56 protein-coding genes, 1 tRNA gene, 1 pseudogene and 1 riboswitch (2 of these 59 only partly in view) are annotated in these 56304 nt (G+C 65.1%); of the genes and pseudogenes, 33 read left to right on the top strand and 25 right to left on the bottom strand.

Going from position 1 to position 56304, the window contains the following annotated elements; genetic code table 11:
* A protein-coding gene (locus AAC640_RS07220; protein ID WP_340265441.1) for a recombinase family protein crosses the window boundary here: on the top strand, nucleotides 1–75 show its end. The gene continues 1509 nt to the left of window position 1, outside the view; only the last 75 of its 1584 coding nucleotides appear in the window; its start codon lies off the left edge, out of view; it ends in the stop codon at nucleotides 73–75.
* Nucleotides 76–108: 33 nt separating this feature from the next.
* On the opposite strand, the gene AAC640_RS07225 is transcribed toward AAC640_RS07220, so the two are convergent.
* Nucleotides 109–702, bottom strand: coding sequence for a hypothetical protein (locus AAC640_RS07225; protein ID WP_340265442.1), 594 nt, complete (start codon nucleotides 700–702; stop codon nucleotides 109–111).
* A 67-nt stretch (nucleotides 703–769) separates the two neighbouring features.
* Nucleotides 770–946: a hypothetical protein gene (locus tag AAC640_RS07230; RefSeq protein ID WP_340265443.1), complete on the bottom strand. Its 177-nt coding sequence runs from the start codon at nucleotides 944–946 to the stop codon at nucleotides 770–772.
* Nucleotides 947–1313: 367 nt separating this feature from the next.
* Between AAC640_RS07230 and AAC640_RS07235 the strand changes: the two are divergent.
* The 4 genes and pseudogenes from AAC640_RS07235 to AAC640_RS07250 form a co-directional block, all read left to right on the top strand.
* Nucleotides 1314–2069, top strand: a pseudogene (locus tag AAC640_RS07235) (glycosyltransferase family 2 protein); the annotation flags it as partial.
* Nucleotides 2070–2076: 7 nt separating this feature from the next.
* Nucleotides 2077–3204: a hypothetical protein gene (locus AAC640_RS07240; RefSeq protein ID WP_340265445.1), complete on the top strand. Its 1128-nt coding sequence runs from the start codon at nucleotides 2077–2079 to the stop codon at nucleotides 3202–3204.
* Nucleotides 3205–3263: 59 nt separating this feature from the next.
* Nucleotides 3264–4178, top strand: coding sequence for a sulfite exporter TauE/SafE family protein (locus AAC640_RS07245; protein ID WP_340265446.1), 915 nt, complete (start codon nucleotides 3264–3266; stop codon nucleotides 4176–4178).
* A complete protein-coding gene (locus AAC640_RS07250) occupies nucleotides 4175–4939 on the top strand; it encodes a TIGR02186 family protein (protein WP_340265447.1) in 765 nt (254 codons plus the stop codon). Before AAC640_RS07245 ends, AAC640_RS07250 begins: the two co-directional genes overlap by 4 nt.
* A gap of 56 nt (nucleotides 4940–4995) precedes the next feature.
* Here the strand turns inward: AAC640_RS07250 and AAC640_RS07255 are convergent, their stop codons facing one another.
* Nucleotides 4996–5427 carry a DUF488 domain-containing protein gene (locus tag AAC640_RS07255; RefSeq protein WP_340265448.1) on the bottom strand — a complete coding sequence of 144 codons (432 nt, stop codon included), beginning with the start codon at nucleotides 5425–5427 and terminating at the stop codon, nucleotides 4996–4998.
* 121 nt (nucleotides 5428–5548) lie between these two features.
* Here AAC640_RS07255 and AAC640_RS07260 point away from each other — a divergent pair, with 121 nt between their 5' ends.
* From AAC640_RS07260 to AAC640_RS07295, 8 genes are all read left to right on the top strand, one after another.
* On the top strand, nucleotides 5549–6544 hold the full coding sequence (locus tag AAC640_RS07260) for an aspartate carbamoyltransferase catalytic subunit (protein WP_340265449.1): 996 nt from the start codon (nucleotides 5549–5551) through the stop codon (nucleotides 6542–6544).
* Nucleotides 6541–7764: a dihydroorotase gene (locus AAC640_RS07265; RefSeq protein WP_340265450.1), complete on the top strand. Its 1224-nt coding sequence runs from the start codon at nucleotides 6541–6543 to the stop codon at nucleotides 7762–7764. The genes AAC640_RS07260 and AAC640_RS07265 overlap by 4 nt, the downstream gene beginning before the upstream one ends.
* Nucleotides 7765–7820: 56 nt before the next feature.
* Nucleotides 7821–7896: transfer RNA gene (locus tag AAC640_RS07270), tRNA-Trp, on the top strand.
* Between the two features lie 169 nt (nucleotides 7897–8065).
* Entirely contained in the window at nucleotides 8066–8272 is a 207-nt protein-coding gene (gene secE / locus AAC640_RS07275) for a preprotein translocase subunit SecE (RefSeq protein ID WP_340265451.1), read from the top strand.
* A gap of 30 nt (nucleotides 8273–8302) precedes the next feature.
* The gene (gene nusG, locus AAC640_RS07280; protein WP_340265452.1) at nucleotides 8303–8839 is read left to right on the top strand and encodes a transcription termination/antitermination protein NusG; all 537 of its coding nucleotides are present in this window, start codon (nucleotides 8303–8305) and stop codon (nucleotides 8837–8839) included.
* A gap of 201 nt (nucleotides 8840–9040) precedes the next feature.
* Nucleotides 9041–9472, top strand: a complete 432-nt coding sequence (gene rplK, locus AAC640_RS07285; RefSeq protein ID WP_340265453.1) for a 50S ribosomal protein L11 — start codon at nucleotides 9041–9043, stop codon at nucleotides 9470–9472.
* Between the two features lie 4 nt (nucleotides 9473–9476).
* Nucleotides 9477–10175 (top strand): 50S ribosomal protein L1, encoded by a 699-nt coding sequence (gene rplA / locus AAC640_RS07290; RefSeq protein WP_340265454.1) that lies wholly within the window; start codon nucleotides 9477–9479, stop codon nucleotides 10173–10175.
* A gap of 205 nt (nucleotides 10176–10380) precedes the next feature.
* Entirely contained in the window at nucleotides 10381–12132 is a 1752-nt protein-coding gene (locus AAC640_RS07295; protein ID WP_340265455.1) for a DEAD/DEAH box helicase, read from the top strand.
* A 31-nt stretch (nucleotides 12133–12163) separates the two neighbouring features.
* On the opposite strand, the gene ybaL is transcribed toward AAC640_RS07295, so the two are convergent.
* Together ybaL and AAC640_RS07305 are read right to left on the bottom strand one after the other, a co-directional pair.
* Complete coding sequence (gene ybaL, locus AAC640_RS07300) at nucleotides 12164–13792, bottom strand: YbaL family putative K(+) efflux transporter (RefSeq protein WP_340265456.1); 1629 nt, start codon at nucleotides 13790–13792, stop codon at nucleotides 12164–12166.
* Between the two features lie 185 nt (nucleotides 13793–13977).
* Complete coding sequence (locus AAC640_RS07305; protein ID WP_340265457.1) at nucleotides 13978–14454, bottom strand: hypothetical protein; 477 nt, start codon at nucleotides 14452–14454, stop codon at nucleotides 13978–13980.
* A 103-nt stretch (nucleotides 14455–14557) separates the two neighbouring features.
* Between AAC640_RS07305 and rplU the strand changes: the two genes are divergently transcribed.
* The 6 genes from rplU to AAC640_RS07335 all read left to right on the top strand — a co-directional run bounded on the left by rplU (nucleotide 14558) and on the right by AAC640_RS07335 (nucleotide 19412).
* Nucleotides 14558–14854 (top strand): 50S ribosomal protein L21, encoded by a 297-nt coding sequence (rplU, locus tag AAC640_RS07310; protein WP_340265563.1) that lies wholly within the window; start codon nucleotides 14558–14560, stop codon nucleotides 14852–14854.
* A 29-nt stretch (nucleotides 14855–14883) separates the two neighbouring features.
* Nucleotides 14884–15153 carry a 50S ribosomal protein L27 gene (rpmA, locus tag AAC640_RS07315; RefSeq protein ID WP_340265458.1) on the top strand — a complete coding sequence of 90 codons (270 nt, stop codon included), beginning with the start codon at nucleotides 14884–14886 and terminating at the stop codon, nucleotides 15151–15153.
* A 270-nt stretch (nucleotides 15154–15423) separates the two neighbouring features.
* Nucleotides 15424–15999 carry a GNAT family N-acetyltransferase gene (locus AAC640_RS07320; RefSeq protein WP_340265459.1) on the top strand — a complete coding sequence of 192 codons (576 nt, stop codon included), beginning with the start codon at nucleotides 15424–15426 and terminating at the stop codon, nucleotides 15997–15999.
* A 169-nt stretch (nucleotides 16000–16168) separates the two neighbouring features.
* Entirely contained in the window at nucleotides 16169–17263 is a 1095-nt protein-coding gene (gene obgE, locus AAC640_RS07325; protein ID WP_340265460.1) for a GTPase ObgE, read from the top strand.
* Nucleotides 17264–17360: 97 nt separating this feature from the next.
* Nucleotides 17361–18491, top strand: coding sequence for a glutamate 5-kinase (proB, locus tag AAC640_RS07330; protein ID WP_340265461.1), 1131 nt, complete (start codon nucleotides 17361–17363; stop codon nucleotides 18489–18491).
* Nucleotides 18492–18497: 6 nt separating this feature from the next.
* The gene (locus AAC640_RS07335) at nucleotides 18498–19412 is read left to right on the top strand and encodes an NAD-dependent epimerase/dehydratase family protein (RefSeq protein WP_340265462.1); all 915 of its coding nucleotides are present in this window, start codon (nucleotides 18498–18500) and stop codon (nucleotides 19410–19412) included.
* Between the two features lie 15 nt (nucleotides 19413–19427).
* Here the strand turns inward: AAC640_RS07335 and AAC640_RS07340 are convergent, their stop codons facing one another.
* Nucleotides 19428–19937, bottom strand: a complete 510-nt coding sequence (locus AAC640_RS07340) for a CvpA family protein (protein ID WP_340265463.1) — start codon at nucleotides 19935–19937, stop codon at nucleotides 19428–19430.
* 10 nt (nucleotides 19938–19947) lie between these two features.
* Entirely contained in the window at nucleotides 19948–21315 is a 1368-nt protein-coding gene (gene radA, locus AAC640_RS07345) for a DNA repair protein RadA (RefSeq protein WP_340265464.1), read from the bottom strand.
* A gap of 281 nt (nucleotides 21316–21596) precedes the next feature.
* Here radA and AAC640_RS07350 point away from each other — a divergent pair, with 281 nt between their 5' ends.
* From AAC640_RS07350 to AAC640_RS07380, 7 genes are all read left to right on the top strand, one after another.
* The gene (locus tag AAC640_RS07350) at nucleotides 21597–22295 is read left to right on the top strand and encodes an endonuclease/exonuclease/phosphatase family protein (protein WP_340265564.1); all 699 of its coding nucleotides are present in this window, start codon (nucleotides 21597–21599) and stop codon (nucleotides 22293–22295) included.
* A 101-nt stretch (nucleotides 22296–22396) separates the two neighbouring features.
* Nucleotides 22397–24727, top strand: a complete 2331-nt coding sequence (locus AAC640_RS07355; protein WP_340265465.1) for a patatin-like protein — start codon at nucleotides 22397–22399, stop codon at nucleotides 24725–24727.
* Entirely contained in the window at nucleotides 24724–25212 is a 489-nt protein-coding gene (locus tag AAC640_RS07360; RefSeq protein WP_340265466.1) for a hypothetical protein, read from the top strand. The genes AAC640_RS07355 and AAC640_RS07360 overlap by 4 nt, the downstream gene beginning before the upstream one ends.
* Nucleotides 25213–25299: 87 nt before the next feature.
* A complete protein-coding gene (locus AAC640_RS07365) occupies nucleotides 25300–25707 on the top strand; it encodes a metallopeptidase family protein (protein ID WP_340265467.1) in 408 nt (135 codons plus the stop codon).
* Complete coding sequence (ccmA, locus tag AAC640_RS07370; RefSeq protein WP_340265468.1) at nucleotides 25704–26306, top strand: heme ABC exporter ATP-binding protein CcmA; 603 nt, start codon at nucleotides 25704–25706, stop codon at nucleotides 26304–26306. Before AAC640_RS07365 ends, ccmA begins: the two co-directional genes overlap by 4 nt.
* Nucleotides 26303–26950 (top strand): heme exporter protein CcmB, encoded by a 648-nt coding sequence (locus AAC640_RS07375; protein WP_340265469.1) that lies wholly within the window; start codon nucleotides 26303–26305, stop codon nucleotides 26948–26950. The genes ccmA and AAC640_RS07375 overlap by 4 nt, the downstream gene beginning before the upstream one ends.
* Before the next feature lie 45 nt (nucleotides 26951–26995).
* The gene (locus AAC640_RS07380) at nucleotides 26996–27883 is read left to right on the top strand and encodes a DMT family transporter (RefSeq protein ID WP_340265470.1); all 888 of its coding nucleotides are present in this window, start codon (nucleotides 26996–26998) and stop codon (nucleotides 27881–27883) included.
* Nucleotides 27884–27900: 17 nt separating this feature from the next.
* On the opposite strand, the gene AAC640_RS07385 is transcribed toward AAC640_RS07380, so the two are convergent.
* Nucleotides 27901–28179, bottom strand: coding sequence for a chorismate mutase (locus tag AAC640_RS07385; protein ID WP_340265471.1), 279 nt, complete (start codon nucleotides 28177–28179; stop codon nucleotides 27901–27903).
* Between the two features lie 134 nt (nucleotides 28180–28313).
* On the opposite strand from AAC640_RS07385, the gene AAC640_RS07390 reads away from it, so the two are divergent.
* Together AAC640_RS07390 and AAC640_RS07395 are read left to right on the top strand one after the other, a co-directional pair.
* Nucleotides 28314–29342: a polyprenyl synthetase family protein gene (locus AAC640_RS07390; protein WP_340265472.1), complete on the top strand. Its 1029-nt coding sequence runs from the start codon at nucleotides 28314–28316 to the stop codon at nucleotides 29340–29342.
* A gap of 103 nt (nucleotides 29343–29445) precedes the next feature.
* A complete protein-coding gene (locus tag AAC640_RS07395) occupies nucleotides 29446–30225 on the top strand; it encodes a TSUP family transporter (RefSeq protein ID WP_340265565.1) in 780 nt (259 codons plus the stop codon).
* 22 nt (nucleotides 30226–30247) lie between these two features.
* Here the strand turns inward: AAC640_RS07395 and AAC640_RS07400 are convergent, their stop codons facing one another.
* Nucleotides 30248–31873 carry an ATP-binding protein gene (locus AAC640_RS07400; protein ID WP_340265473.1) on the bottom strand — a complete coding sequence of 542 codons (1626 nt, stop codon included), beginning with the start codon at nucleotides 31871–31873 and terminating at the stop codon, nucleotides 30248–30250.
* Nucleotides 31874–32027: 154 nt separating this feature from the next.
* Between AAC640_RS07400 and hrpB the strand changes: the two genes are divergently transcribed.
* The 5 genes from hrpB (at nucleotide 32028) to AAC640_RS07425 (ending at nucleotide 38657) form a co-directional block, all read left to right on the top strand.
* Nucleotides 32028–34475 carry an ATP-dependent helicase HrpB gene (hrpB, locus tag AAC640_RS07405; protein ID WP_340265474.1) on the top strand — a complete coding sequence of 816 codons (2448 nt, stop codon included), beginning with the start codon at nucleotides 32028–32030 and terminating at the stop codon, nucleotides 34473–34475.
* Between the two features lie 59 nt (nucleotides 34476–34534).
* Nucleotides 34535–34813 (top strand): ETC complex I subunit, encoded by a 279-nt coding sequence (locus tag AAC640_RS07410; protein WP_340265475.1) that lies wholly within the window; start codon nucleotides 34535–34537, stop codon nucleotides 34811–34813.
* Between the two features lie 118 nt (nucleotides 34814–34931).
* Nucleotides 34932–35174, top strand: coding sequence for an acyl carrier protein (locus AAC640_RS07415; RefSeq protein WP_340265476.1), 243 nt, complete (start codon nucleotides 34932–34934; stop codon nucleotides 35172–35174).
* A gap of 119 nt (nucleotides 35175–35293) precedes the next feature.
* Nucleotides 35294–36556, top strand: coding sequence for a serine palmitoyltransferase (gene spt, locus AAC640_RS07420; RefSeq protein ID WP_340265477.1), 1263 nt, complete (start codon nucleotides 35294–35296; stop codon nucleotides 36554–36556).
* 127 nt (nucleotides 36557–36683) lie between these two features.
* Nucleotides 36684–38657, top strand: a complete 1974-nt coding sequence (locus tag AAC640_RS07425) for an ATP-binding protein (protein ID WP_422794965.1) — start codon at nucleotides 36684–36686, stop codon at nucleotides 38655–38657.
* Here AAC640_RS07425 and AAC640_RS07430 read toward each other — a convergent pair.
* The 16 genes from AAC640_RS07430 to murG form a co-directional block, all read right to left on the bottom strand.
* Complete coding sequence (locus AAC640_RS07430; protein ID WP_340265479.1) at nucleotides 38614–39489, bottom strand: hypothetical protein; 876 nt, start codon at nucleotides 39487–39489, stop codon at nucleotides 38614–38616. The two genes, AAC640_RS07425 and AAC640_RS07430, sit on opposite strands and share 44 nt — an antisense overlap.
* Nucleotides 39490–39500: 11 nt before the next feature.
* Nucleotides 39501–40142, bottom strand: a complete 642-nt coding sequence (locus tag AAC640_RS07435) for a DUF938 domain-containing protein (RefSeq protein WP_340265480.1) — start codon at nucleotides 40140–40142, stop codon at nucleotides 39501–39503.
* Complete coding sequence (gene gcvPB / locus AAC640_RS07440; protein WP_340265481.1) at nucleotides 40139–41710, bottom strand: aminomethyl-transferring glycine dehydrogenase subunit GcvPB; 1572 nt, start codon at nucleotides 41708–41710, stop codon at nucleotides 40139–40141. The genes AAC640_RS07435 and gcvPB overlap by 4 nt, the downstream gene beginning before the upstream one ends.
* On the bottom strand, nucleotides 41707–43065 hold the full coding sequence (gcvPA, locus tag AAC640_RS07445) for an aminomethyl-transferring glycine dehydrogenase subunit GcvPA (RefSeq protein WP_340265482.1): 1359 nt from the start codon (nucleotides 43063–43065) through the stop codon (nucleotides 41707–41709). The genes gcvPB and gcvPA overlap by 4 nt, the downstream gene beginning before the upstream one ends.
* A 51-nt stretch (nucleotides 43066–43116) precedes the next feature.
* Entirely contained in the window at nucleotides 43117–43488 is a 372-nt protein-coding gene (gene gcvH / locus AAC640_RS07450) for a glycine cleavage system protein GcvH (protein ID WP_340265483.1), read from the bottom strand.
* A gap of 13 nt (nucleotides 43489–43501) precedes the next feature.
* Nucleotides 43502–44650, bottom strand: coding sequence for a glycine cleavage system aminomethyltransferase GcvT (gene gcvT, locus AAC640_RS07455; RefSeq protein ID WP_340265484.1), 1149 nt, complete (start codon nucleotides 44648–44650; stop codon nucleotides 43502–43504).
* Between the two features lie 177 nt (nucleotides 44651–44827).
* Nucleotides 44828–44927: riboswitch (glycine riboswitch) on the bottom strand.
* Between the two features lie 66 nt (nucleotides 44928–44993).
* Nucleotides 44994–45287 carry a hypothetical protein gene (locus AAC640_RS07460; RefSeq protein ID WP_340265485.1) on the bottom strand — a complete coding sequence of 98 codons (294 nt, stop codon included), beginning with the start codon at nucleotides 45285–45287 and terminating at the stop codon, nucleotides 44994–44996.
* A gap of 9 nt (nucleotides 45288–45296) precedes the next feature.
* Nucleotides 45297–46490 carry a deoxyguanosinetriphosphate triphosphohydrolase gene (locus AAC640_RS07465; RefSeq protein WP_340265486.1) on the bottom strand — a complete coding sequence of 398 codons (1194 nt, stop codon included), beginning with the start codon at nucleotides 46488–46490 and terminating at the stop codon, nucleotides 45297–45299.
* A 7-nt stretch (nucleotides 46491–46497) separates the two neighbouring features.
* Nucleotides 46498–48225 (bottom strand): SPOR domain-containing protein, encoded by a 1728-nt coding sequence (locus AAC640_RS07470; protein ID WP_340265487.1) that lies wholly within the window; start codon nucleotides 48223–48225, stop codon nucleotides 46498–46500.
* Between the two features lie 125 nt (nucleotides 48226–48350).
* A complete protein-coding gene (gene ftsZ / locus AAC640_RS07475; protein WP_340265488.1) occupies nucleotides 48351–49808 on the bottom strand; it encodes a cell division protein FtsZ in 1458 nt (485 codons plus the stop codon).
* Nucleotides 49809–49917: 109 nt separating this feature from the next.
* A complete protein-coding gene (gene ftsA, locus AAC640_RS07480; protein ID WP_340265489.1) occupies nucleotides 49918–51204 on the bottom strand; it encodes a cell division protein FtsA in 1287 nt (428 codons plus the stop codon).
* Between the two features lie 5 nt (nucleotides 51205–51209).
* On the bottom strand, nucleotides 51210–52157 hold the full coding sequence (locus tag AAC640_RS07485; protein ID WP_340265490.1) for a cell division protein FtsQ/DivIB: 948 nt from the start codon (nucleotides 52155–52157) through the stop codon (nucleotides 51210–51212).
* Nucleotides 52150–53109, bottom strand: coding sequence for a D-alanine--D-alanine ligase (locus tag AAC640_RS07490; RefSeq protein WP_340265491.1), 960 nt, complete (start codon nucleotides 53107–53109; stop codon nucleotides 52150–52152). Before AAC640_RS07490 ends, AAC640_RS07485 begins: the two co-directional genes overlap by 8 nt.
* Complete coding sequence (murB, locus tag AAC640_RS07495; RefSeq protein ID WP_340265492.1) at nucleotides 53106–54119, bottom strand: UDP-N-acetylmuramate dehydrogenase; 1014 nt, start codon at nucleotides 54117–54119, stop codon at nucleotides 53106–53108. The genes AAC640_RS07490 and murB overlap by 4 nt, the downstream gene beginning before the upstream one ends.
* A 34-nt stretch (nucleotides 54120–54153) precedes the next feature.
* Nucleotides 54154–55575 (bottom strand): UDP-N-acetylmuramate--L-alanine ligase, encoded by a 1422-nt coding sequence (murC, locus tag AAC640_RS07500; protein WP_340265493.1) that lies wholly within the window; start codon nucleotides 55573–55575, stop codon nucleotides 54154–54156.
* Nucleotides 55572–56304 carry the 3' portion of an undecaprenyldiphospho-muramoylpentapeptide beta-N-acetylglucosaminyltransferase gene (gene murG / locus AAC640_RS07505; RefSeq protein WP_340265494.1) on the bottom strand. It continues 434 nt past the right edge of the window, so the window shows 733 of its 1167 coding nt (coding positions 435–1167); its start codon lies beyond the right edge, outside the window; it ends in the stop codon at nucleotides 55572–55574. The genes murC and murG overlap by 4 nt, the downstream gene beginning before the upstream one ends.

Raw genomic sequence — 56304 nt, forward strand, 5'->3', positions numbered from 1 at the left:
GTCGTCCAGGTCGTGCGTCAGATGGATGAGATTTTGTCGATTGCCACGGGCGCGGGACAACGCGCGCGCCTGTGAAATCAGTCCCGGCCTCTTGGGCCGGAAGCGACATCACGGAATCTTGAGAAGCAGGTCATGGACCTTAGGCCAGTGATCCGACATCACGAAGGCCGCGTATTTACTCGGGATGTCGGCAAGCCGCGCTACATCCGCCGTGTTTATCTTCCCCTCACGATAGGCGGGCATGAGAAGCTCCCGCGCGGCCATTGGCAGAAGAAGCGCGGCCGCGCGCCACTCCGCCAGGCGATCGCGGTTGGTCTCCGGTCCGTCTTCTAGGGGGTCTTGCATCTCAGGCGGAAGGCCGATCCGCTCAGCAAGCTGATCAATATCCTCGATATTGTTGGTGTGCGTATCTGCCGGATCGAGAAGGTGTGTCAGTTCCTTGCAGCAGATCATCCGCTGCCAAGCGAGGTCGAGCCCCCGGTTATAATAGATGTTCGCGTGACGCTCCGGATCAGCATAGACGCCGTTGCGCACGTGAAAAACCTTGATCTTCCCAAGCATAACGTCGGCGTCGATATCAACGCCTATGAATTCGACGTAATCCTGGTGGCCCATCGCGCGTATTTCAGCCAGAACGGCATTAACATCGACGGGCAATACGGCCAGCCGTGAGAATTTTTCGATCAGCTTCGCGATAGTCATAGAGGGCCGATAAAATAAAAGGGCCCCGATGTCTACCGGAGCCCTCTGGGAATTATTGAGATACTTATCAGAGCGAAGCGACGAACTCAGCGACGTTCACCAGCTCATGACTGCTCACAGGAGCGGCCTGGCTGATAGTCGCGGTACGCATCCGGAACTGATTTTCGGCCGAGCGGGCTTCCGCCTTCAACTCTTCGACCGTGATGATATCGTCACGACGACCCCGGAAGAACTTGACATTCACGAGGTCATCTCCATGCCCCGAGAAAGGGCATTCGACCTGTCCTTTTTCTAGCTGCGACATGGTACGGCTCCCGACAAAATATTAAACACGACGATCGCTACCGCTTTGCGGTGTGCAAATGGTAAACGACACAAACTTTCTTGGTGCTGAATGCGTTCACTTAGTGATTCGTTCCAGCTTCGTTGGCGGGCCCTTAAGCGAGTTGAATACGAGATTCAACGTCAGGTCAAATTTTCATTGTAAAATTCGGCCAACATCAGAACGTCGATCAATTCACCTTACGCTATAAAACTCGCCGAGTTCAGCCGCCTTAATCTAGCATATGGTGTGCAACGCGTTGCATTTCCAGCTTGGAAATGATTTCCGCAATTACGCTAACGCCCAATTTGCCGAAAGTCATGGCAAATATCTGACGATCCGCGAAGCCATGGGCGCATCGGTCCCTTCGGCAGGAGTGGCCTGCGCGTTTGAACGCAAAACGCTCGAACGCCTGGTCGACGCTCAAAAGGGCGGCCCGTTCGACCCCGCTTCCCTGACTGAAGATTATGAGGTGGGCCTTCGCATCCGCGACATGGGTCTGCGCGGCGTCTTCGTGCGGATGCGAGACGAGGCAGGCGACCTGGTCGCGACGCAGGAATATTTCCCCGACAATCTGGATGCAGCTGTCCGTCAGAAGGCGCGCTGGATGGTGGGCATATCGCTAGCCGGCTGGGATCGTATGGGCTGGCAGGGCGGGCCCGCGGAATGGTGGATGCGCGTGCGCGACCGGCGCGCAGCCCTCGCGGCCTTCGTCCTGTTCGCCGCCTATCTCGCCTTCCTGCTCTGGGGCGTCCTGCTGCTTGCCTATTGGTTCGGCATTGCCGCGCCGCTCGCGCCTTCGCCGCTGATCGAGGCGCTGCTGTGGCTCAATTTCGCTTTCATGCTCTGGCGCATGGCCATGCGCGCCATATTCGTCGGACGCGGCTACGGATGGCTCTATGGACTGGGCGCGATTCCCCGGACCATCCTCGCCAATTTCATCGCGATGCTGGCCGCGCGGCGCGCGGTTTTCCTCTATCTCGACTCTCTTTTCGGCAAGCCGCTCGTCTGGGACAAGACGCAGCACCGCTTCCCCCAGCTTTGAGGTCCGCATGACCAATACAGCCAGCGGACGACCGGTCCGCTTCTTCGTCCTGCTCATGGGCGGCTGGACGACGATCCGGATCGCAAGTGGCATGCTCGGCGCGACGGGTCCGGCCATTTACCACCCGCCCGCGGCGAAGTCGCCCACCCCAGGCGATCAGCCGACGCCGCAGCATATCGCCCGCTCCGCAGCCGCGATCGAAGGGGTTGCAGCCGCCAATATGCCCGAGGCAGCGGCTGTTCTCCCCCCTGACAGATCCCATGCGGCGCCTACCCTGCTCGCGCATGCCATCATGGTTCCGATTGCCCGGCTTTCGGCACCTATCGCCGAACCGCGCACCCTCGCGCGACCGGGCGCGCAGGACGGATCTGTTCGCCTCGCCATGGCGTCGGCCCCCACGTCCGGCCCGGCTGCAACGGCCGAAGCCAGGGGATCAGCGATGGTCCAGGAGGCACCCGTCGCCATTCCTCTCGCACCGCCGACGCAACCACGCTCGGATCGTTGGCGCGGCAGCGCCTGGCTGCTCTGGCGCGACGGCAGCGCCACGCCCGCCAACACCGTTACCGCGGGCCGGCTGGGCGGATCGCAGGCGGGCCTGCGGCTCGACTACGACCTGACGCCAAACGCACCGGGACGCGCGGCCGCCTATGGCCGCGTCAGCACTGCCCTCAATCGCCCCGCCTCGCCCGAAGGCGCCGTTGGCCTGTCCTGGCAGCCGGCTCGTTCCGTGCCGATCAGCCTGGCGGCCGAACGGCGCATCGCCCTCGGCAAGGGTGCGCGCAACGCCAATGCCGTGATGGCGGTGGGCGGGTTCGGCCCGACCCCACTCGTTCGTGGCCTGGAGGCCGAAGCCTATGCCCAGGCGGGCATGGTGGGCTTCCGGTCCCACGACCTGTTCGTCGACGGGAAATTCTCCCTGCTTTCGCCGATCGCCCGCTCGCCCCTGCGGGTGGGAGCAAGCCTGTCCGGCGGCGCCCAGCCGGCGGTTGAACGTCTCGACATAGGACCCGAAGTGCAGATCCGCCTGCCGTTGCCGCGCGTCGCCACCCGGCTGAGCGTCGAATGGCGAGAACGGATCGCCGGCCATGCGGCGCCTTCATCGGGGCTGGCCGTAACCCTTGGCGCGGATTTTTGACAAGGAAGCGGCCTCCCCGCCTTTATCTTGGCCGACATTGGGCTTAACCGGATAACTCCATGGATCTCTATCTGCCCATCGCAAACCTGTCGGTGAACGCCCTGGTGATCATCCTGCTCGGGGGGGTGGTCGGCCTGCTCTCGGGCATGTTCGGGGTTGGTGGCGGCTTCCTGACGACCCCGCTCCTGATCTTCTACGGCATCCCGCCTACCGTCGCCGCCGCCTCTGCGGCGAGCCAGGTTACGGGCGCCAGCGTCTCCGGCGTGGTCACCCATATGGAGCGGGGGACGGTCGATTTCCGCATGGGCGGCGTGCTGATCGCCGGCGGTGTGGTGGGTGCGGGTATCGGCGTGCTGCTATTCCGCCTGCTTCAATCGATCGGCCAGATCGATACGGTGATCGGCATCCTGTACGTATTGATGCTGGGCGGCATCGGCCTGCTGATGGCGAAGGAATCCATCCAGGCCGTCATCGCGCTGAAAACCGGCAAGCGGCTCCAGGCGCGCAAGCGGCGGCACCACCCGCTCGTGGCCGCGCTGCCCATGCGCTGGCGCTTCTACCGGTCCGGCCTCTACATATCGCCGCTCGCGCCGCTGCTGCTTGGCATGGCGACCGGCATCCTGACGATGCTGCTCGGCGTAGGCGGCGGTTTCATCCTTGTGCCCGCGATGCTCTACCTGCTCGGCATGACCACGCAGTCGGTCGTGGGCACATCGCTGTTCCAGATTCTTTTCGTTACCATGGCGACGACCATGCTGCACGCCATGACGACCAAGGCCGTCGATCTGGTACTGGCCCTGCTGCTGCTGATCGGCAGCGTTAGCGGAGCGCAGATCGGCACCAGATTGTCGATGAAGGTCAGGCCGGAATATCTGCGCATCCTGCTCGCCATCATCGTGCTGCTGGTCGCCGCCCGCATGGCACTGGGCCTCGGCTTCCGCCCCGACGAAGTCTACACGATCGAATTGCGATGATCGCGCGCCTTCGCTTTGCAGTAATCGCTGCTGCGATGCTGATGCTGACGGCGGCCAGCGAGCCGATCCTGGTGCCCGACGTTTCCCAGCGCGACGTGGAGATTCGCTACAGCTTCACCGGCGCAGACCTGCTCCTGTTTGGCGCGATCGCCTATCCGGACGGGCGTCGACCGAAAGAGCCAGCAGACATCGTTGTCGTTCTCAAAGGCCCCGAACAGTCGATCACCATGCGCGAAAAACAGAAGGTCGCTGGTATTTGGGTCAATGCCGATAGCGCCCGATTCCGGTCCGCGCCCAGCTTTTACGCCTTGGCCTCATCGCGATCGATTGATCGCATCGTCGATGAACGTACGGCAGCGATCTATGAAATGGGCGTCGACAAACTGCAATTATCCCCATCCTCGCTCAACGACAGCGCCGTGCTCGACCGTTTCCAGCAGGGCCTGATCGAGCTCAGGGAACGCTCAGGCCTCTATGTCGAACGCCCCGGCACTGTCGAGGTGACGGACGGCATCCTCTACCGCGCCCGATTGCCTCTTTCCGCGCGCGTCGTGGTGGGCGACTATACCGCCGAAACCTTCCTGGTGCAGGACGGCCGCGTCGTCGCAGCGGCGGTGCGCGACATCACGGTCCGAAAATCCGGGTTCGAACGGTTCATGGCCGTTGCTGCGGAACAATGGTCCTTCTTCTACGGGCTCGTCGCGATCGCGATGGCGGTGGGCATGGGATGGGCAGCGGGCGCCATCGCGCGACGGTTATAGCGACGTCTTTTCCTGGGTCGAAACCACCGCCGCCGAGGCGTCGTGACGAAAGGCGATCAGGGCGTCAGGTCGACGCGCTCCGCTTCCGGGAAAGCCATCTCCAGCAGAAGCGATCGGTGGCACGCATTCGCATCCCGCTCGAAGCAGAGCAGCGCGGTCGGACGCTCGCCTGCCATCTCCCGCAATTGCTCCGCCTGCACCAGCGCTTCCGGCAGCTCCAGCTGCCCGGCATAGACCTGCCGCAGGCGCGCATGGTCACCCTTGCGCGCGGCTTCGCGGCCGGCCGGCGGCGTGCCCAGCGCCTTCAGCCCGACATAGTCGATGCCCGCCTCCCGCAGCCCGGCGGCCAGGATATTCTTGGAGAAACCCGGCCGTCGCGACAGCGGAACCGCGCGCACATCCGCGAGCAGCGTGACGCCCGCGCCCTGCAAAGCCGCGACGACCTCGGCCTGAGTCGCGCCTTCATAGCCGATCGTGAAAATCCGCATGCCCGATAGATAGGGCGCGCCGGACGGTTTCCAACATCTCCGACCGATGCCTCAGCCTGGCACCAGGAGTTTTGGCGGACTGCCTTGCCCTCCTTCCTGCCGTCGCCTAAAGGGTCCTTTCATGCCCGCTATCACTGTCCCGCCGCCCTCGCCCGACCTTGCCGGACGGGCGTTGTTTCCGCATCGGCACCTCCTGTCCATCGCTGACCTGAAGCCCTGGGAAATTCGCTTCCTGCTCGACGAAGCGGAACATTGGGCAAAGGCCAATCGCGACAATGCGCGCAAGCATGACGGACGGCTGAGCGGGATGACGCAGATCAACGCCTTTTTCGAAAACAGCACGCGCACGCTGCTGTCGTTCGAAATCGCCGGCAAGCGGCTGGGTGCTGACGTGGTCAACATGCATGCCGGCCAGTCCAGCGTGAAGAAAGGCGAGACGCTGATCGACACCGCCATGACGCTCAATGCCATGGCCGCCGACGTGATCGTCATCCGCCATGCGAGTTCCGGCGCGGTCGCGCTGATCGCCGACCAGGTCGACTGCCCGGTGCTGAACGCGGGCGACGGCTGGCATCAGCATCCCACCCAGGCCCTGCTTGACGCGCTGACGATCCGGCGACGCAAGGGCGGGTTCGAAGGGCTGATCGTCGCCATCTGCGGCGATGTGCTACACAGCCGGGTTGCGCGGTCGAACATGCTCTGCCTCGCCGCGCTGGGGGCGCAGGTGCGCGCGGTCGCCCCGCCGACCCTGATGCCGCCCGAGGTCGAAATGCTGGGCGCCATCCCCTATACCCGCATGGATGAGGGACTGGCGGGAGCCGACGTGGTGATGATGCTGCGGCTCCAGAATGAGCGGATGGATGGCGCCTTCATTCCCTCCGCGCGGGAATATCACATGCTCTACGGCCTCACGCCCGAACGCCTGGCGATCGCCAGGCCCGACGCACTGGTCATGCATCCCGGCCCGATGAACCGCGGCGTTGAGATTTCCAGCGTCGTCGCCGACGATCCCGAACGCTCCGCCATCACCGAACAGGTTGAAATGGGCGTCGCCATCCGCATGGCCTGCCTCGATGTGCTGACACGAAACGCGCGCGGCGTGGAGGGATGGTCGTGAGCAAGCTCGCAATAGTGAATGGAAAGCTGGCCGACCCTACAGGCTCAGCGCTCGCGAACGGCATCATCTTGATCGAGGACGACCGCATCGTGGCAAGCGGCGATGTCGCCGTACCGGCCGGCGCGGAGCGGATCGACGCTGCCGGACTGGTCGTCGCGCCCGGCCTGATCGACCTCGGCGTCTTCGCCACCGACAAACCCGCCTTCCATTTCGGCGGCATCACGCGCGCCGCGCTGATGCCCGACCAGTCCTCGCCGCTCGATGACGCGGGCCTGATCCGTCAGGCGACCCGCGCCGGCAAGCCGGACTTCTGGGTGCATCCGATCGCCGCTGCGACACGCGATCTCAAGGGTACGGAACTGGCCGAAATCGGCATGATGCAGGCGGCAGGCGCCAAGGCGGTGGGCACCGGGCGCCAGTGGATCGCGGACTCCGGCGTCATGATGCGCGTGCTGGCCTATGCCTCTGGCCTCGGGCTCACCGTCATCACCCATGCCGAAGATGGCGGTCTGGCGGGCAAGGCCGTCGCGACCAGCGGCGAAACGGCGACAAGGCTGGGCCTGCCTCATGCACCCGGCTGCGCGGAAGCGATGGCCATTGCGCGCGACATCATGCTGGCGCGCGCGACCGGCGCGAGCATCCATTTTCGCCTGGTGACGACCCGTGCGGGCTTCGACCTCATCCGCGCGGCGAAGGCCGAAGGGCTGAAGGTCACCTGCGGCATCAGTCCCGCCTACCTGTTCCTGTCCGACAATGCGGTGACGAATTTCCGCACCTTTGCGCGCCTGTCTCCCCCGCTTCGATCCGAAGAGGATCGCAAGGCATCGATCGCGGCGGTCGCTGACGGAACGGTGGACGTCATCACCTCCAGCCATGATCCGCGCGGGCCGGAGGACAAGCGCCTGCCCTTCACCGACGCGTCGCCCGGCATGGCTGGCGCGGAAACGCTTCTCGCGCTTTCGCTCAACCTCGTGCGCGAAGGCCATCTTTCGATCTGCCGCCTGATGACGCTGCTGAGCGCCAATCCCGCACGGATCCTGGGCGTCGATGCCGGCAGCTTCGAAAGCGGCAGCGCAGCCGACCTCATCTTCATCGATCCCGATGCGCCCTGGATCGTCGATTCAGAGAAAATGGCGGCCCAGGCGGGCAATACACCCTTCGACCGGGTGCCGGTGCAGGGTCGTGCCCGACGCGTCATGAAAGGCGGCGCCTTCCTCTAAAGTTTCCCGCTTGCCCTCCCCGGCAGGCCACGCTAAAGCGCCGTCCTTCGCCGCACAGGAGTGTAGCTCAGCTGGTAGAGCGTCGGTCTCCAAAACCGAATGCCGGGGGTTCGAATCCCTCCACTCCTGCCAGGCATCTTGCCGCGAAACCTTGATAATTCAGGGATTCGTGGCTAGGTGCGCAGGCGAAGATGTGTCGCGGAGCGAGCGGCCGCACCCCCGGACGCCAGAATGGGCGGGATCGGGAGGGCGGACTATTGCTGCGCGATTTGGTATTTGTTCGAAGGTTTTTGAGGCAGCGATGGCGAAGGTTTCTCCGGGCGAATTCGTCAATCAGGTGAAGACCGAGGCGTCGAAGATCGTGTGGCCCACGGGCCGCGAAACGGTAATGACGGCAGTGATGGTCGGTATCATGACCACGCTGCTCGGCCTCTTCTTCTTCGGCATTGACACGTTCTTCGGCGCGATCGTCCGGTGGCTGCTGAACTTCGCGGCGGGTCAGGCATAATCGCCTAGTTTGGGAGTTTGAGACGGTAATATGGCGCGCTGGTACATCATCCACGCCTATTCGGGCTTCGAAAACAAGGTCAAGGAATCGATCCTGTCCGAAGCCGAGCGCATGGGCCTCTCCCAGCTGGTCGAGCAGGTGGAAGTCCCCACCGAGACCGTGACCGAGGTGAAGCGCGGCAAGAAGGTGCAGGTCGAACGCAAGTTCATGCCTGGATACGTCCTCGCCAAACTGGCAATGAACGACGATATCTACCACCTCGTCAAGAACACGCCGAAGGTCACTGGCTTCCTGGGATCAAGCGGCAAGCCGCAGGCGATCAGCGAGGCGGACGCCGCCCGCTATTTCGGCGCGCAGAAGGCAGCCGAGGCCGCGCCCAAGCACAAGGTCAGCGTCGATTACGAGATCGGCGACAGCGTCAAGGTGCTGGACGGCCCCTTTGCCAGCTTCAATGGCACCGTCGAGGAACTGGATTTCGAAAAGAACCGCGTCAAGGTGTCCGTGTCGATCTTCGGTCGGGCCACGCCGGTGGAATTGGACTTCGAACAGGTCGAACTGTCGAAGTAATAATCTACCGCTCGGTTCGAGCAGCTTCGAGCGAAGGCTGGAAGCGTCGTGGGGAATTATTCTCGACAAGCTCGAACCGAACGGATTTTGAAATTCCCCCCAGGGGAATAGCTGCGGGAGGATCGCTCCGGTGATCCGCCAATACCGCTAAACTTGAACCGGGCGGGCCTTTGGGTCCTCCCAGCAACAGAGTGAGTGACAATGGCCAAGAAGATTACGGGCTATATCAAGCTCCAGGTGCCCGCTGGAGCCGCCAACCCCTCGCCGCCGATCGGTCCGGCGCTGGGTCAGCGCGGTGTGAATATCATGGAATTCTGCAAGGCGTTCAACGCCTCGACGGACAAGATGGACAAGGGCACGCCGCTGCCGACCATCATCACCGTCTATGCGGACCGTTCGTTCAGCTTCGTCACGAAGCAACCGCCGGCCACCTATCTGATCAAGAAGGCGATCAACCTGAAGTCGGGTTCCAAGGAACCGGGCAAGGTTACCGCCGGCAAGATCACCCGTGCCCAGCTCGCTGAAATCGCCCAGACCAAGATGGTCGATCTGAACGCGAACGACATCGAAGCAGCGACGAAGATCATCGAAGGCTCCGCTCGCGCGATGGGCCTCGAAGTGGTGGAGGGCTAAGATCATGGCAAAGCTGACGAAGAAGGCGAAGGTCCTGGCCGCTGCCGTTGACCGCGAAAAGCTGCACGGCGTCGACGAGGCGCTGGGCCTGATCAAGACCCACGCGACCGCCAAGTTCGACGAAAGCGTCGAAATCGCCATCAACCTGGGCGTTGATCCGCGTCATGCCGACCAGATGGTCCGTGGCGTTGTCACCCTGCCCGCCGGCACCGGCAAGGACGTGCGCGTCGCCGTGTTCGCCCGTGGCGACAAGGCTGAAGCCGCGACCGCCGCTGGCGCCGACGTTGTCGGCGCGGAAGACCTGCTCGAATCGATCCAGGGCGGCAACATCGACTTCCAGCGGGTGATCGCTACCCCCGACATGATGGGTCTGGTCGGTCGCCTGGGCAAGGTTCTGGGACCCAAGGGCCTGATGCCGAACCCGAAGCTCGGCACCGTGACGCCGAACGTCGCCGAAGCGGTCAAGGCCGCCAAGGGTGGCCAGATCGAGTTCCGCGTTGAAAAGGCGGGCATCATCCATGCTGGCCTCGGCAAGGCGAGCTTCTCGGCCGAAGATCTGCGCAAGAATTTCGACGCGTTCGTCGATGCGATTGTCAAGGCGAAGCCGTCGGGTTCGAAGGGCAAATATGTCCGCAAGATTGCGCTCTCGTCCTCGATGGGTCCGGGCGTGAAGGTCGACGTGGCGGAAGTCGCCTCGGTCTGATCCCTGGCGGATAAGCATTAAAGGGGCCGCCTTCCTCTTTGCGGGGGAGGGCGGCCTTCTTATTTGGACACTCTCCCTGCTGGTCAGGGACGGTGTGAACTTCGGGGTGTGTGACCTTGCACCCTGACTTCGGCAACCGCCGAAGCACAGCGGGTCATCCTGTATCCGTCGGGACTGACGGGTCGCTTTACCGACGGAAAACATAATGTCTTTTGAACATCTCCCGCCCCTCCTCTCCGACGCGTTGACACGCAAGGGCTATGAAACGCTTACGCCCGTGCAAGCGCAAGTCACAGAGCCGGAAGCGGCAGGCCGCGACCTTATCGTCTCCGCGCAGACCGGATCGGGCAAGACCGTCGCTTTCGGCCTCGCCATGGCCACCGAACTGCTGGGCGACCAAAGCCGCCTCCCCGCCGCCAGCCGACCGATCGCGCTTGCCATCGCACCTACACGCGAACTGGCGCTCCAGGTCAGCCGCGAACTGGAATGGCTCTATGGCGAAGCCCGCGCGCGCATCGCGACCTGCGTCGGCGGCATGGACGCCGCAAAGGAACGCCGCGCGCTCGGCCATGGCGCGCATATCGTCGTCGGCACGCCTGGCCGTCTGCGCGATCATCTGGAACGCGGCGCACTCGACCTCTCCAGCCTTAGGACCGTCGTGCTCGACGAAGCCGACGAAATGCTCGACATGGGCTTCCGCGAGGATCTGGAGGAAATTCTAGACGGCGCGCCGCAGGAACGCCGCACCCTGCTTTTTTCCGCCACCATGCCCAAGCCGATCGTCGCGCTCGCCAGGCGCTACCAGAAGGATGCTCTGCGCATCTCGACCGTCAGTGATGAACGCGGCCATGGCGACATCAGCTATCAGGCGGTGACGGTCGCCCCGGCCGACATCGAAAACGCGGTGGTCAACCTGCTGCGCTATCATGAGGCGGAAACCGCGATCCTCTTCTGCGCCACCCGCGACAACGTCCGCCACCTGCATGCCAGCCTCACCGAACGCGGCTTCGCCGCGGTTGCGCTGTCGGGCGAGCATAGCCAGAATGAACGCAACCATGCGCTACAGGCGCTGCGCGATCGCCGTGCGCGCGTGTGCGTGGCGACCGACGTCGCCGCACGCGGCATCGACCTTCCCAATCTCAGCCTCGTCGTCCATGTCGAAATCCCCCGCGACGCCGAAACGATGCAGCATCGCTCCGGCCGCACTGGACGCGCGGGAAAGAAAGGGACGGCCGTGCTGATCGTGCCCTATCCGCGCCGCCGTAGGGTGGAATCGATGCTGCGCGGCGCGAAGATCCCGGTCGAATGGGGCACGCCGCCGAGCAAGGAAGCGATCCAGCAACAGGATAATGCGCGCCTGCGCGAAAAGCTGATGGAACGCGCGGAGCTGGATGAGCTGGACTGGGCACTGGGCGCTGAACTGCTGGCCGAAAAAAGTCCCAAGGAAATCGCCGCCATGCTGGTGAAGAGTGCCCGCGCCGCCCTCCCCGCACCCGAGGAACTGCTCGACGCCAGCGAAGCGCCGCCGCGCCGGGACGGCCCCCGGCCGGGCTTTGAGGAGACGGTCTGGTTCAACATGGACATTGGCCGACGGCAGAATGCCGATCCGCGCTGGATCCTGCCACTGATCTGCCGTCGCGGACATGTTTCGCGACAGGATATAGGCGCGATCCGCATCGCCGCGAACGAAACACTGTTCGAAATACCCAGCGCCATCGCGTCGCGCTTTATCGCAGCCGTCAAGCGTACCGGCGAAGCGAGCGACGAAGGCGCGGAAGTCGCGATTGAACAGGTCGAAGGAACGCCCCGTGAAGCCGCTCGCGAAAATCGACGGGAAGCACCGCGCGGCGGCAAGGGTCGTCCCAATGGCGAACGCGGTCCCCGGCCACCCGCCCACAGCCCGCGACCGTTCAAGGGTGGACCGAAAAGGGGCGCTCCCCGCAAACCGCGCGGCTGACCCGCCGGAGTGTGGCTAGGCGCGGCCAGGGCTAGGCCGCACCACAAAGCGCCAGCATCTTCGCCGCCAGTTCTCGCTCCCCCATGACGACATGGGGGACGCCCAGTTCTTCCAGATGGGCGACTTCGGCATCCGAATGCGCGCGGGCGATGACCTGGAGGTCGGGGTTGAGACGGCGCGCATGTTCATGGATGGCGCCTCCTTCAAACCCCTCCGGCACCGCGATCACCAGACGGCGGGCCTCATTTATGCCGGCGGCTAGGAGATAGCGATCTTCCAGAGCATTGCCGCGCACGACCAAAAGGCCCGCCGCCTCCGCCTCTCCGGCGCGGTCGGCATCGTCTTCCAGCACCACGAAAGGAATGGCGCGTTCCGCCAGCCGGTTGGCGATCATTCTGCCCACCCTGCCATAGCCGACCAGGATGACATGACCGCTGCGAGAGGGGGCAGGCACCAGCGCATCCTCATCCTCCTCCGGTCTGGCGCTCCGCACGACCGTCGAGAAGATCAGCGGATTGAGGAAGATCGAAACGATCGCCCCGGCCAGGATCAGGTCCCGCGCCTGGGGTGGCAAGACTCCCAGGCCAGTGCCCAGTGTTGCTAGTATAAAGGAGAATTCGCCAATCTGGGCCAGGCTCGCGGCGATTGTCAGCGCTGTATCGTTCGGATGGCCGAAAGCCCGCACGATGCCAAATGCGGCGATCGACTTGCCCACGATGATGATCGCGACCGTGGCGAGCAACGGGAGTGGCTGCTCGATCAGGACTGCGGGGTTGAACAACATGCCCACTGACACAAAGAAAAGGACCGCGAACGCATCGCGAAGGGGAAGCGTCTCTTCGGTCGCGCGGCGGCTGAGCGGCGTTTCGCCCAGAATCATTCCGGCGAAGAAGGCGCCCAGCGCAAAGGATACGTCAAATGCAACCGCCGCGCCGAACGCCACCCCCAAAGCGATGGCGAGGACCGCCAGGCGGAACAGCTCGCGCGATCCGCTATGGACGACCCAGTGCAGGGCCCAGGGGATCACGCGCCGCCCCACGACCAACATCAATGCAACAAAACCGGCGACCTTCAGCAAGGTGCCCAGCAGCGGGGCAAGCAGGTCGGCAGCGCTGGCTGAGGCGTCAGCCTGATTCAGGACCCCCGCAAGGGCCGGCAGCAACACGAGCGCGAGCACCATAACCAGATCCTCGACGATCAACCATCCCACCGCGATCCGGCCGCGGTCAGTTTCCACCAAATTAGCGCCCTGCAGCGCGCGGAGCAGAACGACGGTGCTCGCGACCGAAAGTGCAAGGCCAAACACCAGCCCTCCCATCAGCGGCCATCCCATCACATGGGCAAGCCCCATGCCCATCAGCGTCGCGACCGCGATCTGCCCCAGTGCGCCGGGAACGGCTATGTTCCGCACCGACAGCAGATCCCGCAGGGAAAAATGGAGTCCCACGCCAAACATCAGCAGAATGACGCCGATTTCCGCCAATTCGTTGGCGAGCCCCGCATCGGCGACGAAGCCGGGGGTGAAGGGGCCGACGACGATGCCGGCCAGAAGATATCCAACGAGCGGCGAAAGTTTCAGCCTGTGGGCGATCGCCCCCAGAATGAAGGCGACGACAAGACCCGCGACGATCGTTCCGATCAATGGGGTATGGTGGGGCATGGCTTGTTCTTCCCTGGTCGTCGGCGGGAAAGGACCCTGCCCCCGCCGCCAACCGAATATCGTCTTCAGCGACGGTCAGGCCGTCGCCTGGCAGAAAGCACCGGAAATTTCCGGCACAATTTTACGGCGCATCATGATGCTTTCCCTACGTCCTGACAGGCCACCTGCGGCCGCCGGTACATAGGTCACAAAAGGAGAGGCGGCGCCCGGACATGCCGACGGGAAAGAAACGACCCGCGCCCCGAAGCGGCGAGCGGAAAGGACACGGCGCGAGGATCAACTAGCCCCAAGGCGCAGAGGAGCGGAACCAGCATAAGCAGGCAGAACATCGGCGGCACGTGCGCGGTAGACTTGTACCGACCGTCCAGCCTAGCCGTCTCGCCCCACGTCCGGCGCGGACCGGCCGCCTTGATCACGACACTTGTGGTAGCAGGGTTGAAAGCGGACCCGGTCGTGCGACTGGACGGCGGGCCCAGCGGCGCCAGAGCGCTCACCAGGGCCACCACGATCACGATCCACAGGGATGTGCGGAATGGCAGCCGCGCCGTCACCCTGCATTCCTGTGCGATGCCGTCATCCGTGATACTGTCCTTCCACCCCGAGCAAATAGGTATTGGCGTGCCCAAAAACCAGCTCCAAAGCTCGGCCTTGGCGGTTGACATCAGCGAGTCATTCCAGTAGCGGGCCACATTCCCGCGCGGGTCCAACAGGGCGTTGTCCCTCGACGATCTGCGTAAAGCAGATTTGAACGAGAAGAGAAGAGCCATGTTCGCAGTCGTGCGCACGGGCGGCAAGCAGTATCGCGTAGCCGCCGGAGACAAGATCGTCGTCGAGAAGCTGGCCGGTGAGGCCGGTGACAAGGTGACCCTGGACGACGTCCTGTTCGCCGGTGAAGGCAGCGACGTGAAGGACGCGAGCAAGTTGACCGTCGCCGCCGAGATCATCGCGCAGGCGAAGGGCGAGAAAGTCATCGTTTTCAAGAAGCGTCGTCGCCACAATTATCGCCGCAAGAACGGCCATCGCCAGAATCACACGATCCTCAAGATCGTGTCGATCGCCTGAGCCGCAGCATAGTTCGAGGAGTTTGAGTCATGGCACATAAGAAAGCTGGCGGTTCGTCGCGCAACGGTCGCGATTCGGAATCGAAGCGCCTTGGCGTGAAGAAGTTCGGCGGTCAGGAAGTGATCGGCGGAAACATCATCATTCGCCAGCGCGGCACCCGCGTCTACCCGGGCCGTAATGTCGGCATGGGCAAGGACCACACGCTGTTCGCCCTCGGTGAAGGCCGCGTGGTATTCCACACTGGCAAGCTGGGCCGCAAATATGTGTCGGTTGATGGCATGGCCGAAGCAGCCGAATAACGGACGATCGATGACGGATCGTCCCTCACCATCGGGGCGATCCTCTTGGCGGAAGACTGCAAAGTCCCGCTATTTTTTGAGGGAAAAAGGGGCGCCCCGCCAAAGGAGCGCCCCTTTTTTCTGTTTGGCGGCGTCTCCTCTCACTTTCCCTCAAGCCTCTGGAACCAGCCGCTTTCTCGCGCGTCATGCGGTCGCGGCTCAGCCAGAGGAAAGCGTCGTCAAGCCGTAACTTTTTGCGGCCATTGGCGTGTCGACAGAGGAGAGATTTGAATGTTCGCCCGTACCCCCCGCCTGCTCTTGCGGCCCGGCTGGATGGAAGATGCGCCGGCTTTGGCTGAAGCCATTGGCGACACCGCGATCCTGCGCAACCTGACGCAGGTCCCCGCGCCCTATTCGCTGGATGAGGCACGCGAATTTCTGGCCCAGCCGCAGGACCCATGCATGCCCAACCTGATCGCCTTCACCCGTACCCATGGCGCACCCAGGTTGATTGGCGCCTGCGGTATCAAGCGGGCGGAAGATGGTGTTCCCGAACTCGGTTACTGGATCGCTCGGCCCTATTGGGGCTTGGGATTTGCGACCGAAGCGGCACGCGCCGTGCTGAGCATGGCACGCGCGGCAACGGTCCACGACATTCGGGCGGCGCATTTTGCCGACAATCCCGCTTCGGGTAACGTCCTGCGCAAGCTCGGCTTTCATTTTTCGGGCCGGGTGGAGCAACGCTATAGCCCGGCGCGCGGCACGACAGCAGATTGCCTGGTCTTCGAAGAAGGCGCGGCCTGCCGGATGTTGAACGATCCCGCGTGCCTGCTCTACAGCGACGCCATGGCTGCGCTCGCTGCCTGACATGGATTGGTGGGCTTGGGCCATTTGACTGAATTGGCCCCTGCCGGCCAGCCTTCACGGACTGCCGGAGGGCCGCAACTCGCCGCCGGTTCCCGTATTGAGTGAGGAAGCCGCGCGCAAAGCGCGCGGCGAGGTTTAATTCCGTCTCGTAAGCGGCTATGGGCCGGCGATGCATTTTCTCGATCAAGCAAAGATTTTCATAAAGTCCGGCTGGGGCGGCCCCGGAGCGGTCAGTTTCCGACGTGAGAAATATATCGAATATGGCGGCCCCGACGGAGGAAACGGGGGCAAGGGCGGCGACATCATCTTCGAAGCGGTTGCCGGCCTCAACACGCTGATCGACTTCCGCTACACGCAGCATTTCAAGGCGCAGCGCGGCATGCCTGGTGCGGGCAAGAACCGTTATGGCGCCGGTGGCGAAGATCTCGTCATCAAGGTGCCCGTGGGCACGCAGATCTTATCCGATCCCACACCCGTAGAGGGCACGGAGGATGAGGACGGCACCATGGAATATGAGCAGGAACTGCTCGCCGACTTCACGGAGGTGGGGCAACGTGTCGTGCTGCTGCGTGGCGGCGATGGCGGACGGGGCAACCTGTCCTACAAGACCAGCACCAACCGCGCGCCGCGCCAGCATGGCACGGGCTGGCCGGGCCAGGAGATGTGGGTTTGGTTGCGGCTCAAACTGCTGGCGGATGTCGGGCTGGTCGGCATGCCCAATGCCGGCAAGTCGACCCTGATCAATCAGGTCACCAACACCAAGGCGAAGGTCGGTGCCTATGCCTTTACGACCACGAAGCCGCAGCTCGGCGTCGTGCTGCACCGCGACCGGGAATTCGTGCTGGCCGATATCCCCGGGCTGATCGAGGGTGCCGCCGAAGGCGCCGGCATCGGCGATCGCTTCCTGGGCCATATCGAACGCTGCCGCGTGCTGCTGCACCTGGTCGATGCGACAGGGGATGATCCGGCAGAACAGTTCCGGATCGTTCAGGACGAACTGGCGGCCTATGGTGGTGGTCTGGATGAAAAGCCGCAGATCGTGGCGCTCAACAAGGGGGATCTGCTTGGCCCCGAGTTGATGGAGGATATCGCCCGGCAGATCCGCGAGGAAGCAGAGGTGGAGGATATCTTCATCATCTCCGGCGCGACTGGCGAAGGCATTCCCGCCCTGCTCGACGCAGTGCTGCCGCTGCTGGGTGAAGCCAAAGCCGCTGAAAAGGATGAGGCCGGCAAGGAAGGCGACGTCTCATGGTCGCCTATTTGACTCTCGCCATGGTCCGGCCATCCAGTTCGAGCCGGTCGAGAATGGCGCGCAGACTTGCCCGCAATTGCAGACTGAATGATTCTGGTTTTCAGCGAAAATGACGCCCTCCCTTTCCGGCTTTCCGCCGTCGTTCATCCGCCGACTGGTGATCAAGATCGGCTCAGCCCTGCTCGTCGATCAGGCAGGCGAGGTGCGGATGGAATGGCTCCGCACGCTCGTAGCCGACATTGCCGCGCGTAAGGCCGCGGGGCAGGAAATCATCATCGTCTCATCAGGTGCGATCGCATTGGGCGCGCGGCGATTGAAGCTGCCCAAGGGCGGTCGCGGCAGTCTGGAGGACGCGCAGGCAGCCGCCGCAACGGGGCAGATCGCGTTGTCGCAATGCTGGGCTTCGCTGCTGCAGGACAGCGGCATAACCGCGGCCCAGATCCTCGTGACGCTGGACGACCTGGAGAACCGGCGGCGTTATCTCAACGCGTCCGCGACGCTGGATCGCCTGCTGGCCCTCGATGTCGTGCCGGTGGTCAACGAGAATGACAGCGTCGCGACGGCCGAGATCCGTTTCGGCGACAATGACCGGCTCGCGGCACGTATCGGACAGGCAGCACGGGCGGACGCGGTTGTGCTGCTGTCGGACGTCGACGGGCTTTACACCGCCAACCCGCATGTCGATGCGAGCGCGATGTTGATAGAGACAATCGAGCGCATCGATGCGCGCATCGCAGGAATGGCCGACAGCGGTTCGGCGTCCGGCATGGGATCGGGCGGCATGACTTCCAAGATCGAGGCAGCGCGGATCGCCACTGGCGCGGGCGCCCATCTCGCCATCATCTCCGGCAAGGTGAATGCGCCACTGTCGCATTGGGAAAATGGGGGGCGCGGTTCGATCTTCCTGGCCGCCCCCGCAAAGCGGGCGCGCAAGGGCTGGCTCGCCGGTCGGCTTACAGTGCGCGGACGGATCATGGTGGATGCCGGCGCCGAGCGTGCCCTGAGCAAAGGCAACAGCCTGTTGCCCGCAGGGGTGCTGCGCGTGGAAGGGCTGTTCGCGCGCGGCGATGTCGTCGACATCCTGGCCGAGGATGGCCGGGTCATCGCGCGCGGTCTAAGCGAATATGACAGCGCGGAAGCAGCGCGGATCGCGGGCAAGCGGAGCGATGATATCGCAGCGCTGCTTGGCCACCTTCCGCGATCGGTGCTGGTCCATCGCGATCATATGGCGATGGTCTGACCCATTATGAATCTTCGCATCGCCATGACCGGCGCGACGGGGTTCGTCGGCGCCGAAACATTGGATCAGGCCCTCGCTGCCGGGCATCATGTCACCGCCATCACCCGCCGCGCGCAGCCCCCGCGCGCCAGGCTGAAGTGGGTCCCGGGCTCACTGGAGGACCGGGCCGCGCTCAACACCGTGATGCGCGACGCCGATGTCGTGATCCATATAGCCGGGGTTGTGAATGCCGCTGACCGGGAAGGGTTCGAAGCCGGCAACGCGCGGGGCACGATGGCGGTCGTCGATGCTATGCGGCAGCGGGGTATAAGGCGGCTGGTCCACGTCTCCTCGCTGGCGGCGCGGGAACCAAAGCTGTCAGACTATGGCTGGTCCAAGCTGATGGCTGAACGGCATGTCAAGGCGAGCGGGCTCGACTGGACGATCGTGCGACCGCCAGCCATCTACGGCCCGAACGACCGCGAGATGCTGGAGCTGTTCCGCATGGCCAAGCGCGGAATCATGCTGCTGCCGCCCGGCGGACGACTGTCGTTGATCGAGGTCGGGGACCTGGCGCGGCTGCTGCTGACGTTGGCGAGCGAGCGGGAGATCAGCCTCGCCCACAGCTATGAGGCGGACGACGGCACGCCAGGCGGCTGGGACCATCTGGAATTCGGGCAGGCAATTGGCCGTGCCGTGGGTCGTTCGGTTCGCACCTTCGCGACGCCGAACTGGGCGCTGGGCGTCGGCGCGCGGATCGACCGGATGCTGCGCGGCAAGGGCGCCAAGCTGACGCCCGACCGGGTCAGCTATTTCTGCCATCCCGATTGGGTCGTGAGCAAGGACAAGCAGCCGCCCAAGACGCTGTGGGTGCCCAAGGTTGCAACCGAAGAGGGACTGAAGGCGACGGCGCAGGCCTACCGGCAGAAGGGCTGGATCTAGGGAGGGGTTAGCAACCTACTCCATCGGTTTCCGGGCCCGCCGTTCTGCCACGAATTCGCTGATCGCCTGGCCGCTGGCGTTGAGCAGCGGATAGGTACGCGCGTCCGACAGCCAGTCCGGGCGATGGGCGGCGGTCCCATAGACGGTGTCATAGACAAGACTGAAGGCGAGGAAGATCAGCGTCGCGCCGATAAGGCCCTTCACCGCGCCGAAGCCAGCGCCCAGCACCCGATCGACCGGGCCGAGGATTGACTGGCGGGTGCGGCGACCGATGGCGTGGGCAAGAAGCTTGCCGGCGCCGAAAGTCAGGCCGAAAACAAGAACGAAAGCGAGAACTGCCGCGCCGCTGGTGGTGCCGACGAAGGGGGAAACCATTTCGGTAGCGGAACCATGAAAGAGGCGGATGGCGAAGATGCCCAGTACCCAAGCGATCAGCGACAGGGTTTCGAGCACGAAACCGCGCAACAACCCCAGGACGGCGCACCCGCCGATGGCGAGGAGGACAAGGATGTCGACGGCGTTCATGGACGCCGCGCTATCCTCGCCCGAGCATCTGGTCAACAAGCTGTGACAGCGCACGATATCCGGTGACGGAAATGCCCTTCACGCCATCGGCCACCGCAGCAGGCACATAGGCGCGGTCAAAGCCGAGCTTGGCCGCCTCACGCAGACGCAGCGGGGAATGGGCGACGGGACGGATTTCCCCCGACAAGGCAATCTCGCCGAAGAGCACCACATCGGCCGGCATCGGGCGTTCGGCAAGCGCCGACATGAGCGCGGCGGCGACGGCGAGGTCGGCGGCAGGATCGGACAGTCGATAGCCGCCGGCCACATTCAGGTAGACTTCGCAGGTCGAGAAGCTGAGCCCGCAGCGTGCCTCCAGGACGGCCAGCACCATCGCCAGCCGACCGCTGTCCCAGCCGACCACGGCACGGCGCGGGGTGGCGCCGCTGGACAGGCGAACCACCAGAGCCTGAATTTCCACCAGCACGGGCCGTGTACCTTCCAGCGCGGGAAAAACCGTGGTGCCTGTGACGGATTCGTCGCGATGGGTCAGGAACAGGGCGGACGGGTTGGCGACCTCCTCCAGCCCTTCCGCCACCATGGCGAAGACCCCGATCTCGTCAGTGCCGCCGAAGCGATTCTTGATCGCGCGCAGGATGCGATACTGATGGCTGCGCTCACCCTCGAAGCTCAACACGGTGTCGACCATATGTTCAAGTACGCGGGGTCCGGCGATGCTGCCGTCCTTCGTGACATGCCCGACAAGAATGACCGCCGTGCCACGCTGCTTGGCGAAGCGGATGAGTTCCTGTGCCGACGCGCGAACCTGGCTGACCGTGCCGGGCGCGCCTTCGATAAGATCGCTGTGCATCGTCTGGATCGAATCGATGACGAGCAGCGCGGGCGGCTCCCCCTCCCCCAGCGTGGTCAGAATGTCCCGGACCGAGGTCGCGCTGGCAAGCTGGACCGGAGCGTTGCCGAGCCCGAGCCGCTGCGCGCGCAGGCGGACTTGATCCGACGCTTCCTCACCACTGATATAGGCGACGGCAAGGCCGCGCGCAGCGATGCGGGCAGCCGCCTGAAGCAGCAGCGTGGACTTGCCGATGCCGGGATCGCCACCGATCAGCGTCGCCGACCCGGGCACGATGCCGCCGCCCAGCGCTCGGTCGAATTCGGCGATGCCGCTGCTGGTGCGAGGGGGCAGTTCGACCTTGCTGTCGAGACCGATCAGCGTGAGCGCTCGTCCCCCGGTCTGCAGGTCATGGCGGGCGGAGAAGACGGTTTCCGCCGCTTCTTCGACGATGCTGTTCCATTCGCCACAATCGTCGCACTGCCCCTGCCACCGGCCAGAGACGGTGCCGCATTGCTGGCAGACGAATTTGCGCTTTGCCTTGGCCATCAGCGTCTTTCCCGGTTCGGTACAAGCCCATCGAAAATGCGTGCCCGGTTCTCGAAGAGGCCGAACCCCAGGGAGGTATGGCGGGCCAGAGCGAACGTTTCAAGAACAAATGACCGTATATTCGCCCGCCTTTTTTCGCTGCGAGCCACACCGATTCTGGGAGTCGGCGGGCGAAGAGTCTTCGATACGCCACATCGACAGTCTCAGCCGCTGGTGGACGAACGGATGGAGGGATGCGGATTGCTCTGGCAACCGATCGCGGTTCCGCGCATTGTTTCGCCATGAAATCCGTTCGCGTCGCCAGTTACAATATCCGCAAGGCCATTGGCACCGACCGGCGCCGCAGCCCCGAGCGGGTACTGGAAGTGCTGGGCGAAGTGGACGCGGACATCATCGCCCTGCAGGAAGCCGACCGCCGCTTCGGCGTTCGCCATGCCGCCATCCCGCCCTGGTTGCTGGACTCCTTAAGCCCCTACAAACCCGTGCCGCTGAATGTCCATGGGGATTCGATGGGCTGGCACGGCAACGCCATCCTGGTGCGCAAGGAAGCCGAGATCGGCACGCACGACGTGCTGCACCTCCCTTGCCTGGAGCCGCGCGGCGCGACGATGGCGGAAGTATCGATGGGCAAGACATCATTGCGAGTGTTCGGCATGCATCTCGACCTGTCCGGCCTCTGGCGCCGGAAGCAGGCGGCGGCTGTGATCCACGCGGCGGGCGCGCGCGAGGACATGCCGACCGTGCTGATGGGCGACCTCAACGAATGGAGCGCGGACCGGGGATGCCTGGCCGACTTCGCGCGGCATTACAGCTTCGCCCCGTGCGGGCGAAGCTTTCATGCGCGGCGCCCGGTGGCGCGGCTGGATCGGATCATGCATTGCGGCAAGCTGACGCTGGAGGATTGCGGCGTGCATGACAGCGCGGCGGCGCGGAAGGCATCAGACCATCTACCCATCTGGGCGGAATTTCGTGTGGGGTGAGCGGAGCAGAATGGCTGACCTGACTGTCTCCTCCCCTCTCCGTTCGCTTGGAGCCACTTCGCGTTGGTCGACAAGCTCGAACCGAACGGGGAGGCTAGACCATGAAAGAGCGTGAACTTCGCCTCGCTTTGGTCTGCTATGGCGGCATCAGCCTGGCCGTCTACATGCACGGGATCACCAAGGAAATCTGGCATCTGGCGCGGGCGAGCCGCGCCTTTCACGACGGGACCCCCAGCAGCGGTGGCAGCGAGGCCACCTATCGCAAGCTGCTGGAGGAAGTCGAACGGGAAAGCGGCGTCAGGCTGCGGGTCATGCCCGATATCATCGCCGGGGCGAGCGCCGGGGGCATAAACGGCATCTTTCTGGCCCAGGCAATCGAAACGGGCCAGTCGTTGGAGCCACTGACCGCCATGTGGCTGGACAATGCCGATGTCGAAAAACTGCTCGACCCCGACGCCCGTCCGGCGCGGCGCATCACGAAATTCTGGGCGACGCCGCTGGTCTGGATGGCAGCGCGGCATCCGGGCGACACGGTGGAACGCACGGTCGCCCCGGACACGCGCGAGGAAGTGCGGCACAAATTGTCGCATTTCATCCGGTCCCGCTGGTTCGAACCGCCTTTCGGTGGCGAGATTTTCACGGCAATGGTGCTGGATGCCTTCGACGCCATGCAGGCCGCCCAGCCAGGTCAGCCGCTGCTGCCGGAGGGTCATCCGCTCGACCTGTTCGTCACCGTCACGGATTTCGAGGGCCATCCCCAAAGCCTCAATCTCAACAGCCCGCCGCAGGTTGTGGAAACCGAACATCGGCTGTCGATCGGCTTCCGCGCGCGCGGGCGCGGCGAGAGGTTGTTCGCCGACCCCGCCGAACTGGTCTTTGCCGCACGGGCGACGGCAAGTTTTCCCGGCGCTTTCCCCCCCTTTACCGTGCGCGAGCTGGACCGGGTGCTCAAGCGCCGCCATCGCGCCTGGCCCACTCGCGACAGCTTCCTCGCCCGTGCCCTGCCGCGGCATTGGGCGCAGGGCAGGGCCGAGGACGCAGTACTGATCGACGGTTCGGTGCTGGCGAACGCCCCTTTCGCCCAAGCGATCGGCGCGCTGCGCAACCGTCCTTCGCGGCGGGAGGTCGACCGGCGGTTCGTTTATATCGACCCCAAGCCCGGCCATCGTTCCATCCGCCTCAATCGCGAGGGCGAGATTGATGAAATGGGGGACGCGGCGGGTCCACCGCTGCCGGGCTTTTTCCGAACGATCTTCGCGGCACTGAGCGACATTCCGCGCGAGCAGCCAATCCGCGACAATCTGGAGGCGATCGACCGGCACAGTGCACGCATCCGCCGAATGGTCCGCATCCTCAACGCCCTGCGCCCAGGAATCGAGGCAGATGTCGAAAGCGCGATCGGCGGGATGCTGTTCCTCGACCGGCCGACCGCCGCGCGGCTTTCGACGTGGCGTGCCAAGGCGCAGCAACGGGCGGCAAATTCGGCAGGTTTCGCTTTCCCGGCCTATGGGCATTTGAAACTGTCCGGCATCGTCGAGGACCTGGCGGCGCTCTTGTTCAACCTCAGCGGCGAGGAAAGCCCGCTGATGCGCGAAAATTACCGGCAGTCGCTGTGGACCCATGTCCGGGCGCTGGGCGCGGATCAGTTGACCGAAAATGTCGGACCCGGATCAGCGCCCGTGCTGTTCTTCCGTACACACGACCTGTCCTTCCGCATCCGCCGCCTGCGCTTCCTGGCCCGGCGCCTGGCCGAAACGCTGGAAGTCGAATCGCGGACTGACGACGCCATTCAGAAGATGCACGACGCCATCTACCAGGCGATGGCCCATTATACCGAATGCGAGAGCGCCGATTTCTACAACGGCCCGCTCCGCGCGATCGCCAATGAGGTGCCCAATGACCCCGGCGCCGCATTGATCGCGATCGCGCAAGCGCGTGGGCTGCGGGAGCGGGACGAGGTGGCGGACATGATGCTGGCAGAGGGGCTTGCCAATCTGCCCAAGGCACAGCGGCGGACGATGTTGCTGTCCTATCTGGGCTTCCCCTTCTACGACATCGCCACCCTGCCGTTGCTCCAGGGACACGATATGGATGAATATGATCCGGTCAAGGTCGACCGGATCTCGCCTGAAGATTGCGTCGCGATCCGGCGGGGCGGCGCGGAAGCGACGTTGAAGGGCATTGAATTCAATAATTTCGGCGCCTTCTTTAGCAGGACATATCGGGAGAATGATTATCTGTGGGGCCGGCTGCACGGCGTCGAACGACTGCTGGACATCGTGAATTCGGCAGCACCCGCGGCAACCCGCCTTTCACAGGAGGCAATGCAGGATTATAGGCGGGCCGCATTCATGGCGATTCTCGATGAGGAGGAGAAGCGACTACCGCATGTCGCTGATCTCATTGCCATGTTGCGGGAGGAAATCCGGTGAGCGCACGCGGGGGGCTGGTTGCGATCTTTGTCTTGCTGGTGACGAGCGGGTGCCGCGATTCGTCGGGCCAAGCCGCGTCGGCCGGCAATGTATCGGTTTCCCCGCAGGTACTCCCGACCATTGCTCCCCAGAATTCCGCCGCGATCGAGGTTGTCGCCCAACCCCTCCCGTCGCCGGAAGTCACCGTTCGCGCCCAACCCGCGCCGCTGGGATCGCTGGATCTGCCGCCATCGCCGGACGCCGCGCAAGCGACGGCCTTCCCGCAGGAAGTGACGAGCTTCATGGTCGACCGCGACAGTTGTGACCATTTCCGCGGCGAGGAGCCGACGGACGGCGAACGGCGCGCCTTCCTGGCGGAAAGCATCTCGGAACTGTGCACAGGCACCGACGCGAAGCTGGCCCTGCTGCGCAAGCGCTATGCGGATGATCCATCGGTGATTGCAGCGCTGCAGGGCTACGACAGCCATATCGAGGCGCAGCCCTGAACAGCCGCAAGGGTCATCTGCGCCGAGCGGCCTCGTTTACCAATCATCGCCCTATCCTCCCTTTTTTCTTTGGCCTATGTCGCTGCCATGTCCCACCCTGGCCAACCTGCCCTGTTCGCGCCCACGCGTGACGAGATCGAAACGCTCGCGCTGGGGGCGCTGGGGCGCTTGCCCGACCCCTTCCGCTCGCATCTCGCCAACGTCATTCTGTTCGTTGAGGAATTTGCCGATCCGCAAGTGCTCAAGGACATGGAGATAGACGATCCCTTCGGGCTGACCGGCCTCTATACCGGACGCCCGGTCGGGGAACCGGCGCAGACCGGGGACAGCCCGCCGACGGTCCACCTCTATCGCCGGCCCCTGCTTGACGAATGGGTGGAAACGGGCGTCCCGCTGGACGCGCTCATCACGCATGTCGTGGTGCATGAAATAGGCCATCATTTCGGGTTGTCCGACCTCGACATGCAGGTTCTGGAGGACATGGTCGCGTCATGACCGACGCGACGCTGCGGCTGTCGGGCATCGCCTGCGTGCGCGGCGGGCGGATGCTGTTCCGCGATGTCGACCTGAATCTGGAACCGGGCGGCAGCGTCCTGCTGCGGGGCCCCAACGGCGTGGGCAAGTCGAGCCTGATGCGGATCTGCGCCGGGCTGCTGCGACCTTTCGCGGGGACGATCGAGCGGCGCGGAGGCATCGCGCTGGCCGATGAGCGACTGGCGCTGGACACGGAAGAGCCGTTGCGGGCCGCGCTGGGTTTCTGGGCGAGGCTGGATGGGACGGCCGACGAGATGCTCGACCGGGCTCTGGAGGCGATGGCCCTGAGGCCGCTGGCCGAGGTTCCGGTGCGGATGCTGTCGACCGGGCAGCGCAAGCGCGCGGCGCTGGCGCGGGTGATGGCATCCGGCGCGCCGATCTGGCTGCTCGACGAGCCGGGCAATGGCCTGGACGACGCATCGCTGGGGCTGCTGGGCGGCGCGGTGGCGGAGCATCTGGCGACGGGCGGCATGCTGCTGGCCGCTTCGCACCAGCTGCTGCCGTTCGCGGCGGAGGTGACGATGGACCTTGCCGCGCATGTGCCGGAGGACAGTCTGTGAGGCTGATCCTGCTGCTTGCCACGCGCGACATGCGGCAGGCGTGGCGGTCAGCCGGGCTGTGGCTGCCCGTCGCCTTCCTGTTGCTGGTGGCCAGCCTCTACCCCTTTGCGGTCGGCCCCGATGCAGCGCTGCTGCGGCGTTCAGGGGGAGGGATGCTGTGGATCGCGGCGCTGCTTGCGAGCCTGCTGCCGGTCGACCGGCTGGTCGCGCCGGACCGCGACGCGGGCGTGCTCGATCAGATCGCGCTGCGCGGCATCGGCGAGGAATGGGTCGTACTGGCGCGCCTGATCGCGCACTGGCTGGGCTTTGGCCCCGCGCTGATGCTGGCGACCCTGCCGGCGGCAGCGCTGCTGAAGCTGGACGGCGCGACGATCGGCCTGCTCGAAATGGGGCTGCTGATCGGCACGCCGGCGCTGGCGGCGCTGGGGCTGCTGGTGGCGTCGCTGACGGCGGGCCTGCGGTCGAGCGGCGCGCTGGCGGGCCTGCTCGCGCTGCCTCTCGCGGTGCCGCTGCTGATCTTCGGCGCGGGCACGCTGGGCGACGGCAGCGGAGCGGCGATGAAATTCCTGGGCGCGGCCTCGCTGCTGCTGGTCGCGATCACGCCCTTTGCCGGCGGCGCTGCCATCCGGGCCGGGCGGGAATAGCGCAACTCGACAAGCGCGGCGATACGGGGCAGAGGCGCAGCCATCATGATCATCGCCGCGTCCGTCCTCTTCGTCCTCATCTGGTCCACCGGCTTCATCGTCGCGCGGGCGGTAGTGCCCCATGCCGCGCCCGAACTGGTGCTGAGCATCCGCCTGAGCCTCACCGCACTGTTGCTGGGCCTGATCGCCCTACGGGCGAGGCAGGCACTGCCGCGCGGACCGCGCCTGCGGCAGCATCTGGCGGCGGGCGCGATGCTCCATGGCCTTTATCTGACGGTGAGCTGGTGGGCGGTGAGCCGGGGCATGCCGGCCGGCATCATGGCATTGCTCGGCGCATTGCAACCGCTGCTGGTGGCAGTCGCCAGCGTTGCCCTGCTGGGTGAGCGGCTGTTGCGGCGGACATGGGCCGGCCTCGCCATCGCGATCACGGGTGTCGCCGGCGTGCTGCTGCCGGTGATCGAGCGGTCGGGAGCCGGCGGCATTCCGCTGATCCCGGCAATTGCAGGCATCTTTGCGATCCTGAGCATGACCGGCGGCACGCTGATCCAGCGCGGGTCGATCGCGGGCGACGGCATCTGGATTTCCGGCGCGGTGCAGAATGCGGGCGGCGCGGCCGTGGCGATAGCGGCAGCGCTGGCGATCGGCGACATGCGCTGGGACAACACACCGATATTGTGGGGAGGCCTTGCGTGGTCGATCCTGGCGCTGTCGGCAGGCGGCCTGTCGCTGCTGGTGTGGCTGATCCGCACGCAGGGCCCGACCCGCCCTTCCATGCTGCTGCTGCTGGTGCCGCCACTCGCCGCGATCGAAGCCGCCCTGCTGTTCGGCGAAAGGCTGGGACCGGTGCAAATTGTCGGCTTCGCGCTGGCGCTGGCGGGCGTCCTGCTAGGCCGGTCGCAAGGCAGGCGCGACCCGATCAGCGAGCCCGCCTGAAACCCCGCCTCGGCGCCTCAGCGCTCCCGCAGTCTCTCATGGTGGCGGATCACTTCGTCGATGATGAAGCGCAGGAATTTCTCGGTGAAGTCGGGGTCCAGATTGGCGTCGGTCGCCAACTGGCGCAGCCGCGCGATCTGCCGTTCCTCCCGGCCAGGATCGGCGGGAGGCAGGTCGTGCGTTGCCTTATATTCGCCGACCGCCTGGGTAATCTTGAAACGTTCGGCGAGCATGAAGACGAGCGCCGCGTCGATATTGTCGATGCTCTCGCGATACCGCTTCAAAGTGTCGTCCACGCTTATCCTCCGCAAGGCATCGCGCACGCGGGCGATGCGTCGATCAAATCCCCGCGCTTTTTGCGCCTTCGAACCGCGCGCGCAAGCTATTCCCGCTTGCCATCTGCATTTCCCGCCGCCACATGGGCGGGGTCATGACCGCACCCGCCACCGGCAATGTCCATCCCATCGGCCGCGCCAACGGCGCGCCTTCGCTCGCCCCCATGATGGCGCTGGTCGCCAATGGCATGAACCATGTCAACGCCGTCATCCTGGACCGCATGCAGTCGCGCATCCCGCTGATCCCGGAACTCGCGGGGCACCTGATCGCCGGGGGGGGCAAACGGATGCGGCCGATGCTGACGCTCGCCTGCGCCGACCTGGTAGGCTATGCCGGCAGCCGGCACTACAAGCTGGCCGCCGCCGTCGAATTCATCCACACCGCCACCCTGCTGCACGATGATGTCGTCGACGGGTCGGGCCTGCGTCGCGGCCGCAAGACCGCCAACATCATCTGGGGCAACAGCGCCAGTGTACTGGTGGGCGATTTCCTTTTCTCCCGCTCCTTTGAACTGATGGTCGAGGCGGAATCGCTCAAGGTGCTCAAGATTCTGTCGAACGCATCGGCCGTGATCGCCGAGGGCGAGGTCAACCAGCTGACCGCGCAGCGCCGGATCGACACCAGCGAAGAACAATATCTGGACATCATCGGCGCCAAGACCGCCGCGCTGTTTGCCGCCGCCTGCCGCATCTCCGCCGTCGTCGCCGACCGCGACGAGGGGGAAGAACAGGCGCTGGACGTCTATGGCCGCAACCTCGGTATCGCCTTCCAGCTGATCGATGACGCGATGGATTATGAATCCGACGGCGCCACCATGGGCAAGGATGCAGGCGATGATTTCCGCGACGGCAAGGTCACGCTGCCCGTGATCCTGGCCTATGCGCGCGGGTCGGAAGAGGATCGTGCTTTCTGGAAGCAGGCGATCGCCGGCAACCGGGTGAGCGGCGAGGATCTGGCGCATGCCACGCAGCTGCTGCGCACCACCGGGGCGATCGCCGACACGCTGGCGCGCGCGCGCCACTATGGCCAGCGAGCCATCGATGCGCTCGGCCGGTTCGATTCTGGCAAGGCCAAGGCGGCGCTGACCGAAGCGGTCGAGTTCGCAATCGCGCGGGCTTATTGAGGAAATCGCCGGCCCGACCGTTCCCTTTGTGGTCAGTCTTTCATGAAGAGAGCACCGGGCGAACGCATCCGCGTTGAGCGGTGGTCCATTCCACGAGGTCAACGTGATCCTGTCTCCGGAAACCATCGCCTTTCTGATGACAGCCGCACTGGTTGCGGGCTGCATCGATGCGATGGCGGGAGGCGGCGGCCTGATCGCCGTGCCCGCGCTGCTTGCCGCGGGCGTGCCCCCCGTGCTCGCGGTCGGAACCAACAAGCTGCAATCCTCGCTCGGGACGCTTGGCGCCTGCATCGCTTATGCCCGGGCGGGGCATATGGACCTCAAGACCTACCGCCTCCCGATCATCGCCGCGTTCATCGGATCGGTGGGCGGCGCGTGGCTGCTACAGCGGGTCAGCCCCGCAATCCTCGCGGGGCTGATGCCAGGCCTGTTGATCGCGCTGGCCGCCTATTTCACCTTTTCTCCCAAAGTCAGCGAGATCGACCGGCGCAGTCGGCTGGGTATCCCCGCGCTCAGCCTGCTCATCGGGATCGTCGGCTTCTACGATGGTTTTTTTGGCCCGGGCGCGGGCGCATTCTACACGACAATTTTCCTAGCGCTGGGCGGGCTTGGGCTGGTGCGGGCGACGGCGCAGACCAAGGCCGCCAATTTCGCGAGCAACCTGGCCGGACTACTGACCCTCATAATCGGTGGCCATGTGCTGTGGATCGCGGGTTTTGCGATGGCGGCGGGCAGCATTACCGGCGGGCAGATCGGCTCACGGCTCGCCATGCGCTTCGGCAGCCGGCTGATCCGGCCACTGCTGATCCTCATGTCGCTGGGACTGACGGCCAAGATGCTGCTCGATCCCGGCAACCCGATCCATGCGCTTCTGTTCGGCTGAAACACCGGCGGCGCGACCAAATTCAGGCTGGCTTCGCGCCCGGTGATTGCACAAGGGTCGCAACCCTGCGGCGCAGGTCGTCCACGCCGAACGGCTTGGTCAGCACTTCCATGCCATGTTCGATATGGCCATGGTTCAGCACCGCATTTTCCGCATAGCCGGTCACGAACAGGACGCGCAGGTCAGGACGGGCCGCACGAGCCGCATCCGCCACCTGCCGACCATTGAGCCCGCCCGGCAGGCCGACATCCGTGATAAGCAGGTCAATACGTTCCCGCGATTCAAGCAGCTTGAGACCCGATGGGCCGTCCCCCGCCTCGACACAAGCATAGCCCAGGTCCGATAGCGCATCGACGATCAGCATCCGCACCGAGGGTTCATCGTCGATCACAAGGACGGTTTCACCGCCTTCGGTAGGCGCAATCATATAGGACAAGGGCGGCGCGTCCTCATCCGCCTCCCCGCGATGACGGGGGAGGTAGATGCACACCATCGTCCCCTGGCCCACTTCCGAATAGATGCGGACATGACCATTGCTCTGGCGCGCGAAGCCATAGACCATCGACAGGCCAAGGCCGGTGCCCTCCCCGATCGGCTTGGTCGTAAAGAAGGGATCGAACACCCGGTCCAGCAGATCCTTGGCAATGCCCGCGCCGGTATCGCTGACACAGATGGTGACATATTGGCCGGGATCGAGCCCATGTTCGCGCGCGGCGCGATCATCCAGCCAGCGATTGGCGGTTTCGATGGTGATGGTGCCGCCATCAGGCATCGCGTCCCGCGCATTGATGCACAGGTTCAAAAGCGCGTTTTCCAGCTGGTTGGCATCCACCATCGCGGGCCATAGGCCTCCCGCCTGCACAGTCTGCACGTCGATGGCCGGTCCCACCGTGCGGCGGACCAGTTCGGCGAAGTCGGCGAGCAGCCGATTTACCACGACCGCCTTGGGCGACAATGTCTGCCGTCGCGAAAAGGCGAGCAGCCGGTGCGTGAGGGCCGCCGCTCGCCGGGTGGCGCCCTTCCCGGCTTCGAGGTAGCGCTCGACATCGGCGCTGCGCCCCTGAGCGAGACGGACACCGATCATTTCGAAAGCGCCCGAAATACCAGCCAGCAGGTTATTGAAGTCATGCGCCAGGCCGCCGGTCAGATGGCCGACCGCCTCCATCTTCTGCGCCTGACGCAGCGCGGCTTCGGCCTGTTCCCGGTCCGCCAGTGCCTGTTCGACCCTGGCCTCGAGCGTTTCGTTGAGCTGCCGCAACGCGGCCTCCGCGCGCAGTCGTTCGGTAATGTCGTTGAACAGCACCGCGACCTGCCGGTCCTCCTGCGCGCCAACACGGAAAGCGGACACCTCCAGATGGCGGCTTGTGGCGACGAGTTCGCGCTGGAAACGTATCGGTTCGCCGGTGCGCAGGACTCCGCCATAAAGTTCCAGCCAACCGTCAGCTTCGTCGGGCACCATCTCACGCAGCTTCTGCCCGACCACCTGCGGGATGCCCGCGTGGCGCTCATAAGCCGGGTTCGCCTCGATATGGACATAATCACTCAACGGCCCGTGCGGGCCGTCGAAAAACTCGATGATACAAAAGCCCTCATCCATTGACTCGAACAGGGTTCGATAGCGTTCGTGCTTATCTGGCAGAGTGGCCATTGCGGCGCGAGTTCCCCTTGGCTTGTCCGCGGCCTTACGCGGTGCCACTATTGTGCGCGCGTAACGTCAAAAGTTCCAACTGTTTCCCTATGCGAATGTTCCACCGTGACACAGGAACGTTGCGCCGCGACGCGATTGGCGCGAGAGGGTCGCGATGACTGTGCCGCTGCCCATCATGGATGTTCTTCCCCAGCTGCTGGAGGTGCTGCGGGCCACGAGCAGCGCGGTGCTCGTCGCGCCCCCCGGCGCGGGCAAGACCACCGCAGTTGCGCCGGCGCTGCTGGACCAGCCCTGGTGCAACGGACAGGTACTGCTGCTTTCGCCCCGGCGGCTCGCGGCACGGGCAGCGGCCGAGCGGATCGCGGAGCTGATGGGTGAGGAACCGGGCGGCACGGTCGGCTATGCGACGCGGATGGACAGCCGGCAGTCGGCGCGAACGCGCCTGCTGGTGCTCACCGAGGGGATATTTGTACGGCGCATCCAGGAGGATCCGGAGCTGGCCGGCATATCCGCCGTGCTGTTCGACGAGGTGCATGAGCGTGGCCTGGACAGCGACTTCGGTCTGGCGCTGGCTCTGGACGCGCAGGCCGCCTTGCGGCCTGACCTGCGGATCGTCCCGATGTCCGCAACCCTGGACGGCGCGCGCTTCGCCACGCTGCTGGGCGGAGCACCGGTGATCGAAAGCGAAGGACGCATACAACCGCTGGACCTGCGCTATCTGGGCCGCGCGGGCGAAAGGCGGATCCAGGATGAGATGGCAGCGGCGATCAGGCGGGCGCTCAGCGAGGAATCGGAGGGCGACCTGCTCGCCTTCCTCCCCGGCGTGACAGAGATCGAGCGCACCGCCGAACGGCTGGAGGGCGTGGAGGTTGAACTGCATCGGCTGCATGGCAGCTTGGACCCGACAGCCCAGCGCGCCGCCATCCGGCCTTCGCACGAGGGCCGGCGCAAGGTGATATTGGCGACGTCGATCGCCGAAACCAGCCTGACCATCGACGGCGTCCGGATCGTGGTGGATTCAGGGCTGGCACGACGGCCGCGCTACGATCGGGCGGCCGGGGTGACCCGGTTGGTGACCGAGCGGGCGAGCCAGGCGGCGGCGACGCAGCGCGCCGGCCGTGCGGCACGGCAGCGGCCGGGTGTCGCCTATCGGCTGTGGGAAGCGGCGGCGACGGCGGGCATGCCGCCCTTCGACCCGCCCGAGATAGTGGAAAGCGACCTGTCCAGCCTGCTGCTCGACTGCGCGCTGTGGGGCGTGACCGATCCGGCCAGCCTGCGCTGGCTCGACCCGCCGCCCGCCGCTGCGGTGAGCGAGGCCAGGAACAGGCTGACGGTGTTGGAGGCGCTGGATGCCGATGGTCGCATTACCGAGCATGGCAGGGCACTGGCGCGCCTGCCGCTGGAGCCGCGCATCGGCCATATGCTGGCGCGCGCGGCGGAGAGAGGGCTGGCCGGGACCGCTGCGGAGGTCGCCGTGCTGCTGGGCGAGCGCGGGATCGGCGGACAGGATGTCGACCTGTCGCAGCGGCGGATGCGCTGGCGACGGGAGAGCGGGCGGCGCGCCGAGGCCGCGCGTGGACTGGCCAAGCGATGGGCGAAGCTGGTGGGCGGACAATTTGGTGGAGGCGTTGGCGACCATGACAGCGGCCTCTGCCTGGCGCTTGCCTTTCCCGACCGCGTGGCGAAGCGGCGATCGGGAGACGGCGCGGACTGGGCGAGCGTCGGCGGCCGGGGCTTTCGGCTCGACCCGCTGAGTTCCCTGGCGCGTGAGGAATGGCTGGCGGTCGGCGAAGTGCAGGGCAGCGCGGCGGGCGCCCGCATTCTGTCGGCCGCGCCGATCAGCGAAGCCGAGATACTGAGGCTTTTCGGCTCGCGGGTCGCAGAGCATCGCACCGTTCGCTTCAGGCCCGACAATAGCGGCGTGGAGGCATTGCGGGAACGGCGGCTGGGCGCGATCCGGCTGTCATCCGGCTCCGACGACCGGCCCGATCCGGAAGCAGTGGTCGCGGCGCTGATGGAGGGTGTGCGGCAGGGCGGCCTTGACCTGCTGCCCTGGTCGGAGGCGGCACAATCGCTGCGGACGCGCGCAGCCTTCGCTGCCATTGAGCAGCTGTCCGATGAAGCGCTGATGGCCAGCCTCGACGAATGGCTTCCGCCGCTGCTCGCGGGGAAAAGGCGCCTGTCCGACATCGACCGGTCACAACTGTCGGGCGTATTGGAAGGACTGATCGGCTGGGATGGCAAGCAACAGCTCGACCGCCTCGCCCCGCCCGAGTTCCGATCGCCGGCGGGAAGCAGCCATGCCATCGACTATGCGGCAGAGGGCGGACCGCGTGTCGAATTGCGCGTCCAGGCCTTGTTCGGCCTCGCTGAACATCCCGTGGTGGGAAGCGCGCGCATTCCGCTGGTCCTGTCGCTCACCTCGCCGGCCGGACGGCCGATCCAGACGACACGCGACCTGCCCGGCTTTTGGGCGGGCAGCTGGAGCGCCGTCGCCAAGGAGATGCGCGGACGCTACCCCAAACATCCATGGCCCGACGACCCGGCTGCGGCCAGCGCCACCTTGCGCACCAAACGCGCTGACGCCAAGGCCAAGCCTTGACTTGAACCCGCTCGCTGGTGCAACGCAACCGGCACCTTCCCACGGAGTTTGACGCCACGATGTCCGCGCGCATCTATCAGATCCAGAAGAACGCCCTCCAGTCCGGCAAGGCCCGTACCGACAAGTGGGTGCTGGAATTCGCGCCAAGCGAAGCGCGGAAGCCCGACCCGCTGACCGGCTGGTCCGGATCAGGCGACACACAGAGCCAGGTCAGACTGACCTTCCCTTCGCAAGATGCCGCGCGCGTCTATGCGGACAAATATGGCATCGATTACAGGCTGATACCCACCCCGCCCAAGACGCTCAAGATTCAGGCCTACGCCGACAATTTTCGTTAAGGCCGGCGGCTGCGGCACATTCGGGCGCGATGCTGCCTGATTGCCGCCTTATTCCCTTGCCAAGAGGCGCGGATCAAGGGCAGAAGCTGCCCTTTCACCGGAAAGCCCCGAAGAGATAATGACGGATCGCCAGCAGATTTTCGACAGCATCGTGAGCCAGATCGCGCCTTTCAACAAAAAGGGCGTGGCGTTGAGCGAAGCCACCACCTTCGCCGGCGATCTGGAATGGGACAGCCTGACCGTGATGGACTTCGTCGCCGCGATCGAGGACGAATTCGACATCATCATCACCATGAACATGCAGGCAGAGATTGAAAATGTCGGCCAGCTGGTCGACGCTGTGGCCAAGCTGAAGAACTAACCAAGCCACCCCCGTTCGCATCGAACCTGTCGAGAACCGACGGTCGGGATGGGGGGAAGAGTTCTCGACTGACGCATCTCGACACGCTCGATGCGGCTCGAACCGAACGGATATAATGTATGACCGACGCTGCGGAAACCGCTACCGACGCCCATACGCCCGCCGAAGTGGCCGGCGCGCGCGACCTGTTTTCCAAGTTCGACCCGATTATCGGCGAGCGCGAGGCGCTGCTGGCGACCGGCGTGCGCGATCCCTTCGCGATCGTCATGGACGAGGTGAAGTCACCGACCCAGGCCGTGATCAAGGGCAAGGACACGATCCTGCTGGGCACCTATAACTATATGGGCATGACGTTCGACCCGGACGTGGTCGCAGCCGGGAAGAAGGCGCTCGACGAATTCGGTGCCGGGACCACGGGCAGCCGCGTTCTCAATGGCACCTATCAGGGCCACAAGGAAGTCGAGGAAGCGCTCAAGGAATTTTACGGCACCAGCAGTGCCATGGTCTTTTCGACCGGCTACCAGGCCAATCTCGGCATGATCTCCACGCTCGCGGGGAAGGGCGACTATGTCGTGCTGGACGCGGACAGCCACGCATCCATCTATGACGGCTGCTTCCTGGGCGATGCCGAAATCGTCCGCTTCCGCCACAACAGCGTCGAGGATCTGGACAAGCGGCTGGGCCGCCTGCCCGCCGACGCGCAGAAGCTGGTGGTGCTGGAGGGCGTCTATTCCATGCTGGGTGACGTCGCCCCCCTCCCCGAGATGGTCGCGGCGGTGCGCAAGCATGCCAACTGCATGATACTGGTCGACGAAGCGCATGGCATGGGCTTTTTCGGTCCCAATGGCCGCGGCGTCTACGAGGAACAGGGCGTCGAAAAGGACGTCGATTTCGTGGTCGGCACCTTTTCTAAATCGGTTGGCACGGTCGGCGGCTTCTGCGTGTCGAACCATCCCAAGTTCGATGTTCTGCGCCTTGTCTGCCGGCCCTATGTCTTCACCGCGTCGCTGCCCCCCAGCGTCGTCGCGACGGCCGCGACCTCGATCCGCAAGCTCATGCACGCCGGCGAAAAGCGCGCGCACCTGTGGAAGAACAGCCAGCGCCTGCACAAGGGGCTGACTGACCTCGGCTTCAGGCTGGGCACGGCAACGCCGCAATCGGCCATCATCGCCGTCATCCTGACCGATCAGACCCAGGCCGTCGCGATGTGGCAGGCGCTCCTGGAACTTGGCCTCTATGTCAACATGGCCCGGCCGCCAGCAACGCCGACGGGCACATTCCTGCTGCGCTGCTCCCTATGCGCGGAGCATAGCGACGACCAGGTCGGCCAGATCATCGGCATGTTCGAAGCCGCCGGCAAGGCAACCGGAGCGATCGGCTGACCCTAGCGCGCCGAGCCGATGGCGGCCCCAAGCGAATGCCGGCTGTGGTGGAAAAGCTTTTCACCCTTGATATTTCGCAATCGATGCTGTTCGACTAATGTAGCGGTTGATGGCGGACAGCTATTATATGGAAGATCAGACAACTGGCTGGCGAGCGGCGGCACGGCGCGCGCTGCCGTTGGTACTGGTCATATTGCTGATCGGCACGCTGGGAACGCTGCTGTACAGCGCCAGCGACGCGTCCCGTGACCATGAACGCGCGTTGCAGGAACAACGCCGCAGCTTCGAGATCATCGCCCTCGCCCGGGCGTTCGAAGCCAAGACTGCGCGCGCGGAAGTCACGCTGGCCCGCTATGTTATCAGCCTTGATCCCGATGTCGGCCGGCTGTTCCAGGACCAGTGGCGCACCGCGTCCAGCCAGTTGAAGCTGTTGACCTATGCGACCCGCCGGTCGGGCTGGCAGCGCGCCAATGTGCGCGCGCTCCAACAGGCGTTTGAGCAGCGCGGCAAGACACTGAACGAAATCGGCCTGCGCACCACATATGACCAGAAGATGGGCGCCTTGGCCCAGTTCCACCGCGCCGGTCGGTCGGAGGACCTGAAGCGCATCACGGAACTGCTCGACCAGGTGATCGAGGCGGAAAATGCGCGGCTGCAAGAGCGCAGCGTCGCCGTGACCCTGGCGGGTGATCGCACCGCATGGGTGGACAAGACATCGCGCCTTTTCGGCCTGGTGTTGCTGCTTTGCGTGCTGTTCGCGCTATGGATGGCCAACGCCGCCTATACCGAAAGGCGCAATGCGCGCCGTTTGGCGGACGCCGAATCGGAACGGGCCGACCGGCTGGAGGCAGCCGTCGCCGCGCGCACGGCCGAACTGTCCGAGGCCTATGAACAGCTGAAAAAGGAAACGTTGGAACGAGCGGCGGCAGAGGAAAATCTGCGGCAGATGCAGAAGATGGACGCTGTTGGTCAGCTGACAGGCGGTATTGCGCATGATTTCAACAACATGCTGGCCGTAGTGGTGGGCGGGCTGGAACTCGCCAAACGCAAGCTACGACTAAAGCCCCGCGACGCGAGCCGCCATCTCGACAATGCGATGGAAGGCGCCAATCGTGCCGCCGCGCTGACGCGCCGACTGCTCGCCTTCGCCCGGTCCGAACCGCTGCTGCCCAGCGCGATTGAACCCGATACGCTGGTAGCCGGCATCGGCGAACTGATCGATCGGGCGATCGGCGACCAGATTACCGTCAGTTTCGAAAAGGGCGCGCAGGGGTGGCGGACCTTTGTTGACCAGCACCAGTTGGAAAATGCGGTGCTCAACCTGTGCGTCAATGCCCGCGACGCCATGGACGGCCGCGGTCAGCTGGTCATCCGCACGGGCCGCGTGACCCTTGCCGCCAACGAGGTCGGCGAGTGCGCACCGGGTGACTATGTGACTATCAGCGTCAGCGACGATGGATGCGGGATGACGGCCGAGCTGCTGTCCCGCGTGTTCGAACCTTTCTTCACCACCAAGCCGGTTGGCAAGGGCACCGGCCTCGGCCTCAGCCAGATCTTCGGTTTCGTCCATCAGAGCGGGGGCGACATCCGCATCGAATCGGAAGTGGGCAAGGGCACGACCGTCCACCTCTACCTGCCGCGTCATGTAGGCGCAGAGGGCGCGATGCTCTTGGAGGCGAACGCGCCCGATTGTGAGCCGGTGCTGCATCCTCCCACACGCATCCTTGTCGTCGAGGATGACCCGCGCGTGCTCAACCAGACGATGGCGGCGCTGGCCGAACTGGGACATCTGCCCGTCGCCTGCGACCACCCGTCAAAGGCGGCCAAGCTGCTCGCCAGCCATCGCGACATAGGGCTGATCGTCAGCGACGTACTGATGCCAGACATGACTGGCCCTGAAATGGTGCGTGGCCTGCCTGCGGCGTTTGCGCATGTGCCCGTGCTGTTCGTCACCGGCTATGCCGGGGATACTGCGGAGCGCGCCGACTTCGAGGGACATGAGGTGCTCCGCAAGCCCTATACGCTGCTGGGCCTGGCCCATGCGCTATCGAAAGCGCTTAGCGGATCGCACCACCCCGGAACAGCCGCGGCAGCAGAGTGAGCGCGCCGATCAGTGGCCAGCGCCGCTGCCAGGGCTTGATCTCGATCGCCGTGCTGGCGTGGCGATTGATCTTCCACGCTAGATAATCGATGCCGCCGGCATAGGTAAAGCTTGCCTTGGCGAGCCGCACGACGGACAGCCATTTGCCGCGCCGTTGCAACTGGCGCCAGCGCGCGGCAGGCTGTTGCGGCGACGCGGGCAGTCCACGCGCCAGCGCGGCTTCGCCAAAGCGGCGATAGCGCCGAGGGTCGGCATCGACGATGGAGAGGGACCGGCCCTTCTTCTCGGCCCGCAATTCGGCATTGTAGGTCAGCGTAAAGCCTTCCTTCCAAAGCGAAAGCACATCCTGATCCTGCGTCATCGGCCGGGCTAGCGAGAGCAATGTGGGCGCGGCGGAGGCGATCGCGGCGATCGCCCGCTGCCGCGCAAGATCATCCGCCGCCCACAGCAGACGCGCCGGCTGGGCGAAGCGCGCCCATACGGATACATTGTCGGCGGCCGGGCTGTTGAGCCGCGCAAAGTCGGCTTCCGACAGCACGGCATATTTGGCGATCAGCCCACCATGTTCGAACGGGAATACATTGGGCGGGATCAAGCGGTTGGCGCTCGTCAGCCAACTTTTCCCATAGGCGGCGCGATAGTCGGACACGATCAGGTAGAAGTCGAGCATCAGCCCGTCGAGATTTTGCTCCCGAAGGCACGAGCCGTAGAACAGGACCGCACGCGACGCATGCGGATATTGTGCCGCCAGTGCGCCGGCCATGGCGGCCGCGCGCGGGTCGGCGGGAGCGGCGAGTTCGGCAGAGACGAGGGCTGCGAGGCTTTGCGTCATGGCGCCAGGCTTTAGCGCCGACGAAACAGAAGCGACAGATTGTTCGCCGGCATCTCCACAAGCCGGTCGAAGCGGAACCCTTCGGCATCGGCGGCGGCAATGACATCCTCCATCCGGCGGAGACCCCAGCGTGGGTCGCGCGCCTTGAGCCAAGCGTCGAACGTGAGGTTGGAGGGCGCCGTTTCCACGCCATCGCGCATATATGGGCCGTAGAGATAGAGCAGCCCGCCGGTCGGCAGGCTTTTGCCCGCGCCCCTCAACAGGCCCAGCGTGGCGTCCCACGGGCTGATATGCACCATGTTGATGCACAGGACCGCATCGGCCCGTCCGACCGGCCAGTCACCGTCCGCGTCGAGCCGGACCGGCTGACGGAGGTTGGGGAGCGCCGCTTCCTCCCGCCAAGCAGCGATGGAGGCGAGCGCGGCCTGGTCGGGATCGCTCGGCTGCCATTGCAGCGCGGGAAAGGCAGCGGCGAAATGCACCACATGCTCGCCGCTGCCGCTTGCCACCTCCAGCACCAGGCCGGAAGCGGGCAATTCGTCATGCAACAGTGCGAGAATGGCGTCGCGGTTCCGCTCGGTCGCTGGCGCATGCAGCTTGTCAGCAGCGGACGGGCCGGAACCCGGCTCCCAAGGTTCCGGCTGATCCGTCATTCCGCGGCCTGCGCCAGCGTCGGATCGGCCCAGGTAAGGACTGGCTTACGCGCGGCGAGCGTTTCGTCGAGCCGGCGACGCGGCGCGAAATAGGGCGCGCCTTTCAGCGCCTCGTCACCCGCCTTCGCGCGTTCCGCCAGGCTCCGCAGCGCCATGATGAACTGGTCGAGCGCAGCCTTGCTTTCGGTTTCAGTGGGCTCGACCAGCATCGCGCCATGGACGACCAGCGGGAAATACATGGTCATCGGGTGGAAGCCTTCGTCGATCAGCCCTTTGGCAATATCCAGCGTGGTGAAGCCTTCGGCCAGTCCCTTGTCGCTGAACAGTGCCTCATGCATGCATGGGCCGCTGGCGCTGAAGGGCGCGTCCAGCACATCTTCCAGGCTGCGCAAGATGTAGTTGGCGTTGAGTACCGCGTCGCTCGCGACCTGACGCAGGCCGTCCGCGCCATGGCTGAGGATGTAAGCCAGGGCGCGGGTAAACATCCCCATCTGGCCATGGAAGGCGACCATGCGGCCGAATGTGGCGCCATGATGATCTTCCGCCGTTTCTTCCTCGACCAGCAGGAAGCTGTCGCCGTGACGTTCGACGAAGGGCAGCGGCGCGAAAGGCGCCAGCGCCTCGGACAGCACCACGGGGCCTGAGCCCGGCCCGCCGCCACCATGAGGCGTCGAAAAGGTCTTGTGCAGGTTGATGTGCATCGCATCGACCCCAAGATCGCCGGGGCGGACACGGCCGACGATGGCGTTGAAGTTCGCACCGTCACAATAGACGAAGGCACCGGCGGCATGGACCGCGTCGGAAATCACCTTCATGTCGCGTTCGAACAGGCCGCATGTGTTGGGGTTGGTGATCATCACCGCGGCGACATCGGGGCCAAGGCGCGACTTGAGCGCCTCCAGATCGACGCGGCCGTCGGGAGTCGCGGGAATATCCTCCACCTTGTAGCCGCAGAAGGCAGCGGTGGCGGGATTGGTGCCATGCGCGCTTTCGGGGACGAGGATGACACTGCGTGCGTCACCCCGCGCTTCGAGGGCGGCGCGGACCGCAAGCAGGCCGCACAGCTCGCCATGCGCGCCCGCCTTGGGGCTCATGGCGACGGAATGCATGCCCGTCAGCTTGATGAGCCATTCGGCCAGTTCATGGATCACCGCCAGCGCGCCCTGGACCGTCGACTGTGGCGCGAGCGGGTGGAGGTCGGCGAAACCGGGCATCCGCGCGACCTTTTCGTTCAGGCGCGGATTATGCTTCATCGTGCAGGAGCCGAGCGGAAACAGGCCAAGGTCGATGGCGTAGTTTTGGCGGCTGAGGCGGGTGTAGTGGCGCACCGTCTCCTGCTCCGACAGGCCCGGCAAGCCGATCGGGTCAGTCCGGGCGAGCGTGCCGAGGCGGCTTTCCACCCTGGGCGCTTCGGCGAAATCGACGCCCGTCGTCCCGGTCGATCCGATCTCGAAGATCAGCGCCTCTTCCAGCATCAGCGCGCGGTTGCCGGTCACGGTGACGGGCATGGTCGCCGCGTCGTTGACGGCCTGCGGCGCGGTGGGGCGGCCTTCCCCAAGCATGGTCATGCCAGTTCCTCCTCAAGCGCCCGCGCAAGGGCTTCGATATCTTCCGCCGTTACGGTTTCGGTAACAGCCACGACCAGGCCCTGCCCAATATCAGCGGCGTCCGGGAACAGCCGGCCGAGCGATACGCCGGCCAGGACGCCTTTGTCGGCGAGATTGCGGACGACCTCGCGCGCGTCCTTCGGAAGGATGAGCGTGAATTCGTTGAAGAAGCTGTCGTTGAGCAGCGTGACGCCGGGCACCTTTGCCAGGCGATCGGCGGCCTGCACGGCCAGGCCATGGTTCAGCGCCGCCAGTTGCCGCAATCCTTTTTCGCCCAGAAGGGTCATGTGGACGCTGAACGCGAGCGCGCACAGGCCCGAATTGGTGCAGATGTTGGACGTCGCCTTTTCACGCCGAATATGCTGTTCGCGGGTCGACAGCGTCAGGACGAAGCCCCGCTTGCCCCCCGCATCAACAGTTTCGCCGCACAGGCGCCCCGGCATCTGGCGGACATATTTCTGCTTGCACGCGAAGAGGCCGAGATAGGGACCGCCGAACTGGAGCCCGACGCCGATCGACTGGCCTTCGCCCACCACGATGTCCGCGCCCATCGCCCCGGGCGCCTTGATGGCGCCGAGGGCCACCGGCTCCGTCACCACTGCCACCAGCAGTGCGCCGGCCGCATGGGCGGCGTCAGCGAGCGGCGTCAGATCGGCGATGCGGCCCAGAATATCGGGATATTGCACGACGATGCAGCTGGTATCCTTGTCGATGCCGGCGATCAGCGCGTCGATATCGGTCGCGGCCTCAAGCGCCGGGTTGTCGTGGACCAGCAGGTCGCCCGTGAATTTCGCCATGGTCCTTGCGACAGAGACATAATGCGGGTGCAGGCCCGACGACAGGATCGCCTTGCCCCGCCTGGTAATGCGGCGGGCCATGCCGATCGCTTCCCAGCACGCGGTCGAGCCGTCATACATGGACGCGTTGGCAACATCGCAGCCGAGCAGGCGCGCGACCTGCGTCTGGAATTCGAACAAGACCTGCAACGTGCCCTGCGCGATTTCCGGCTGGTAGGGCGTGTAGGCGGTCAGGAACTCGCCGCGCTGGATCAGATGATCGACGCTGGCCGGAACATGATGCCTGTAGGCCCCTGCCCCCAGGAAGAAGGGCGCTTCCCCCGCAGACAGATTTTTCCTCGCGAGCACCGCCATGTGGCGTTCCACCGCCAGTTCGCTGGCATGGGTCGGCAGGCCGGCGATCTTGTCAGTCAGGCGGGCTTCAGCCGGAACGTCGACGAACAGGTCGTCCATCGACGACGCGCCGATGACGGACAGCATGTCCTGCCGGTCAGCGTCGGTAAGGGGTAGGTAGCGCATGATCTTTTCCTGCATCGCCATGCCCGGCCAGGCCGAGCGGCGGTCATCAACTCAGAGCGCAGCCACGAACTTCTTGTATGCGGCTTCGTTCATCAGGCCTTCCAGTTCGCTGGGGTCGGTCACGCGCAGCTTGAAGAACCAGCCATCTTCCTCTGCGTCGCTGTTCACCAGCGCGGGCTCATCCTCCAGCGCGCCGTTGGTTTCAACGACCTCGCCCGAGATCGGCGCATAGACGTCCGAAGCGGCCTTGACCGATTCGACGACGGCGGCGTCATCGCCCTTGTCGAACGTGGTGCCTTCCGCGGGCAGTTCCACAAAGACGATGTCGCCCAGCTGCTCCTGCGCGTAATCCGTGATGCCGACAGTGGCGATTTCGCCTTCGACATCGATCCATTCATGTTCGTCGGTGAAATAACGGCTCATCGATAATCTCCCCTCATTTCCTGCGATAACGGTGCGGGACGAACGGCATCGTCGCGACGGTGGCAGCGATACGCTTGCCCCGCACCTCGATTTCCAGCGCTGTGCCCACCGCGCTGTGCGGCAGGCTGACCCACCCCATCGCGATTGGCGCGCCAACGGTCGGCGCGAAGCCGCCGGACGTCACTTCGCCCACCTGCGCGCCGCCGGCGTAGATGGGCGCACCTTCCCGAGCTGGCAGACGCCCTTCGATCTTCAGGCCCACTCGCTTCGTCCCCGGCCCGTCGGCCAGTTCCTTCATTACGCGCGCATGGCCGATGAAGCCGCCCTCCTCGCGCCGGCGCTTCTGGATCGCGAAGCCCAGGTCGGCGCCAATGGTGCTGACTTGCGGCGTCAGGTCATGGCCATAGAGCGGCAGGCCGGCCTCCAGGCGCAGCGAATCCCGCGCGCCAAGGCCGATCGGCCTGACCTGCGGCAGGTCGCACAGCGTGTCGGCGAGCAGGGTGACATCCTGTGCAGGAACGCTGATTTCGAAACCATCCTCACCCGTATAGCCCGACCGGCTGATCCAGAGCGGAACGCCGCGCCAGGTGAACAGGCCCGACTGCATGAAGAGGAGTTCGGCGGTTGCAGGGATAAGGCTTGCCAGCGCCGCGCCGGCTTCCGGCCCCTGGAGCGCAAGCAGCGCCTGTTCGTCCATGTGATTCATGACGACTTCGTCAGGCAGATGCTCGATCATCCAGCCAATATCGTCATATTTGGTCGCGCCATTGACCACCATATAGATGTCGGCGCTATCGAAGGCACCGCCGCCGAGGCGCGAGACCATGAGGTCGTCCAGGATGCCGCCCTCTTCATCTAGCAGCATCGAATAGCGCTGGCGGAAAGGCATGAGGCCCTTGATATCGCCTGGCAGCAGGACTTCCAGAGCCTCATCCACGCCGTCGCCGGAAAAGGTCAGCTGGCCCATGTGGCTGACGTCGAACAGCCCGGCATGGTCGCGGGTCCAGGCATGTTCGGCCATGATGCCTTCATACTGGATCGGCATGTGATAGCCGGCAAAGCCGACCATGCGCGCGCCCCTGGCGCGGTGCCAGGCGTCCAGCGGCAGGTCCTGCAGCGGCAATTCTTCTTCGATATGGCTTATGTCGTCAGTGCCGGTCATCAAAGGCGGCCTTTCCGTGCAAGATTTCAAGCGACAGCTGCCCGAATCCGCAATCGGACCCGTGGCGTCTGTCACCCCCTCTGTCACGGAACCTGAGAGCTTTGACCACCGGCCGTGCGGCTGGATGGCTTACCCCTTCGGTGGGACGGCATGACCCGTCCGCTTTCCAGAGTGCCTGCCCATGATGCGGTCCTTTGGCCTGAGAGATTCCGGGGCGGTTGCTCCTTCGGCGACGGGGTGGCCTCAAAGGCTTCCCATGCTCTCCCGCATCAAGTCCGGGACCGAATCCTCGATGCCCAGCGACAGGAATTCCTTGGTCCAAACGACGTGCGCCGTCAATCGCTCAATCAGCGGCGCGCTCTTCCTTCGCCAGGCGCTCAGCCAGGATGCGCGTCGCCTTGCGCAGTTCGGCAAGGCGCATGTTGGCGGCCGCGTCGTTCAGCACCATCGCATCGAAACCGTCATCCTCATCGAACAGGCGCAGAAACCGATCGACACCGGCGAACTTGGAATCGGCGACAAGATGCGCGCAAAGCTCCACCTTGCCCGACCAGCGGCGGTCACCCTGACCGCGCAACAAGGCAGCAAGATCTTCCAGCCGACCGGCGAGCGCGGCGATTTGCGGATGCAGCATCATGGGCGCACGCTAGAGGTCGCGTCGCGCCAGCGCAACGCCAGCGACCTCAGGATAGCACATCTCCCCGAAAATCTCGGCATGGCGCGCTTCGGCATAGCGATCAGTCATGCCGGCGATGAAATCGGCGATGTGTCGGCTGCGGTGCGGCTCGTCCGGCAGGCAATCGTCGCGCCATTCCGCAGGCATCAACCCAGGCTCCCGCTGATAGGCGTGGAACAGGTCGCGCACGATGATCCGCGCGCGGTTCGCGGCCGCCAGCTGCAAGGGGTGATGGTAAAGCGTGGCATACATGAACCGCTTGAGGTCTCGCTCCTGCGCCGCCAGTTCGGGAGAGAAGCCGACCAGCGTCCGCCCTGCGGCCCGCACATCCTCGACCGTCTCCACGGCGGAGCGGGCAATATTGTCGCGCGTCGCGGCGATCAGGTCGTTGGCCATCACGCCGATCTGCTCGCGGACCAGTTCCCGCAGCAGCCGGTCCTGCGGCACATCCGGGTAGCGGGCGCGGACGCGGTCCCAGCAATGGCTGACAAGCGGTACATCCAGCAACTGGTCCAGCGTCAGCAGGCCGGCGCGCAAGCCATCATCGATATCATGATTATCATAGGCGATGTCATCGGCAATCGCCGCCAGCTGCGCTTCCAGCGAACTGTGGCTGGCAAGGTCCAGCGGAAACAGAGCGTCGACTTCGCGCATCGCCCAGCCCGGCCGGTGAACCGGGCCATTATGCTTTGCCAGCCCCTCCAGCATTTCCCAGCTCAGATTGAGGCCCGAAAAGCGCGGATAGGGCGATTCCAGCAGCATCAGCGTGCGCAGCGTGTGGGCGTTGTGATCAAAACCGCCATGATCGTCGAGCGCCGCTTCCAGCGCATCTTCGCCAGCATGGCCGAAGGGCGGATGGCCGATGTCATGCGCCAGGCAAAGCGCCTCGGTCAGATCCTCGTTGAGGCCGAGTGTGCGCGCGGTCGTGCGGCCGATCTGCGCGACCTCCAGGCTATGGGTGAGCCGGACGCGGAAATGATCGCCATCGGGGGACACGAACACCTGTGTCTTGTGGCGCAGGCGACGAAAGGCAATGCTGTGGATGATGCGATCGCGATCGCGCTGAAAGATGTCTCGCGGCCCTCGCATCTCGCCGCCCGGTTCGGCATGCAGCCGGCCTCGGCTGCGGTCCGCATGCGAGGCATAAGGGGCCAGCGTCGACATCGGGCGGCTATTTGCCGCCCATCGGCTCGACGACTTCTCCGGCATCGCTCCGCCAGGCGAAGACATCCGCGCCAGCGGCCTTCAGCTTCGATTCGACGGCCTTGGCGCGGGTGAAGCTGGCGAAGGGGCCTATCAGCAGGCGGTTGGTCCTGCCCCAGCCTGCCACCCAGGCGTCCTGCGGCGCGACATCGTCATATTTCCGGCGCAGGTTCTTCAAGGTGAACGCCAGCGCGCCGCGATCTGCACCAGTGCCGATCTGCACCCAGCTGCGCGAAGGATTGGCGGCAAGCCGGGCCTTTTCCTCGGCTTCCTTCTTCGCCTTGGCTTCAGCTTCCGCCTTTGCCTTCGCGGCGGCATCGGCCTTTGCCTTGGCCGCTGCCTTCTTCGCCTTGTCGGCGGCGGCGGCGCGGCGGGCGGCCTGCATTTTCTCAATCTCGGCGAGGTCGACGGCCTGCGCGCTGGGCTGGCGTTCGGTTTCCGGCACGTCGATCGCGCGGATGATGTCGGCGAGGGTTCGCGTCGCTTCGGGATTGGGCTGCTGCCGGGCCATGACCGGGGCGGGCGTTGAGGTGGGCGTCGCGGCAGGCGGGGGCGCCGCAGCCCGCTGGACGGCGGCCTGCGCCAGGGTGATGGCGTTGAGCTGGCTCGCCGTGGACGATGCGGGCGCGGGCTGCGGTGAGCGGGGCGCGGCCATGGCTTCGGTGCCGGGTGCGGGCGGCCCCTGGACCTTTGCGGCCAGTGAAGGCGCGCCAGCTGCTGGCACAGGCGCGAGAGCCGGCGCCGGAGCGGGAGCCGGCGTCGGAGCGGGACGGGCGACTGGAGCCATGGGCGGCGTCTGGGCGCGAGCCACCCGCCCCCTGTCGCTGTTGCCGCGGGAACGAGGCGAAGTGCCTGGCGCGGCGGCAGGCGTCGAAGCCGCTCCGACCGGCGACGAGGCTGCCAGAGGAACAATGGTGCCGGCGGGCGGGGTGGGCGTGATGGCTGCGATGCTGGTGCCGATCGTCGCGGGGAAATGGCCGAAATGCACAGCCGCCGCCTTCTGTGCGCCGGTCAGATAAGGCATTTTCTGCATATAGGGCGTGAGCGCCGCAGCGAGCTGTCCTGGCATGGTCTGCATCGCGATCTTGCGTGCTTCGTCCTGCCGGTTGTTCATCGCTAAAATGAACGCGCGGTAGCGCCAGGCCGGGCGGTCGCTTTTATAGAGCAGCGGCTGCAGCAGCTTTTCAGCGGCCTCCACCTGACCCGATATGCCGAGCGACGCGGCATATCGATAGACAAGCTCCGCGTCCTCTGGCGCGCGGCGCAACGCCGTCTGATAATCCCGCTGTGCGCCAGCCTGGTCGCCGGTCAGGTCGCGAGCCAGCCCGCGATCGGCCAGCAGTTGCGCTTCACCATAGCCCAGCCGGACGGCCTGGTCGAACAGGCGCAGAGCCTCGGCCGGATTCTGCGTCTTGAGCATGACGCGTCCCAGACCTGCCTTTACGCGTGCATCGTTGGGCTGGGCCGCATCGGCGCGGGAAAAGAATCCGGCGGCGGCGCGCATGTCGTCCATGTCGATCGCCGCCTCGCCGGCGCCGATCAGCGCATCCACGTCGCGCGGGTTGGACGCAAGACGAGCCAGATTGCGGCTGAGATTTTCAGCACCCGACGGGCGGATCGCCTGAACCTGCGATTGGGCCTGCGCGGTTCCCGCCAGAAGCAGTCCGCAGAAAATCCATAAAGCCGAGCGTGTCACACAAGCCCTTTAGCGGATCGCCGCCTGAATGGGAAATTACTGATAGGACAAAGCGCGCCCGATCGTCCGAAGCGATCGACGGCGCGCAGTCCTGTCGCGACCGGGCGGCACCGCCGCCCGCGCTCTTACTGGTTGCTCTGGCGATTAAGGAAGCGCGGAATGTCCGGCGTTGAACCGCCATTGTCCGCGGCCGCCGCATTCTTGTCGGCGCCACGGGTCAGCCCCGCCATGCGCTCGAACAGCGTCCCCCCGGTCGCGACGCGCGGCGCCGGCTGCGCCGCCGGGGCGGGAGCGGCCTGCGGTTCGGCCACTTCGGCGCCGAGCAGCAGTTCGTCCTGCGAGGGGTCCTCATCAGAGAAGATGGCGGCCGGGCGCTGCGGCGCGACCGAAGCCGGCCGGGGCGCGGCCTTTTCCTGCACGGGCGGCGACAACGGCGCCGGTTCGGGCGCGGCCGGAACGTCAAGCTCCAGCGTCTCTGGCTCCGGCTCGGGTGCCGCGACCGACGTCGGAGCCGGGGCGGGTTGCGTCGCCGGACGCGACGCCGCGGCCGGGACCGATACGGCCGGACGGCTGGCGAAGCTGAACGGCTGGGTCAGCGGCGCGGCGTTGGCGCTTGCTTCGCTGTCGATGCCGGTGGCAACGACCGATACGCGGATCTTGCCATTGAGGCCGTCATTGAAGGCCGAACCCCAGATGATGTTCGCGTCCGGATCGACCAGTTCACGGATGTGATTGGCGGCTTCGTCGACTTCCATCAGACGCATGTCATCGCCACCCACGATGGAAACGATGACGCCCTTGGCGCCGCGCATCGATACGCCATCGAGCAGCGGGTTGGCGATCGCCTTTTCCGCGGCCTGGAGCGCGCGGCCGTCGCCTTCGGCTTCGCCGGTGCCCATCATCGCCTTGCCCATCTCGCCCATGACCGAGCGAACGTCAGCGAAGTCGAGATTGATGAGGCCAGGCATGACCATGAGGTCGGTGATGCCGCGCACGCCCTGCTGCAGCACCTCGTCCGCCATCTGGAAGGCTTCCTTGAAGGTGGTGTTGGGGTTGGCGATCAGGAACAGATTCTGGTTCGGAATGACGATCAGGGTATCGACATGCTTTTGCAGTTCCTCGATGCCCGCTTCCGCCGATTTCATGCGGCGATTGCCTTCGAAGGTGAAGGGCTTCGTCACGACGCCGACGGTCAGGATGCCCTTGTCGCGCGCGGCCTTTGCGATGACGGGAGCTGCGCCCGTGCCGGTGCCGCCGCCCATGCCGGCCGCGATGAAGCACATGTGCGCGCCGTTCAGCGCATCTTCGACCGACACGATGGTTTCTTCAGCGGCGGCCTTGCCGATTTCGGGACGCGATCCGGCACCCAGCCCTTCGGTGATCTGCGGGCCAAGCTGGATGCGGCGTTCGGCGGGCGAGGCATTGAGCGCCTGGGCATCGGTGTTGGCGACGATGAAATCGACGCCCTCGACCGACGCGGCAATCATGTTCGCGATGGCGTTGCCACCCGCGCCGCCTACGCCGATCACCGCAATGCGTGGCTTCAACTCGTCCACATGCGGCGGGCTGATTTCAATGCTCATAAATTCTAGCTCCCTCCAGCTCCGGTGACGTGAGCGAAACTGTCATCGAAGGTTAATGCAACAGAAAACGGGGTATTTCACCAGTAAATTTCGTCTGACTTCGATTATTTCAATAGTTGGTCTTCATCGCCCGCACCATTCGCTGCCACCACTGGGGTGCACCTATACGATGGACCGTCTGAGGAGCAGGCGCTATCGTTCTAAGATCAACCGGGTTTGAAGCGCCGTAAAGCGCCAGCCCCGCCAAGGTTGCAAAGGCCGGCCCGCTATGCGCTTCGGGAAGAGCGGCAATGCCGCGCGGCCGACCGATGCGGACGGCACGGCCCAGCGCGCCCTGGGCATAATCGGCAATGCCCTTCATCTCTGCCCCGCCGCCGGTCAGCACCACCTGGCGACCGGTCGGGGTATTGAAGCCCATGCCGGCGAGCGCCGCGTTGATTTCGGTCATCAGCATGTTCAGCCGCTCGCAGATCACCGCGACCAGCGCCGCGCGTGTGATCTTGCCGCCATCCGCGTTGGGGCCGGCGCTCTGCCCCGGCAGCGCCACGTCGCCATGGGGCGGCGCGATCTCGATCATCTCGCGAAAGTCACGGCGGTTCTGCATCGCCGAGCCATAGAAGCATTTGATCCGCTCTGCCTGGCTCCGGCGGATGCCAAAGGCCGACGCGATGTCGTCGGTGATGTCCGCCGCGCCCATCGCGATGCTGTGCAGGCCCACCAGCATGCCGCCGGCGTAGAGCGAGACATTGGTGACGCCCGCCCCCAACTCGATCAGCGCGACGCCCAGGTCCCGCTCTTCTTCCGACAGGCAGGCGAGGCCGGTCGCGATCGGCGAGGCCACGATCGAATTGACGTTGAGATAGGCGCCGCGCACGCACAGGTCGAGATTGGCGAGCGGCGCGCCGTCGGCCAGCACGACATGGATGTCCACGCCCAGCAGATCGGCATGCATGCCAAGCGGCTTCTTGACGGGAACCTTGCCGTTGATGGTGAAACAGGTCGGCTGCGCGTGCAGCACCACCCGGCCATCGGGGTCGATCCCTTGCTGGCCCGTGGTCAGCAGGTCGTCGATGTCGGCCTGTTCGACGCGATACCCCCCCATGTCGCGCTCGACCGTCACGACATCGCTCACCAGGCTGCCGCCCGAAAAGCTGACCCAGACATCCTCGATGTTGGTGCCCGCTACCCGCTCGGCCTGCTCGACGGTCTCGCGCACGGCCAGTTCGGTGCGCTCCATGTCAGCGATGAAGCCGCGACGCACGCCCCGGCTTTCACGCTGGCCGGTGCCCAGGATCGCCAGTTCGCCCGTCTCCGTCCGCCCCGCGATCAATGCGGAGACCTTCCATGATCCGATGTCGATTGCGGTAACGAGCTTTTCGACCTTGGGCTGCGCCATGACCGTCAGCCTTCCTCACCATCGGTCGAGGCGCCGGAAGTATCGGCTTTCGCGGCCGGCTTGGCGTTGCCCTGGTTTTCCGGCAGGCGCAGGACGAAACGGTCGGGATCGCGCATGTCGAACTTCACGATGCCGCGCCCGAGCAGCCGGTTGATGCCATCCATGCGGGCGAAATTGACGAGCGCGGTGGCAGAAGCGCGATCACCTTCCGGCAGCGAGAGCGTTTCACCCGACTGAAAGCGCAGATCCCAGCGACGGTCCCCGACCCAGGTCGCGCCGGCCAGCATGGGCTTGAGCGCCGGCGCGTTTTCCATGAGCTTGTTGAGATTGGCCGTTTCCCTGTTGGCGTTGGGCCCCACCACCAGCGGCAGATCGGGCATCGCGCCGGGCGACACGGGTTGCAGCACCACGCCCGCCACGTCGATCAGGTGCAGTTGTCCGTCATGCTGCCACACCGCGACCGGATCACGCTCGACAATGTCGACCACCAGCGTGTCGGGCAGGCGACGCGATATGCGCGCATCCTTGACCCAGCCGAGCTTCAGCATCTCGCCGCGCACCTTGGGCAGATCGAGCGCGAGCATCGACCGGTTCACCTGACCGAGCGCGATATTGTAGATCGGCAGTTCGTCCATCCGCTCGACGCCGCGCACTTCGACCTTCTGCACCTCGAAGCCCGCGCTGGAGGCGATTTCCGCCGCCTTCTGCCCTGCCATGGCGGGCACGCCCAGCAAGGATGCGATGCCGACGACGATCGCGACGAACAGGCCGACGATCGCCCAGCTGGCCATGCGCTGCAGCATTTCGTCACTGATCGGCAGGGCGTGAAGCATGCGGCCGATCCAGGAGCGGCGCTTGGTCGGACGCCCACGCCCCGGCCCGTTGCGGCCGCGCGGGCCGGTCGTGCGCGTCAATCGCGCCGTTCCGCCGCGCCTGATGCGTGCTTCACCCATGGCCTGCCCCCTTTGCGCCCCGCTTGTGCCCAAGCGCGTCCTCGATAATACGCTCGACCAGCTCGGCATAGTCAATGCCCAGTTTCGCCGCCTGTTCGGGCACCAGGCTCAAAGGGGTCATGCCCGGCTGGGTATTGACCTCCAGCAGGTAGAGCCCGTCGATCCCCTGAGCGTCGTCCCAGCGAAAATCGGAGCGCGACGCGCCCTTGCAGCCGAGCAGCTGGTGCGCGCGCAGCGCGAGCGCCTTGCAGGCTTCGCCAATCTCCGGAGGGATGTCGGCCGGACAGACATGTTCGGTCATGCCGTCGGTATATTTGGCGTCGAAATCATAGAAACCGCTTTTGGGACGCAGCTCCGTCACCAGCAGCGCCTCGTCGCCCAGCACGGCGGTGGTGAGTTCGCGGCCGCGAATATAAGGTTCGGCCAGCAGCTCGTCGAAATGCTGCCAGGGTCCTTCTACATCCCGGCCGATGGGCGATCCATAATTGCCGTCGCGCGTCACGATGGCGACGCCAACCGAACTGCCCTCATTCACCGGCTTCACCACATAAGGGCGCGGCAATGGATCGCCTTCGAACAGGCTGGCGCTCTTCACGACATGCCCCCCCGGCATGGGGATGCCATGCGGAACCAGCGCCTGTTTGGTCAGCTGTTTGTCGATGGCGATGACCGAGGCCGCAAGGCTAGAATGGGTGTAGGTGAGGCCCATCAAGTCCATCATGCCCTGCACCGTGCCGTCCTCACCGGGAACGCCATGGAGCGCGTTGAACACGATATCGGGCTTCGCTTCGGTGAGCCGCAGCGCGACATCGCGGCCCATGTCGATGCGCGTGACCGTGTGACCGCGCGATTCCAACGCCTTGGCAACGCCCTCGCCAGATGACAGCGAAACGGACCGCTCAGCGGACCAGCCGCCCATCAGGACGGCAACATGCCAGGGGCCACGGCTCACTTTGTCTTACCCACTGAAATTTCCTGATTAGCGTCGTCGGCAAACATGCCGACACGTTGAATTTCCGCGTCGTCGGCAAACATGCCGACACGTTGAATTTCCGCGTCGTCGGCAAACATGCCGACACGTTGAATTTCCCATTCGAGGTCGATGCCGCTCTTTTCCAGGACGCGGCGGCGGACTTCCTCGCCCAGCGCCTCAATGTCCGCGCTGGTCGCATCGCCGAGGTTAAGGAGGAAGTTGGTGTGCTTTTCGGATACCTGCGCGCCACCGATGCGCAAGCCACGGCAGCCGGCTTCATCCACCAGCTGCCACGCCTTGTGCCCGGTCGGGTTCTTGAAGGTCGACCCGCCGGTCTTGCTGCGGAGCGGCTGGCTTTCCTCCCGCGCGGCGGCGATGCGGTCCATTTCCGCCTGGATGGCGGCGGGATCGCCGGGCGCGCCGCGAAACACGGCGCTGACCACAACCGCCCCGTCGGGCAGGCTGCTGTGACGATAGGTGTAGCCCAGCGCCTGCGCGGGCATCGTCACGCGCTCACCAGTCCGCAGCACGACATCGCATTCGACCAGGATATCGCAGGTCTCGCGACCATAGGCGCCGCCATTCATCCGCACGAAGCCGCCCACGGTGCCGGGGATGGAGCGCAGAAACTCAAGGCCCGCTATGCCCGTGTCGCGCGCGGTGGACGAAACGAGAATACCCGAAGCCCCGCCGCCACAGCGCAGGCCGGTGGCATCGACCTGCTCCACAAGCGCGAAGGGCTTGCCAAGACGGATCACCACGCCCGGCACACCGCCGTCGCGAACGATCAGGTTGGAGCCGAGCCCCAGCGCCATTACCGGCACCGCCGGGTCCAGACCGCGCAGGAAATCGGACAGGTCCTCCGCATCCTTCGGTTCGAACAGCCATTGCGCAAAGCCCCCCGCCTTGAACCAGACGAGGGGGCCAAGCGGCGCATGAGCCTTGATCGAGCCGCGAACTGGAGGAAGGATCGTCGCCGTTGCCGTCAACCGCCCGCCTCCGCAAAGCCACGCGCTTTAGACATCAGGCCGCTTCCTTCGTCGCGACGGCGCTCGCCAGCCCGGCGGCCCATTTTGTGATGTCGCCCGCGCCCAGGCAGATGATCATGTCATCGGCCTGGCAGTCGGCGGCGATCACGCGGGCAAGGTCGTCCGCTCCCTCGACCGTGGAGGCGGAGCGATGGCCCCGGCGCTTGAGACCGGCCACCAGTTCGCCGCTGTCCACGCCCTCGATGGGCTGTTCGCCGGCCGGATAGACCGGGGCGGCATAGACGATGTCGGCATCGTTGAACGCCTGCTGAAACTCGTCCATCAGGTCACGCAGGCGGGTGAAGCGGTGCGGCTGAACCACGGCGATGACGCGGCCTTTCGCGCCTTCGCGGGCGGCGGCGAGCACTGCCTTGATCTCGACCGGATGGTGGCCATAATCGTCGATCACGGTCGCGACGCCGCCGGCGACGGGGATTTCCCCCACCTTGGTGAAGCGGCGCTTGACCCCGCCGAACTTGGCGAAGCCGGTCTGGATCGTCGCATCGTCAATGCCCATCTGAAGCGCCACGCCGATCGCCGCCATCGCGTTCAGCACATTGTGGCGGCCGGGCATCGGCATTTCGATCCCCTCGATCCGGCGAAGCGAGCCGTCGCGCTCGCGGATCTGCACGTCGAAACGGTTGCCGCCGGGGATTGGCTGGACATTTTCGCCGCGAATGTCGGCCTGCGCCGAAAACCCATAGGTGACGATGCGCCGGTCCTGCACGCGGGGCAGGATCGCCTGCACCTCAGGATGGTCGAGGCAGAGCATTGCCGCACCATAGAAGGGCACGTTTTCAACAAACTCGACAAAGGCGTCCTTCACCTTGTCGAAACTGCCATAATGGTCGAGATGTTCGGGATCGATATTGGTGACGACCGCCAGCGTGCCGTCGAGGCGCAGGAAGCTGCCGTCGCTCTCATCGGCTTCCACAACCATCCAGTCGCTCTTGCCCAGGCGCGCGTTGGAACCATAGCTGTTGATGATCCCGCCATTGATGACGGTCGGGTCCACCCCGCCCGCGTCCAGCAGCGCCGCGACCATCGATGTGGTCGTGGTCTTGCCATGGGTTCCCGCGATCGCGACGGTCGACTTCAGCCGCATCAGCTCCGCCAGCATTTCCGCGCGGCGAATGACGGGCACGCGCTTTTCCAGCGCCAGATCGACTTCGGGATTGCCCTTCTTGATCGCGGTGGAGGTCACCACCACCGCGGCATCGCCCAGATTATCGGCCTTGTGGCCGATCATCACGTCGATGCCCTTCTTGCGCAGCCCTTCGATCACATAGCCTTCGGCGACGTCGGACCCCTGAACCTTGTATCCCAGATTGTGCATGACCTCGGCGATGCCGGACATGCCGATGCCGCCAATGCCGATGAAATGGATCGTGCCGATGTCGGTGCCGACACCCTTCATGCGGGAACTCCCTGGAGATTGAGGCTGGTCGGCACCGGGCCGACGCGCAGCGGGTCATTGACGATGGGCGCCGGGCCGATGCTTTCCAGCAGATCGGCCATGTCGCGCGCGGCATTGGGGCGGCCACAGGCGCGGGCGCGCCGGGCGGCGTTCTGGAGCGCGCCTGGCTCCATCGCCATCTTCTGCATCTGCTTGGCGAGCTCGACCGCCGTGAAGCGCGCCTGCGCAATGGTGCGCGCGCCGCCCGCCTCGGTCATTTCGCGGGCGTTGACGGTCTGGTGATCGTCCATGGCGCTCGGCAACGGCACCAGGATCGCGGGACGGCCCGCGCAGGTCAGCTCCGCGAGCGTCGACGCGCCCGCCCGCGCGATCACCAGATGGGACCAGCTGAGCTTTTCAGGCACATCGTTGAAATAGGTCGCAAGGTCAGCGGGAATTTCCAGATCGGCGTAGATCTTGCGAACGCGCTCGATATCCTCGGCGCGACATTGCTGCGTCACCTGAAGACGGCGGCGCAGGCTTAATGGCAGCATGCCCAGGCCATCGGGCACCACGGTCGAAAGGATGCTGGCGCCCTGGCTGCCGCCGATCACCAGTACGCGGAAAACGCTTTCGTCGGTGAGCGCGGGAAATTCCTCCTCGCGCAATTGCTTCACTTCTTCGCGGACAGGATTGCCGACCAGATGCACCTTGCCGGCATATTTGTCGCGCAGGCGCTCGACCACCGGA

Source organism: Sphingobium mellinum, assembly GCF_037860795.1.
Lineage (GTDB): Bacteria > Pseudomonadota > Alphaproteobacteria > Sphingomonadales > Sphingomonadaceae > Sphingobium > Sphingobium mellinum.

Coding starts and splice junctions, on each gene's coding strand:
- nusG (WP_340265452.1), top strand. CDS start 8,303: ATGGCGCGCTGGTACATCATCCACGCCTATTCGGGCTTCGAAAACAAG.
- AAC640_RS07365 (WP_340265467.1), top strand. CDS start 25,300: ATGTCCCACCCTGGCCAACCTGCCCTGTTCGCGCCCACGCGTGACGAG.
- gcvT (WP_340265484.1), bottom strand. CDS start 44,650: ATGACCGGCACTGACGACATAAGCCATATCGAAGAAGAATTGCCGCTG.
- AAC640_RS07400 (WP_340265473.1), bottom strand. CDS start 31,873: ATGGCCACTCTGCCAGATAAGCACGAACGCTATCGAACCCTGTTCGAG.
- obgE (WP_340265460.1), top strand. CDS start 16,169: ATGCATTTTCTCGATCAAGCAAAGATTTTCATAAAGTCCGGCTGGGGC.
- AAC640_RS07390 (WP_340265472.1), top strand. CDS start 28,314: ATGACCGCACCCGCCACCGGCAATGTCCATCCCATCGGCCGCGCCAAC.
- AAC640_RS07335 (WP_340265462.1), top strand. CDS start 18,498: ATGAATCTTCGCATCGCCATGACCGGCGCGACGGGGTTCGTCGGCGCC.
- ybaL (WP_340265456.1), bottom strand. CDS start 13,792: ATGCCCCACCATACCCCATTGATCGGAACGATCGTCGCGGGTCTTGTC.
- gcvH (WP_340265483.1), bottom strand. CDS start 43,488: ATGAGCCGTTATTTCACCGACGAACATGAATGGATCGATGTCGAAGGC.
- AAC640_RS07260 (WP_340265449.1), top strand. CDS start 5,549: ATGCCCGCTATCACTGTCCCGCCGCCCTCGCCCGACCTTGCCGGACGG.
- spt (WP_340265477.1), top strand. CDS start 35,294: ATGACCGACGCTGCGGAAACCGCTACCGACGCCCATACGCCCGCCGAA.
- AAC640_RS07240 (WP_340265445.1), top strand. CDS start 2,077: ATGACCAATACAGCCAGCGGACGACCGGTCCGCTTCTTCGTCCTGCTC.
- radA (WP_340265464.1), bottom strand. CDS start 21,315: ATGGCCAAGGCAAAGCGCAAATTCGTCTGCCAGCAATGCGGCACCGTC.
- rplA (WP_340265454.1), top strand. CDS start 9,477: ATGGCAAAGCTGACGAAGAAGGCGAAGGTCCTGGCCGCTGCCGTTGAC.
- rpmA (WP_340265458.1), top strand. CDS start 14,884: ATGGCACATAAGAAAGCTGGCGGTTCGTCGCGCAACGGTCGCGATTCG.
- proB (WP_340265461.1), top strand. CDS start 17,361: ATGACGCCCTCCCTTTCCGGCTTTCCGCCGTCGTTCATCCGCCGACTG.
- rplU (WP_340265563.1), top strand. CDS start 14,558: ATGTTCGCAGTCGTGCGCACGGGCGGCAAGCAGTATCGCGTAGCCGCC.
- AAC640_RS07485 (WP_340265490.1), bottom strand. CDS start 52,157: ATGGGTGAAGCACGCATCAGGCGCGGCGGAACGGCGCGATTGACGCGC.
- ftsZ (WP_340265488.1), bottom strand. CDS start 49,808: ATGAGCATTGAAATCAGCCCGCCGCATGTGGACGAGTTGAAGCCACGC.
- AAC640_RS07305 (WP_340265457.1), bottom strand. CDS start 14,454: ATGTCAACCGCCAAGGCCGAGCTTTGGAGCTGGTTTTTGGGCACGCCA.
- AAC640_RS07350 (WP_340265564.1), top strand. CDS start 21,597: ATGAAATCCGTTCGCGTCGCCAGTTACAATATCCGCAAGGCCATTGGC.
- AAC640_RS07245 (WP_340265446.1), top strand. CDS start 3,264: ATGGATCTCTATCTGCCCATCGCAAACCTGTCGGTGAACGCCCTGGTG.
- AAC640_RS07465 (WP_340265486.1), bottom strand. CDS start 46,490: ATGTCGACGCTGGCCCCTTATGCCTCGCATGCGGACCGCAGCCGAGGC.
- gcvPA (WP_340265482.1), bottom strand. CDS start 43,065: ATGCGCTACCTACCCCTTACCGACGCTGACCGGCAGGACATGCTGTCC.
- AAC640_RS07380 (WP_340265470.1), top strand. CDS start 26,996: ATGATCATCGCCGCGTCCGTCCTCTTCGTCCTCATCTGGTCCACCGGC.
- AAC640_RS07355 (WP_340265465.1), top strand. CDS start 22,397: ATGAAAGAGCGTGAACTTCGCCTCGCTTTGGTCTGCTATGGCGGCATC.
- ccmA (WP_340265468.1), top strand. CDS start 25,704: ATGACCGACGCGACGCTGCGGCTGTCGGGCATCGCCTGCGTGCGCGGC.
- AAC640_RS07430 (WP_340265479.1), bottom strand. CDS start 39,489: ATGACGCAAAGCCTCGCAGCCCTCGTCTCTGCCGAACTCGCCGCTCCC.
- AAC640_RS07415 (WP_340265476.1), top strand. CDS start 34,932: ATGACGGATCGCCAGCAGATTTTCGACAGCATCGTGAGCCAGATCGCG.
- AAC640_RS07340 (WP_340265463.1), bottom strand. CDS start 19,937: ATGAACGCCGTCGACATCCTTGTCCTCCTCGCCATCGGCGGGTGCGCC.
- murC (WP_340265493.1), bottom strand. CDS start 55,575: ATGAAGGGTGTCGGCACCGACATCGGCACGATCCATTTCATCGGCATT.
- hrpB (WP_340265474.1), top strand. CDS start 32,028: ATGACTGTGCCGCTGCCCATCATGGATGTTCTTCCCCAGCTGCTGGAG.
- AAC640_RS07250 (WP_340265447.1), top strand. CDS start 4,175: ATGATCGCGCGCCTTCGCTTTGCAGTAATCGCTGCTGCGATGCTGATG.
- AAC640_RS07320 (WP_340265459.1), top strand. CDS start 15,424: ATGTTCGCCCGTACCCCCCGCCTGCTCTTGCGGCCCGGCTGGATGGAA.
- AAC640_RS07460 (WP_340265485.1), bottom strand. CDS start 45,287: ATGATGCTGCATCCGCAAATCGCCGCGCTCGCCGGTCGGCTGGAAGAT.
- ftsA (WP_340265489.1), bottom strand. CDS start 51,204: ATGGCGCAGCCCAAGGTCGAAAAGCTCGTTACCGCAATCGACATCGGA.
- AAC640_RS07425 (WP_422794965.1), top strand. CDS start 36,684: ATGGAAGATCAGACAACTGGCTGGCGAGCGGCGGCACGGCGCGCGCTG.
- AAC640_RS07225 (WP_340265442.1), bottom strand. CDS start 702: ATGACTATCGCGAAGCTGATCGAAAAATTCTCACGGCTGGCCGTATTG.
- gcvPB (WP_340265481.1), bottom strand. CDS start 41,710: ATGACCATGCTTGGGGAAGGCCGCCCCACCGCGCCGCAGGCCGTCAAC.
- AAC640_RS07410 (WP_340265475.1), top strand. CDS start 34,535: ATGTCCGCGCGCATCTATCAGATCCAGAAGAACGCCCTCCAGTCCGGC.
- AAC640_RS07255 (WP_340265448.1), bottom strand. CDS start 5,427: ATGCGGATTTTCACGATCGGCTATGAAGGCGCGACTCAGGCCGAGGTC.
- AAC640_RS07295 (WP_340265455.1), top strand. CDS start 10,381: ATGTCTTTTGAACATCTCCCGCCCCTCCTCTCCGACGCGTTGACACGC.
- secE (WP_340265451.1), top strand. CDS start 8,066: ATGGCGAAGGTTTCTCCGGGCGAATTCGTCAATCAGGTGAAGACCGAG.
- AAC640_RS07435 (WP_340265480.1), bottom strand. CDS start 40,142: ATGACGGATCAGCCGGAACCTTGGGAGCCGGGTTCCGGCCCGTCCGCT.
- rplK (WP_340265453.1), top strand. CDS start 9,041: ATGGCCAAGAAGATTACGGGCTATATCAAGCTCCAGGTGCCCGCTGGA.